Raw genomic sequence first — 56631 nt, 5'->3', positions numbered from 1 at the left:
CCAACATCGTCGGACGGATCGAGGTGGTGCGGAGCTTCGGTCACGACCCCGGCGGCGATCGTCCGCGACCCCACCCTGGGGCTTCGTCTCCGTCGAGCCCGTCGCTGCCGTGACCGCGCGGCGCCGCGCTCGGCAGGACGTCCAGGCGGAGTCCGGGACCGACCTCGCGCGGCGCTACTACGACGAGGTGGTCGGTCCGATCGTGCTCGGGCGTTGGCCCGGGCTGCCGCACGCGGCAGGACGCCTCGGGAGCGGGTCCGACGTCCTGGGGCTCGACGACGCGACGTCGCGTGACCACGACTGGGGCCTGCGTCTGACGCTGCTGGTCGACGAATCGATGGTCGACCAGGTCGACGCGCTGCTCGACGCGGCGCTGCCGGGCACGTTCGCCGGGCACCCGACCCGGTTCCCGACCACGTGGAGCCCGCACGGTCCGCACCAGGTCGAGGTCGCGTCGCCGTCGGGCTTCGTCACGTCGCGCCTCGGCGTCGACGCGACGCGCCCGCTCGCCGTCGACGACTGGCTCGCGCTGACCAGTCAGGCGGTGCTCGAGGTGACGGCGGGCCCCGTCTTCGTGGACACCGAGGGCGCGCTGACCGCCGCGCGCGACCGCCTCGCCTGGTATCCCGACGACCTGTGGCGATACGCGGTCGCCGTCGACTGGGCGCGGATCGGGCAGGAGCTGCCCTTCGTCGGCCGGACGGCGGAGCGCGGCGACGACCTCGGGTCGCGCGTCGTCGCCGCCCGGCTCGTGCGCGTCGCGATGCACCTGGGCTTCCTGCTCGAGCGGCGCTGGCCGCCGTACGCGAAGTGGTTCGGGACGACGTTCGCCGCCCTCCCGCGTGCCGCCGCCGCCGAGCCCGACCTCGCGGCGGCGCTCGCGGCCGACGACTGGCGGTCGCGCGAGGCGGCGCTGTGCCGGGCACTGGAGATCCTGCACGACCTCCAGGGCGAGGTGGGACTCCCGACCGTGACCGACGTCGTCGTCCCGTTCTTCGACCGACCCTTCCGGGGTCTCGGACCGGTGGCCGACGCGGTGACGGCCACGATCCAGGACCCGGCGGTGCGGGCGCTGCCACCGGGTGTCGGGTCGGTCGAGCAGTGGGTCGACGACGTCGACGTCCTCACGGACCCGGGCCGTCGCGTCGCCGCGGCGCGCGGCGTCGGGCAGGCTGGGGGCACGACCCCGTGACCCGAGAGGAAGACGCGCGATGACCTCGCCCGCACCCACCCCGGACGCCCGGCCCCGCGGCGGGTGGCCCGGCGCCGAGACGCCCGGCGACGCGCCCTGGTGGACGCGCTCGGTCGTGTACCAGGTGTACCCGCGCTCGTTCCAGGACACCGACGGCGACGGCGTCGGCGACCTCCCCGGGGTCACCCGGCGGCTCGACCACCTGGAGCGGCTGGGGGTGGACGTCGTCTGGCTGTCCCCGGTGTACCGGTCGCCGCAGGCGGACAACGGCTACGACATCAGCGACTACGAGGACGTCGACCCGCTGTTCGGGTCGCTCGCGGACCTCGACGGGCTGATCGAGGGGCTGCACGCGCGCGGCATGAAGCTCGTCATGGACCTCGTCGTGAACCACACGAGCGACGAGCACCCGTGGTTCGTCCAGTCACGGTCGTCCGCCGAGAGCCCGCGGCGCGACTGGTACTGGTGGCGTCCCGCGCGCGCCGGCATGGAGCCCGGGGCGCCGGGCGCCGAGCCGACCAACTGGCGCTCGTTCTTCGGCGGGAGCGCGTGGCGGTTCGACGAGGCGTCGGGGGAGTACTACCTGCACCTGTTCGACACCAAGCAGCCGGACCTCGACTGGGAGAACCCGGAGGTCCGCCAGGCGGTCTACGCCATGATGCGGCGCTGGCTGGACCGCGGCGTCGACGGGTTCCGCATGGACGTCATCAACCTGATCTCCAAGGACATCGGCTCCGACGGCTCACTGCCCGACGGCGAGGTGCACTGGGGCACGTACGGGGACGGGAGCCCGCACTACACGGACGGGCCGCGCGTCCACGAGTTCCTCGCCGAGATGCACCGCGAGGTGTTCGCCCCGTACCTCGCGCAGGGCCGCGAGATCCTCACGGTGGGGGAGACGCCGGGCGTGACCGTCGAGCACGGCGTCCGGTACACCGACCCCGACCGCCGCGAGGTCGACATGGTGTTCCAGTTCGAGCACATGGGCATCGACCACGGGGCGACGCGCTACGACCCAATCCGGTGGGAACTCGCCGACCTCAAGGCGACGCTCGGCCGGTGGCAGGCGGGGCTCGCCGACCGGGGCTGGAACGCCCTGTACTGGGACAACCACGACCAGCCGCGCGTCGTCTCGCGCTTCGGCGACGACTCGCCCGCGCACCGCGTGGCCTCGGCCAAGGCGCTCGCGCTCCTGCTGCACCTGCACCGCGGCACGCCGTACGTCTACCAGGGCGAGGAGCTCGGCATGACGAACGCGCCGTTCACCCGCGTCGACCAGTACCAGGACGTCGAGTCGCTCGGGTACTTCCGGGAGCTCACCGGCCGCACGGGCGGCCCGCGACTGCGCACCGACGGCGAGATGCTCGCCGTGCTCGCGCACGCGAGCCGTGACCACGCCCGCACCCCCGTGCAGTGGGACGCGACCGCGAACGCCGGGTTCACGACCGGGACGCCGTGGCTCGAGGTCAACCCCAACCACACCACGATCAACGCGGAGGCCGCGTGGGCCGACGAGGACTCCGTGCTGCACTTCTACCGTCGGCTCGTCGCCCTGCGCCGCGAGGAGCCGGTCGTCGCGCTCGGCGACTTCCACATGCTCCTCCCGGACCACGAGGCGCTCTACGTGTTCACGCGTGCCCTCGACACACCTGCCCCCGACGGCGGGACCCGGCGGGACGAGCTCCTCGTGCTCGTGAACGTGGGCGGGCAGCCGCAGGACGTCCCCGACGCGGTGCTCGCCGGTTGGGAGGACGCGTCGGTCCTGGTGGCCACGCACCCCGGTGTGCCCGACGGCGAGGGCGGGCCGGCCGCCGCGGGGCGCCTTGTCCCGTGGGAGGGGCGGGTGCTCCGGCGGGTGCGCGAGAAGGCCTCACGTCCCAGTGCGTGAGACGGCCGCCTCGACACGTGACATCCCCGAAACATGGGCGTACAGTCCCATGACGTGCAGACGATCCTCCTTGTAGTACTTCCTGAGCGCGCCGGCTGAGGCCACGCCACCAGGCTTCGTCAGCGCGCTCACCCCTCGTCCAGCCCGGCATCCCGGGTCCGAGGGGTTTTTTGTTGCCACCACACCGGCACGACAACACCACACAGGACCGCGGACGGCCCACCCCGGCCACCGCGAGCGCCGCACCCGCGAGACCCGCGAGCACCGGCACCGCACACCGCGACCAGCACGACCGCACCACCACGGTCGGCTCCGGTACCCGGCGGAGCGCCCCCACGGGGCGCCCGCCGGACCGAGGCCACGACACGCAGGAGACACCATGGCCCAGGGTCCCACCCCGGCACCTCCGCGACCGGGGGCCCCGACGCCCGCGGCGCCGGCGCCGAAGCCCGCCCCGACACCCGCGTCGGTCGCCCCGCGCGGCGACGTCCGGCGCGCTGCCACGGCTCGCCCGGCCGGCAGCACGCAGGGCACCTCGACGGGTGAGGAGATGACCGGCGCGCAGTCGATCGTCCGCTCGCTCGAGGAGGTCGGCGCCGAGGTCGTCTTCGGCATCCCGGGTGGTGCGATCCTCCCGACGTACGACCCGCTCATGGACTCGCAGCGACTGCGCCACATCCTCGTGCGCCACGAGCAGGGCGGCGGCCACGCCGCGCAGGGCTACGCCCACGCGACCGGCAGGGTCGGCGTGACCATGGCGACCTCGGGCCCCGGCGCGACGAACCTCGTCACCCCCATCGCCGACGCGAACATGGACTCGATCCCGCTCGTCGCGATCACCGGCCAGGTCGCCGAGTCGCTGATCGGCACGGACGGCTTCCAGGAGGCCGACATCGTGGGCATCACCATGCCCATCACCAAGCACTCGTACCTGGTCACCGACGCGGCCGACATCCCGCGCACCATCGCCGAGGCGTTCCACATCGCCTCGACGGGCCGCCCCGGGCCGGTGCTCGTGGACATCGCGAAGTCGGCGATGCAGTCGCGCACGATGTTCTCGTGGCCCCAGGACGTGCAGCTCCCGGGCTACCACCCGGTGACGAAGCCGCACAGCAAGCAGATCAAGGAGGCCGCGCGCCTGCTCGCGTCGGCCCGCCGGCCCGTGCTCTACGTGGGCGGCGGCGTGGTCCGCGCGAACGCGTCGGCCGAGCTGCGCCGGCTCGTCGACCTGTCGGGCGCGCCGGTCGTCACGACGCTCATGGCGCGCGGCGCCGTGCCCGACACGCACCCCCAGAACCTCGGGATGCCCGGCATGCACGGCACCGTCCCCGCCGTGGCGGCGCTCCAGAAGGCCGACCTCGTCGTGTCCCTCGGCGCTCGCTTCGACGACCGCGTCACGGGCAAGCTCTCGAGCTTCGCTCCGCACGCGCAGGTCGTGCACGCGGACATCGACCCCGCGGAGATCGGCAAGAACCGCGACGTGGACGTCCCGATCGTCGGCGACCTCAAGGAGGTCATCGCCGACCTGCTCCCCGAGCTCGAGCGCGAGCACGAGGCCAAGGGGAAGCCGGACGTCGAGGCCTGGTGGCGCCAGATCGACGACTGGCGCGAGACGTACCCCCTCGGGTACACCGAGCCCGACGACGGCCACCTCGCCCCGCAGCACGTGATCTCCCGCCTGGGCGAGATCTCCGGCCCCGAGTCGATCTACGTCGCGGGTGTCGGCCAGCACCAGATGTGGGCCGCGCAGTTCATCCGGTACGAGCACCCGCGCACCTGGATCAACTCCGGCGGCCTCGGGACCATGGGCTTCTCGATCCCCGCGGCGATGGGCGCGAAGGTCGGCCGGCCGGACGCCACGGTCTGGGCGATCGACGGCGACGGCTGCTTCCAGATGACCAACCAGGAGCTCGCCACCTGCACGATCAACGAGATCCCGATCAAGGTCGCGCTGATCAACAACTCCTCGCTCGGCATGGTGCGCCAGTGGCAGACCCTGTTCTACGACAAGCGCTACTCGAACACCGACCTGCACACCGGGCACGGCACCGCGCGGGTCCCCGACTTCGTCAAGCTCGCCGACGCCTACGGGTGCGAGGGCATCCGCGTCGAGTCGATGGGCGAGGTCGACGCCGCGATCAAGCGCGCGATGGAGATCGACGACCGCCCCGTGGTCATCGACTTCAACGTCTCGCGCGACGCGATGGTGTGGCCCATGGTCGCCGCCGGCGTGAGCAACGACGACATCCAGTACGCGCGTGGCATCTCGCCCGCGTGGGACCGTGAAGACTGAGGAGCGCGCAGCCATGTCCCGCCACACCCTCTCCGTGCTCGTCGAGAACAAGCCCGGCGTGCTGACGCGCGTCGCGGGCCTGTTCGCCCGTCGCGCCTTCAACATCCACTCGCTCGCGGTCGGCCCGACCGAGCACGAGGAGATCTCGCGCATCACCGTGGTCGTCGACGTCGAGGAGCGCCCGCTCGAGCAGGTGACGAAGCAGCTCAACAAGCTGGTCAACGTCATCAAGATCGTCGAGCTCGACGCGGCCGCGTCCGTGCAGCGCGAGCTCCTGCTCGTCAAGGTGCGCGCCGACGGCGCGAACCGCACCGGCGTGCTCGAGGTCGTCAACCTGTTCCGCGCGAAGGTCGTCGACGTCGTGCCCGACGCCGTGACCATCGAGGCGACCGGCACGGGCGAGAAGCTGAACGCCCTGCTCGGAGCGCTCGAGCCCTACGGCGTGCGCGAGATCGTGAAGTCGGGGACCGTCGCCGTCGGGCGCGGCTCCCGCTCGATCACCGACCGCGCGCTGGAACGCGTGGTCCGCTCCGCCTGACGATCGCCTACCCTCGCACCAAGACCCGCACGGGCGTCGGTGCGCACCCGATCGTCGTTCCACCGCGAGACATCGCAACAGACCCCCTGCACCGCAAACGAAGAACCGAGGAGATCCATCGTGGCTGAGCTGTTCTACGACGACGACGCCGACCTGTCCATCATCCAGGCCAAGAAGGTCGCGATCGTCGGCTACGGGAGCCAGGGCCACGCGCACGCCCAGAACCTGCGCGACTCCGGCGTCGAGGTCGTCGTCGCCCTCCGCGAGGGCTCGAAGTCGACCGCCAAGGCCCAGGACGAGGGCTTCGAGGTGAAGTCCGTCGCCGACGCCTCGGCGTGGGCGGACCTGATCATGATCCTCGCGCCGGACCAGCACCAGCGCTCCATCTACAACGACGAGATCAAGCCGAACCTCGGCGCCGGCAAGACGCTCGCCTTCGCGCACGGCTTCAACATCCGCTTCGGCTACATCGAGGCCCCCGACGGCGTCGACGTCATCCTCATCGCGCCCAAGGCCCCGGGCCACACCGTGCGCCGCGAGTTCGTCGCGGGCCGCGGCATCCCGGACATCATCGCCGTCGAGAAGGACGCGTCGGGCCAGGCGTGGGACGTCGCGCTGTCGTACGCGAAGGCGATCGGCGGCACGCGTGCCGGCGTCATCAAGACGACCTTCACGGAGGAGACCGAGACCGACCTGTTCGGCGAGCAGGCCGTCCTCTGCGGTGGCGTGTCGCAGCTCGTCCAGTACGGCTTCGAGACCCTCACCGAGGCCGGCTACCAGCCGGAGATCGCCTACTTCGAGGTCCTGCACGAGCTGAAGCTCATCGTCGACCTCATGTGGGAGGGCGGCATCGCCAAGCAGCGCTGGTCCGTCTCCGACACCGCCGAGTACGGCGACTACGTCTCCGGCCCGCGCGTCATCGACGCGAAGGTCAAGGAGAACATGCAGGGCGTCCTCGCGGACATCCAGTCGGGCGCGTTCGCCAAGCGCTTCATCGACGACCAGGACGCCGGCGCCCCGGAGTTCAAGGAGCTCCGCGAGAAGGCCGCGCAGCACCCGATCGAGAAGGTCGGCAAGGAGCTGCGCTCGCTGTTCGCGTGGAAGCAGCAGGACGCCGACTACACCGAGGGCAGCGCCGCACGCTGACGCAGGCAGGGCGACGAAGGAGCCCTTGCCGGAGTCGGCGGGAGGTGTCTGCCCGACCATGAACACCGAGGGCTCTGCGGCTCGCTGAGCCTGACGCGCGTCGTTCACCTCGAGGAGGGGGCGGCGTCGTGCGCGATCTGCCATCCGGCCTCGTGCCTCGGCCTCCCGCCAGGCCCGCCACGATCGCGCACGACGCCGCCCCCTCCTCGTGCTGTCGGGTCACCTCCACGTCGCCACGGGGCGTCGAAAGTCCGGATCCTTGCAACACGGGCGGGACGAATGGCGAGAGACCGGGCAGATCGACCCTCGGTGCGCCACGATAGGAGCATGACCCGACAGGCCGACGAGGGGGAACCGGTGACGGACGACGTAGTGGTGGACGAGAGGGCGGCGGAGATCCTCGCGTTCTGGGAGCTGGCGCGGCCGAGCGCCGGGATGGCGCGCGTGGGCGTGGTCACCGGCACCACGGTCTCCGAGACGGTGCCGCCGCCCGCGTGGTCGTTCGGCGACAACCCCGAGCTCGCGGACGGCCTCCTCGCGGCGGTCCTCAGCGGGGAGAAGACGGCGACGTCCTCGGCCCTGTGGGAGTACGAGGACTCGGAGGAGCCGGTCCCGCGCGTCGGTGAGCTGTCGATCCTGCTCGACGGCGCGGGCCACCCGCGGGCGCTCGTCCGCACGACGTCGGTCGAGATCGTCGCGTTCCAGGACGTCGACGCGGACTTCGCCCTGGCGGAGGGGGAGGACGACGGATCGCTCGAGGCGTGGCGCGACGGACACGAGACGTACTTCAAGCGCGTGCTGGAGCGCGAGTTCGCTCCCGACATGCCGCTCGTGTGCGAGCGGTTCGAGCTGCGCTTCCCGCGCTGAGCGAGGATGAGCGGTGGCCGGCCGTGCCACGGTCGGCCGACCACCGCTCGCGGGGCAGTGAAGAGGTCTACCCCGGGACTGGTGACGCGCCGACCCGGTGGTCCGGTCGGCCCGCCGCGGTGAGCAGGAGGGTGCGCACGTCCTGCGCGACGACGGAGCGCGCGCCGCGCAGGACCGCGAGCTCGGGCACCGCGCTCGCGAGGACCGCGCCTGTGCGCTGGTCGGTGCCGTGGAGCACGGCGGCCGTGGCCTCGGCGAGCTCCGCACCGCACGCGACCCCCGTCGGCCCGCCGAGCACGACGGCGTCGGGCTCGAGGATCGCCACGACGGGCTGGAGCACGATCGCGACGCGGCGGGCGAGGTCCTGCACGAGCTCGTGGACGGCGTCGGTGTCGCGGTGCTCCCGGACGGCGGCGACGGCCGCGGCGTAGGAGGTGGACTCCGTGACCCCGGGGACGCCCGCCCGGACGCAGATCTCCACGAGCCGGAGGCCGCCGACGAGGTCCTGCACGTTGACGGAGTCGTCGACCCCGGCGGCGGGCACGGGGAGGTAGCCGATCTCGCCGGCGCCGCCCGTGGTGCCGTGGTGGACGCGGCCGTCGAGCCACGCTCCCATGCCGATGCCCTCGCCGAGCCACAGCAGGGCGAAGCTCTGCTCGTCCCGACCGGCGTCGCGCTCGGCGATCGCGGCGAGGTTGACGTCGTTCTCGACGCGCACGTCGATGCCGAGGGCGTCTTCGAGGTGGCTCCGCAGCCCCGCGCGCGGCCAGCCAGGCAGCTCACCGACGAGGGCGATGTCGCCCGTGCGTGGTGCGACGGCCGCCTGGACGCCGACGACGGCGGTCGCCACGCGGGCGACCGGGATGCCTGCGTCCGCGCAGGCCTCGTCGCGCGCCGTGCGGACGTCGGTCGCGGCGGCGCGGTCCGGGCCTGCCGCGACGGTGGTCTCGCCGAGCGTCCTGCCGAGCGCGTCGACGACGCTCGCCCGCACGCCGTCGGGCACGACGTCGAGCGCGAGCCCGACGAGCACGTCGGTGCGTGCGGCGTACTGCGTCGCCTGCGGCCCGCGCGCCCCCTGCACGGATCCGGTCGGCTCGATGAGACCGGACTGCTCGAGGCGTGCGACGATCTGCGAGGCCGTCGGACGTGACACGCCCGTGCTGTCGCCGATCTGGGACCGGGTGAGCGGTCCGGCGTCGAGCAGGAGCTCGAGCGCCGCGCGATCATTGATCGTGCGGAGCAGCCCCGGGGTGCCGGGGATCCTCGACGAGGGGGGCGCGGTCATGGCGTTCCTTCGAGCGGGCGTTAGGAAAGTTTCCTAATAGTGCACGTTCTTGACCCGCCGCGCAACTCGGCCACCAGTCCGAGACGTGAGACCGCCGTCCCGAGGGGTGGCGCGGCGGCGTAGGCTCGCCGCATGACGCGCACCATTGATCTGGCAGTCGTGGCCGGGGACGGCATCGGGACCGAGGTCGTCGAGCAGGGCCTCGCCGTGCTCGAGGCGGCCGTGGCCGGCTCGGACGTGAAGGTCTCCACGACGCCGTTCGACCTGGGTGCGCGCCGCTGGCACGCGACGGGCGAGACGCTCACCGACGCCGACCTCGAGGCGATCCGCGGCCACGACGCGATCCTCCTGGGCGCGATCGGCGACCCCAGCGTCCCGTCGGGCGTGCTCGAGCGCGGTCTGCTGCTCAAGCTGCGCTTCGCGCTCGACCACTACGTGAACCTGCGTCCGGGCAAGCTGTACCCGGGTGTCACCTCGCCCCTCGCGGACCCGGGCGAGATCGACTTCGTCGTGGTGCGCGAGGGCACCGAGGGCCCGTACGTCGGCAACGGCGGCTCGCTGCGCACCGGCACGCCGCACGAGATCGCGACCGAGGTCTCCCTCAACACCGCGTTCGGCGTCGAGCGCGTGGTGCGCGACGCGTTCGCCCGCGCCCAGGCGCGCCCGCGCAAGCACCTCACGCTCGTGCACAAGCACAACGTCCTCGTGCACGCCGGCCACCTGTGGCGCCGCACGGTCGAGGCCGTCAACGCGGAGTTCCCCGACGTCACGACCGACTACCTGCACGTCGACGCCGCGACGATCTTCCTCACGACGAAGCCCTCGCGCTTCGACGTGATCGTCACCGACAACCTCTTCGGCGACATCCTCACCGACCAGGCCGCCGCGATCACGGGCGGCATCGGCCTCGCCGCGTCCGCGAACATCAACCCTGACCGCACCGCGCCGTCGATGTTCGAGCCCGTGCACGGCTCGGCGCCGGACATCGCCGGCCAGGGCAAGGCCGACCCGACCGCCACCGTGCTGTCGGTCGCGCTGCTCCTCGACCACCTGGGCCTCGGCGACGAGGCGAAGCGCGTCGAGGCGGCCGTCGCGGCCGACCTCGCCGAGCGGGGGAGCCGAGTACGCTCGACGGCCGAGGTGGGCCGCGAGCTCGCCGCTCGCGTCGCCGGCTGACACCCTGGCCCGGGTCCTGCACGGACCCGGGCACCGGTTCGCCCGCAGTCCCCGCACCTCGGTCGTCATCGCCCCAGGACCGGATCCCTCCCGTTCTGACCCGGTGACGCCCTGCCGTCGTCGTGCTCTCGCGCGGATCGCCGCACGAGCCGCACGGTCGTGGAAAACTAGGCGGAGACCACCCGGGTCGCCAGGTGAAAGGCCTCATGATGAGCACCCTCGCAGCGCAGCACCAGCCGTCCTCCTCGGAGGAGGACCTCATCGCCCTGTTCGACGTCCGCCCCACGGACGCGCCGACGCCGCCCGCCGAGCGTGAGGCCGCGATCGCGGCCCCCAAGTTCGGCACGGTCTTCACGGACCACATGGCGCGGATCAGCTGGAACTCGACCGACGGGTGGGTCGACCGCCGCATCGAGAAGTACGGCCCTCTCCTGCTGGACCCGGCGACCGCCGTCCTGCACTACGCGCAGGAGATCTTCGAGGGCATGAAGGCGTACCGCCACGCCGACGGGTCGGTGTGGACGTTCCGCCCCGAGGCGAACGCTGCCCGCTTCGCCCGCTCCGCGCACCGGCTCGCGCTGCCCGCGCTCTCGGTCGACGACTTCGTCGGGTCGATCACGGCGCTCGTGCGCACCGACGTGGACTGGGTCCCGTCGGGCGAGGAGGCGAGCCTGTACCTGCGGCCGTTCATGTACGCGTCGGAGGCGTTCCTCGGCGTGCGCCCGTCGCTCGAGGCCGAGTACCTGGTGATCGCCTCGCCGGTCGGGCCCTACTTCTCGGGCGGCGTGAAGCCCGTGTCGATCTGGGTCGACCGCGAGTACAGCCGCGCGGGCGCCGGTGGCACGGGAGACGCGAAGTGCGGCGGCAACTACGCCTCCAGCCTGCTCCCGCAGGTGGTCGCGCAGCAGCACGGGTGCGAGCAGGTGTGCTTCCTCGACTCCGGGACGCGCACGTTCCTCGAGGAGCTCGGCGGCATGAACGTGTTCGTCGTCAAGGCGGACGGCTCGGTCGAGACGCCCGAGCTCAGCGGCTCGATCCTCGAGGGCGTCACGCGCTCCTCGATCATCCGCCTCCTCACCGACCGCGGGCACGACGTGGTCGAGCGCCGCATCCCGCTCACCGACGTCCTTTCCGGGATCCGGGACGGCTCCGTGACCGAGGTGTTCGCGTGCGGCACGGCCGCCGTCATCACCCCGATCGGGCGCCTCGCGGGCTCCGACTTCGACCACACCATCGGCGGTGGCGAGGCCGGGACGCTCACGATGGCGATCCGGACCGAGCTCACCGACATCCAGACCGGGCGTGCGGCCGACCGCCACGGCTGGTTGCGCCGCCTCGCCTGACGGGCGGTCCGGCCGCACGCACCCTGCACGACGACGGGGCGCCCCTCCCGCGGGAGGGGCGCCCCGTCGTCGTCGCTGGGCAGAGCCGCCCGCGTCGCGGGTCGTCGCTCGGGGCCTCAGACCGTCGCGGGCCGCACGACGATGGTGCGCCCGGCGACGCCCGCGAGCAGCGACCAGACCGCGATGCCGATCAGCAGGTTGATGAGCCCGGACAGGGCCGCGGCCGTGACGTCGCTCGACCAGGCGAACGGGAGCACGGCGATCACCACGATGATCAGAGCCATGATCCAGCCGAAGAACGCGCGCGGGCGCGGCGTGCTGAGGATGAGCAGGTGCAGGACGCCCGCCGCGAGGACGGCGAGGATCGCGCCGTCGATCGCCCACGCCGCCTGGCGCGACGAGGTGCCGAACAGGTCCGGCGGCGGGACGAGCGTGATCGCGAAGATGCGCTCGAAGATGATCACGCCGAGCAGCCCGATGAGCGCGGCGACGAGCGCCGTCGCCGCGGCTCCCGCCCAGAACCGGCCCGCCTCGACCGCGAGGCGCGGGTCCGCGGGGTTGACCGGAGGCCGCGGTTCGGGGAACCCGGCCTGCGGGTCCGTCGGGGGGATCGCGGGGGGCTGGGCGTGCTGCGGCACGGGCGGCTGCCCGTACCGGCGCGTCGGGGGGTTCTGCGGGTCGTAGCCGCCCGGCGTCGGGTCGCTCATCGTCACTCCTCGGTCGGTCGCCGCCGTGCCCGGGGGCGGCGGACGGCTCAGTGGATGGACGCTCGTGTCCATCCTCGCGGAACCTGTGGCACCATGTGCCCTGTGACACACCTCGTCTCCCAGCTCATTATCGAGTAGCGCGCCCGGTAGCACTCACCGGACGCGCAGACCTCCCGCACCCTCGGGGGGTTTTTTTGTTGCTGGGCACCACCCCCGCCCGGCGGCACGGATGCCGGCCTCCCGCCTCACGAGGGCCCCGCCCGGCGTCCTGGGAGACGGACCAGAGGGACGGACGCTGCGGCGTCCGCGACACGACGAACGGCAGGAAGAGGCACCATGACCTCGGCGACGACCCCCGTGACCGGCCCCCGCGAGCCCCGGGTCTTCCACGTCTACGACACGACCCTGCGCGACGGCGCGCAGCAGGAGGGCATGAACCTCTCCGTCGCCGACAAGCTCGCCATCGCACCGCTGCTCGACGAGCTCGGTGTCGGGTTCATCGAGGGTGGCTGGCCGGGCGCGGTCCCCAAGGACACGGAGTTCTTCCGCCGCGCCGCCAAGGAGCTCGACCTCCGGCACGCCGTGCTCGCCGCGTTCGGCGCGACGCGCAAGGCGGGCCTGCGCGCGTGGGACGACCCGCAGGTGCGGGCGCTCGTCGACTCCGAGGCGCCGGTCGTGACGCTCGTCGCCAAGTCCGACGTCCGGCACGTCGAGCGCGCGCTGCGCACGACCCCCGCCGAGGGCCTCGCGATGATCACCGACACCGTGTCGTTCCTCGTGGGCGAGGGGCGCCGGGTCGTCGTCGACGCCGAGCACTTCTTCGACGGCTACCGGTACGACGCCGCCTTCACGCGGTCCGCGGTGCAGGCCGCGTTCGAGGCGGGGGCCGAGGTCGTCGCGCTGTGCGACACCAACGGCGGGATGCTGCCGACCTGGGTGGTCGAGGTCGTCGAGGAGCTGCGCGACGCCGTCGGGCTCCCGCACGGGCGCGACGCGCTCCCGGGCGACGCGCTGCTCGGCATGCACGCGCACAACGACTCGGGCTGCGCCGTCGCGAACACCCTCGCGGCCGTCGAGGCGGGCGCTGCCCACGTGCAGGGGACGGTCAACGGGTACGGGGAGCGCACGGGCAACGTCGACCTGCTGACGGTCGTCGCGAACCTCGAGCTCAAGCACGGTCTGCGCACGCTGACCGGCGAGGGCCTGGAGGAGGCGACGCGCATCTCCCACGCGGTCAGCGAGATCACCAACATCTCCCCGTACGCGCGCCAGCCGTACGTCGGCGCGAGCGCGTTCGCGCACAAGGCCGGTCTGCACGCGAGCGCGATCAAGGTCGACCCGGACCTCTACCAGCACATCGACCCGACGGCGGTCGGCAACGACATCCGCATGCTCGTCTCCGACATGGCCGGCCGCGCCTCGATCGAGCTCAAGGGCCGCGAGCTCGGCTTCGACCTGTCGGGCCAGGGCGAGCTCCTCACGCGCGTGACCAACCGGGTCAAGGACGACGAGGCGAACGGCTACACGTACGAGGCCGCGGACGCGTCGTTCGAGCTCCTGCTGCGCGAGGAGATCACGGGCGAGCGGCCGCCGTACTTCCGGGTCGAGAGCTGGCGCACGATCGTCGAGCGCGCGGGGTCGCGCGGCACCGAGGCGACGGCCGAGGCGACCGTCAAGCTGCACGCCGGCGGCGAGCGCATCGTCACGACCGGCGAGGGCAACGGTCCGGTCAACGCGCTCGACCACGCGCTCCGGCTCGCGCTCGGCCGCGTCTACCCCGAGATCGACGTGTTCGAGCTCATCGACTTCAAGGTCCGTATCCTCGACACCGAGCAGGGCACCGACGCGATCACGCGCGTGCTCATCGAGACGACCGACGGCTCGACGTCGTGGTCGACCGTCGGCGTCGGCCCGAACCTCATCGAGGCGGCCTGGGAGGCGCTGACCGACTCCGCGATCTACGGGCTGGTCCACGCGGGGGTCGAGCCCCGCTGACCGGGCTCGGCTCGGCGGCGGCCGCGCCCGGGCGTCCGCGACGACGGTCTTCAGCGGGGGTGACCGACGTCTCCCGCCGATCCGTGGCCTCGCGGGCTTAGGGTGGACGGGTGCGTGGTGAGTACAAGGTTCCCGGTGGCAAGCTCGTGGCGGTCGACGTCGAGGTGGAGGCCGGGCGGCTCGCTCGCGTCGCGGTGAGCGGCGACTTCTTCCTCGAGCCGGACGACGCGCTCGAGGAGATCGACGGCGCGCTGACGGGCATGCCCGAGACGGCGACGGTCGCGCAGCTCGCGAGCGCCGTCCAGGGCGCGCTCGGCGAGGACGTCACGATGATCGGCTTCTCGCCCGAGGCGGTGGCCATCGCGGTCCGTCGCGCGCTCGGGCACGCCACGGGCTGGGGAGACCACACGTTCGAGATCGTGCACGAGGGTCCGGAGGAGCCGGCGATGCACCTCGCGCTCGACCAGGTGCTCACGGAGGAGCTCGACACCGGCCGGCGCGGCCCGACGCTGCGGATCTGGGAGTGGGCGTCGCCCGCGGTGATCATCGGGTCGTTCCAGTCGCTGCGCAACGAGGTGGACCCGGAAGGTGCGGAGCGCCACGGCGTGACGGTCGTGCGCCGCATCTCCGGCGGGGGCGCGATGTTCGTCGAGCCCGGGAACACCATCACCTACTCGCTCTACGTCCCCGGGTCGCTCGTCGAGGGGCTGAGCTTCGAGCGCTCGTACGCGTTCCTCGACGACTGGGTGCTCGGTGCGCTCGCGGAGGTCGGCGTCGAGGCGACGTACAAGCCGCTCAACGACATCGCGTCCCCCGCGGGCAAGATCGCGGGAGCCGCGCAGAAGCGGCTGCGCGGGGGAGCGGTGCTCCACCACGTGACCATGGCGTACGACATCGACGCCGACAAGATGCTCGAGGTGCTGCGGATCGGCCGCGAGAAGCTCTCGGACAAGGGCACGACGAGCGCGAACAAGCGCGTCGACCCGGTGCGCTCGCAGACGGGCATGGCGCGCGAGGACGTCATCGAGGCGTTCAAGGAGCACTTCCGGTCGCGCTACCGCACGGTCGAGGGCAAGGTCACGCCCGAGGAGCGCGAGCGCGCCCAGGAGCTCGCGCGGACGAAGTTCTCGACGCCGGAGTGGACCGCGCGCGTCCCGTGACGCCGTACCTCGCGACGTAGAACCCCCGGTCGCGAGGTAGAGCTCCCCGGGTTCTACGTCGCGACGGCGGGTCCTACCTCGGCGTGGGTCGCGGGCCGAAGACGGCGGTGCCGACGCGGACGATCGTCGCGCCTTCCGCGACGGCGAGCTCGAGGTCGCCGCTCATGCCCATGGAGAGCTCGCCAGCGGCCGCGGTTCCCGGTGCGCCCGAGACTGCGACGGCGTCGCGCACCGCGCGCAGGCGCGCGAAGCCCGCGCGCACCACCGTCTCGTCCGGCGAGTTCGCACCGATCGTCATGAAGCCCCGCAGACGCAGACCGTCGAGCGCGGCGACGGCGGTCGCGAGGGCGGCGGCGTCGTCGGGCCGGGCACCCGACTTGGACTCCTCGTCCGAGACGTTCACCTGGACGAGGACGTCGAGCACGCGGCCGTCGCGCGCGCAGCGCGCCGCGAGCGCCTCGGCGAGCGCGAGCGTGTCGACGCTCTCGACCCCCGTGGCCGTGGCGAGCACCTGGTTCACCTTGTTGCGCTGGAGGTGGCCGATCATGTGGACCTCGACACGCCCTGCCGCCACGAGGTCGGCGAGGTCGGGAGCCTTCGCGACGAGCTCCTGGACGCGGTTCTCGCCGATCAGGTCCGCGCCGGCCTCGACGGCCGCGCGCACGGCGTCCGCCGGCTGCGTCTTGGTCGCGACGAGCAGGCGCACGTCCGACGGCTCGCGCCCCGCCGCGCGCGCGGCGTCGTCCACCCGGGACCGCACCCGGACGAGATTCTGCGCGATCTGCGCGGGCAGCACGGACGACGGCTCGGGGAGGGGCATGCGGTCAGTCTAGGTCGGGCGGGCCGCCCGAGATCCGGGTCGTCTCAGGGTGGTCCCGGATCGGCACCGGCGGCCTGATCGGCGAGAATGGAGGGGAAAGGACGGTGCCGTGAAGACACTGCTCAACATCATCTGGCTCGTGTTCGCCGGGCTGTGGCTCGCCCTGGGCTACGTCCTGGCGGGCATCATCTGCTGCCTCCTCATCGTGACGATCCCGTTCGGCATCGCGTCGTTCCGCATCGCGGGCTACGCGCTGTGGCCGTTCGGCCGCACGGTCGTCGACAAGCCGACCGCGGGCGCGTGGTCGACGATCGGGAACGTCATCTGGGTGGTCGTGGCCGGTATCTGGCTCGCGATCGGGCACGTGGTCACCGCGATCCCGCTGTTCGTGTCGATCATCGGCATCCCGCTCGGGATCGCGAACCTCAAGATGATCCCGGTCTCGCTCCTGCCGCTCGGCAAGGACATCGTCCCGACCGACGCCCCGTACACCGCCTACCAGCGCTGACGGACCGCCGAGGGGGACCGCGGGCCGCGCGAGACAGAACGCTCGTCTCATGAGGGAGAACGCTGGCACGGGACCAGCGTTCCACCTCGGCGATCCTCGGTTCTATCTCGCGATCGGGGCCGTGGTGCCCGCCGTGAGGCGCAGAAGGTCTCCCGGCGCGAGGCCGACGTCGAGGCCGCGGCGCCCGCCCGAGACGTAGACGGTGTCGAACGCGAGCGCGGTGTCGTCGAGGAACGTGCGGTGGCGCTGCTTCTGGCCCAGGGGCGAGATGCCGCCGACGACGTAGCCCGTCGCGCGCTCGGCCGCGGCGGGCTCCGCCATGGTCGCCTTCTTGCCGCCCGCCGCCTTGGCGAGCGCCTTGAGGTCGAGCTGGCGGTCCACCGGGACGATCCCCACGACGAGCGCCCCGCCGTCGACCACGGCGAGCAGGGTCTTGAACACCTGCTCCGCCGGCACCCCGATCGCCGCCGCGGCCTCCAGGCCGTACGACAGGTCGCTCGATGGGTCGTGCTCGTAGGGGTGCAGCGTGTGGGCGACGCCCTCGCGCTCGAGGAGCGCGACCGCGGGTGTGCCGGCGTGCGCGGACGACTTCGACTTCTTGGCCACGGGCCGATTCTGCCGCAGCGCCCCGCTACACGTTGACGTCGAGCAGCGAGCCGATCGCGTAGGTCACGCCCATCGCGATGGCGCCACCGACGACGGTCCGGGCCGTCGCGCGCCGGGTCGGCGCGTTCCCGAGCCGGGCCGAACCCCACCCCGTGAGCATGAGCGCGAGCACGACCGCGACGAACGTGAGCGGGATGCGCACGCTCGCCGGGGCCAGGAGGATCGCCGCGAGCGGCAGCAGCCCGCCGACGGTGAACGACGCGATCGACGCCCCGGCGGCCTCCCAGGGGCTCGTGAGCTCGTCCGGGTCGAGGTGGAGCTCGGCGTCGGCGTGCGCGGCGAGCGGGTCACGTTCGGTGAGCTGGACGGCGACCTGGCGGGCGAGGTCCGGCGTCAGGCCCTTCGCCTCGTAGATCCCGGCGAGCTCGTCGAGCTCGGCGTCCGGCATCTCGGCGAGCTCACGGCGCTCGGTCGCGAGCAGCGCCTTCTCGGTGTCGCGCTGGGTGCTCACCGACACGTACTCGCCCGCGGCCATCGAGAGCGCCCCCGCCAGCAGCGCCGCCCCGCCCGCCGTCGCGATGACGGGGATCGACGTGCTCGTCGCGGCGACGCCCACGACGACGCCCGCCGTCGACACGATGCCGTCGTTGGCGCCCAGGACCCCTGCACGCAGCCGGTTGAGCCGTGACCCCGTGCTCTCCGGGTGGTGGGGTTCGCCGGGGTGCCGGCCGGTGCGCGGTGCGTCGCTCATGGCTTCACCGTAGGGGCCCACCGGCGGAGCGCGACCGGGGTGACGCGCGACCCGGCACGTCGAAAAGAGGGGGCTCGGACCGGGGCGGTGGTGTGTGATCGACGCATGATCGAGACGAGGACCCCGGACGTCGACGGGCTGGGCGAGGTCGTGGACGTGCTGCGCGCGTGGCAGGACGACGCGGCGCCGCTCCAGCTGCACCCCGGCGACGTGGGGTGGTTCTGGCGGTTCGGCGCTCCGGCGACCGCCGTCGCGCTGCGGACGTGGCGCCGCGACGGGCGGGTGGTCGCCGTCGGGCTGCTCGACGGACCGGACCTGCTCCGGCTCGCGATCGCTCCCGACCAGCTGCACGACGACGAGCTCGCGCTCCGCCTCGCCGACGACGCCACCCGGCCCGAGCGCGGCGTGCTGGGGGAGGGCGGGGCGTCGGTCGAGGCACCGGCGGGAGCCCGCGTGGATGCGCACCTGGCCGCGGCGGGCTGGCGCGTCGACGAGCGGTGGGCGCTCCTGCGTCGCGACCTGGCCGTCCCGGTCGAGGAGCCGGGGGTCCGGGTGCGGGAGGTCGGGCCGTCGGAGGCCGGCGCATGGGCCGAGACGCTCCGCTCGTCGTTCGGCGGGACGCGGGCCGCGCCGGAACGCTGGCACGCCCTGGCGACCGGGCTCCCGTACGCCGACGCGCACTGCCTCGTGTTGCACGACGGCCCGCCCGTCGACGGCCCGCTCGTCGGTGGCCCGTCGGACGGCGAGGCGGCCGACGCCGGCCTGGCGCCCGCCGTGGCGGTGATCGGCGTGTGGTCGGCCGGCCCGGGCCGACCCGGGCTGATCGAGCCCATGGGGGTGCACGCCGACCACCGCGGCCGTGGCCTCGGCCGGGCGGTCACCCTCGCCGGCCTGGCGGCGCTCCGCGAGCTGGGCGCCTCGAGCGCGCTCGTCGCGACGCCGGCGTCCAACGTCGGGGGCGTCGCCACGTACGTCGCCGCGGGCTTCACCCACCTGCCGGAGCGGTTCGACCGGCGGCGCCAGGTCGGCTGACCGCGCCCGCCCGCGGCGCCCGGGAGTGAGACCGACGACGCAGGTCACGCCCGGTCCCTTACGCTGCTCGGCGTGACGCAGGGGAACTTCACGGACGACCGACCGACCACACGCGCGGAGCGCTACGAGCACGGGAGAGGAGTGTTCGGCGCGGTCAACGCGACGGCGGGCGCCGTCCTCGCGGAGGCGCTCGCGGACGTGTCGCCCGAGCTCGAGCACCAGATCTCGGCGTGGGCGTACGGCGAGATCTACGCGCGCCCGCACCTGGAGCCGCGCGACCGGCAGCTCGTCACGCTCGGGATGCTGAGCGCCCTCGGCGGGTGCGAGCCCCAGCTCGAGATCCACGTCCGCACCGCGCTCGACGTCGGCCTCACGCCGGCCGAGATCGTCGAGGCGCTCCTCCAGTCGGCCGTCTACTGCGGGTTCCCGCGGGCGCTCAACGCGACGGCCGTGGCGAAGCAGGTCTTCGCCGAGCGCGGGCTGCTGCCGCTCTCCTGAGCGCGCTCGGGACCGGCGGCGCCCGGTCCGTGGCGCTGCGGCCCGTTCCGTGGTGCCCGTCCTTCGGGTGCCCGGCCTACAGCGGCCCGACCGCGAGCACGGTCACGACCGGCTCGCCCGCCTCGTCGCTCGCCGCGAGGTCGACGCTCGCCGTGACCGCCCAGTCGTGGTCGCCCGCCGGGTCGTCGAGCACCTGCCGCACGAGCCACGTGCCCGCGGGGACGACCCCGCCCGGGGCGTGCTCCGCCGTCGGGCCCTCGTGGCCGGCCGGGACCTCCGCGCCGGCCTCGACGACCTGGAACAGCGCGGCGGCACGGGCCCCGGGGCCGATCCCGATCGCGTCGTCGCCCTGGTCCTCGAACAGCGGGTCGAGCGCGTCGCCCCACGCGTCCGCGTCCCAGCCCGCGCCGCCGTCGAGCGCGCCGAGCGCGCGGTAGTCCTCGCGGGACGCGAGCTCGACGCGGCGGAACAGCGCGTTGCGCACGAGCCGCCGGAACGAGCGCGGGTTGCCCGTGACCGGCCGGGTCGGCGCCTCGGCGCCCGCACCCGAGAGCGGGCCGTCACCGACCTCGGTGTCCGCGTCGTCGTCGACGGGGTGCGCCAGGCGCTCCCACTCGTCGAGCAGCGAGGAGTCGACGCCGCGGACGAGCTCGCCGAGCCACTCGACGATCTCCTGCACCTCCTCGGTGCGGTGCTCCTCCGGGACCACCTGCCGCAGCGCACGGTAGGCGTCCGCGAGGTAGCGCAGCACGACGCCCTCGGTCCGCTCGAGCCCGTAGACGGACACGAACTCGGCGAACGTCATGGCGCGCTCGACCATGTCGCGGACCACGGACTTCGGGGAGAGCTCGGCGTCCGCGACCCAGGGGTTGGACCGCTTGTACATCGCGAACGCGGGCGCGAGCAGCTCCTCGAGCGGCTTGGGCCACGTGATCTCCTCGAGCAGCGCCATGCGCTCCTCGTACTCGTACCCCTCCGCCTTCATCGCCGCGACGGCCTCACCCTTGGCGGCGTTCTGCTGCGCGTAGAGCACCTGGCGCGGGTCGTCGAGCGTCGCCTCGATGACGGAGACGACGTCGAGCGCGTGGGTCGCGCCCTCGACGTCGAGCAGGTCCAGGGCGGCGAGCGCGAACGGTGAGAGCGGCTGGTTGAGCGCGAACTCGCGCGGCAGGTCGCCCACGAGCCGCACGCTCGGGCGGTAGCCCTCCGGGCGCGACGGGTCCTCGATGCGCACACGCTCGACGATCCCCGCCACGCGGAGCGAGCGGTAGATGCGCAGCGTCTGGCGCACGTGCTCGCGGCGCTGCGTGTCCGTGTCGTGGTTCGCGAGCAGCAGGTGCCGCATCGCCTCGACGGGGTCGCGGCGGGGGTCGGCGGGGTCGACGTGCCCACGCCCGTGCTGGGCCGTGCGCGCGAGCACGTTGAGCACCATCGCGTGGGTCACGGTGAAGTGGCTGGTCAGGGGCTCGGGCTCGGCGTCGCGCAGGCGCTCGAACGTCGCGTCGGTCCAGTTCACGGACCCCTGCGGAGCCTTCTTGCGAACGATCTTCTTGAGCTTCTTCGGGTCGTCGCCCGCCTTGGCGAGCATCTTGCGGTTCTCGATGACGTGGTCGGGGGCCATGACGAGCACCTCGCCCACGGTGTCGTACCCGGCACGGCCCGCGCGGCCGGCGATCTGGTGGAACTCGCGCGCCGTGAGGTGGCGCATGCGCTCGCCGTCGAACTTCACGAGGCTCGTGAGCAGGACCGTGCGGATGGGGACGTTGATGCCGACCCCGAGGGTGTCCGTGCCGCACACGACCTTGAGCAGGCCCGCCTGCGTGAGGCGCTCGACCACGCGGCGGTACTTGGGGAGCATGCCCGCGTGGTGCACGCCGACGCCGTGCCGCAGGAACTTGCTGAGCGTCTTGCCGAACCCGGTGCCGAAGCGGAAGTCGCCGAGCTCGGCCGCGATCGCCTCCTTCTCGGACTTCGTCGCGACGTTCATCGACAGCAACGACTGCGCGCGCTCGACGGCGTCCTTCTGCGTGAAGTGCACGACGTACACCGGCGCACGGCGGGTGCTGACGAGCTCCTCGATGACCTCGGTGAGCGGCTCGACGACGTAGCTGAAGTGCAGCGGGACCGGCCGCTGGGCAGTGGTCACCTCGGCGACCGGACGCCCGGTGCGCTCCTCGAGCTCCTCGACGAACCGGGTCGTGTCGCCGAGCGTCGCGGACATGAGCAGGAACTGGGTGTTCGGCAGCTCGAGCAGGGGCACCTGCCACGCCCAGCCGCGCTGCGGGTCGGCGTAGAAGTGGAACTCGTCCATGACGACCTGGGAGATCGCGTCGTCATCCGTACCGGCACCCTCGCCGCCGCGGCGCAGCGCGATGTTCGCGAGGATCTCCGCGGTGCAGCAGATGATCGGGGCGTCGGGGTTCACGGCGGAGTCGCCCGTCGTCATGCCGACGTTCTTGGACCCGAACGCCGCGACGAGCGCGAAGAACTTCTCGCTGACGAGCGCCTTGAGCGGGGCCGTGTAGTACGTGCGGCCGCCGCGGCCCGACCGGTGCGCGGCGAGCGCGGCGAACTGCGCGCCCATCGCGACGAGCGACTTCCCCGAGCCGGTGGGCGTCGACAGGATGACGTGCGAGCCGGTGACCAGCTCGATGAGCGCCTCGCTCTGGTGCGGGTAGAGCTCGAGGCCCTGCTCGGTCGCCCACGTGGTGAACCCCTCGTAGAGCGCGTCCGGGTTGGGGGCCTTGCCCGTCGGGGCGGGCACGTGCGCGAGGAGAGCCGGGGTGCGGCCGGTCGTGGTGGTCACGGCACGAGTCTGTCAGGTGTCGCGCGCCCCGGGTGTCGGTCCGTCGCGCGGCGTTCGCGCCACGCCCGGTCACGCGCCGCACCCGGCGTCGCGGCTGACCAGAGGTTGCCGAACCCGGGGTTGCTCCCCGGTTCGCCACCGAACTGGGGGACAACCCCGGGTTCGGCAGCTCGGAAGATCGGGGCAAGGGGGTTGATAGCGCTGTCAACGTGTGCGAGGGTATGCGGCGGGACCGGCGTCGAGGCTGGGCCCGGCCTCCGAGTCATCGATGACCACCGACCCCACGCCGCCGTGGGACCAAGGGGAGCACCACATGCGGACAGACAGCGCTGTCAACGCTGATCGCGATCCATTCCCGGCACGTACCGGACCGTCACTCTCTCGCCCGTCGCGTGCCAGCGGACGTCGGCGTCGCGCGGGCGCCGTCGTCGCGCTGGCCACCGCGGCGAGCCTCGCGCTCCCGCTGGCCGCGTACGCGGCGCCCGGGCTCGTGGCGTCGCCCACGACCACCGCCGGGACGGAGGCAGCGACGGGGTCCGATGCCGCCGCTGCCGCCGTCGACGGCCCGCTGGTCGACTACGTCAACCCCCTCATCGGGACCAAGGACGACGGCAACACCTACCCGGGGGCGGCCGTCCCGTTCGGCATGGTGCAGCTCTCGCCGGACAACGGGCACAACGTCGGCTACGACTACGACCGCACGTCGGTCCGCGGGTTCTCGCTCGTGCACCTGTCCGGCGTCGGTTGCGGCCTCGGCGGCCCGCTCCCGACCCTGCCGACGACGGGTGCGATCACCTCGACCGACTACGGCCAGTACGCCCTCGGCTTCTCGCACGACGACGAGGAGGCCTCGCCCGGCTACTACCGCGTGGGTCTCCAGGCACCCGCGGGCACGATCGAGGCCGAGCTCACCGCGACCGCGCGCACGGGCGTCCAGCGCTACACGTTCCCCGCGACGGCGCAGGCGAACGTCCTGCTCAACGCCGGCCAGGCGCTCAACCGGGTCACGGAGTCGGACGTGCGCGTCGTCGACGACCGCACGGTCGAGACCCGCATCACCGTGCGCGGCTTCTGCCAGGACACCGAGCCGCAGACGATCTGGACCCGCACGACCTTCGACCGCCCCTTCGTCGCGCACGGCACGTGGGACGGCGCGACCGTCACCGCGGGCTCGGACGCCGCGTCCGGCGGCGAGGGGCGCCGCGGCGCGTACGTCACGTTCGACACGACCGGCGGCGACCTCGACGTCGAGGCCGTCACCGCGATGAGCTACGTGGGTGCCGACGGCGCCGCGGCGAACCTCGCCGCCGAGGCCGGCGCGTTCGACGCCGTGCACGACGCCGCCCGCTCGGCCTGGGAGGAGCGCCTCGGCCTGGTCCAGGTCGCGCAGGGCGACCAGGACGACCTGCGGACGTTCTACTCGTCGCTCTACCGCAGCTTCCTCGCGCCGAACGTCGGCTCCGACGTCGACGGGCGTTACCGCGGCTGGGACCAGGAGGTCCACGCCGCCGAACCGGACTTCACCTACTACCAGAACTACTCGCTCTGGGACACGTACCGCACGCAGCAGCAGCTCCTGTACCTGCTCGCGCCCGAGGAGTCGGCCGACATGGCGCTCTCGCTCGTGCGTCAGGGCCAGCAGGGCGGCTGGCTGCCGCGATGGGGCTACGGCACGGTCGAGACGAACATCATGACCGGTGACCCGGCGACGCCGTTCCTCGTCAGCGCCTGGCGGCAGGGCCTGCTCGCGGGCCATGAGGAGGAGGCGTACGCGGTCCTGAAGGAGAACGCCGACGGCGTCCCGCCCGCCGACTCGCCCTTCAACGGGCGCGCGGCGAACGTCGAGTACCTGCGCGACGGCTTCGTCCCGCACGAGCCCGCGCGCTCGGGCAAGCCCGGCGACTACGACCTCCAGCACGGCGCCTCGGCGACCATGGAGTACGCGCTCGCCGACGCGATGCTCTCGACGATGGCGCGCGGCCTCGGTCACGACGAGGACGCTGACCGGTACGCGGCGCGCGGCCAGAGCTACCGCAACGTGTTCGACCCGCGCACGGACAACTTCCGGGCGCGCAACGCCGACGGCTTCTTCGTGGGTGACGCGGACCCCGCGCACTCCGACGGGTTCCACGAGGGCACGGCGGTGCAGTACCAGTGGCTCGTGCCGCAGGACGTGCCGGGCCTGTTCGACCTCATGGGCGGGACCGACGCCGCGATCGAGCGCCTCGACGCGTTCTTCGCGTACGACGAGCTCGTCGCCGACCCCGCGCGCGTCGCGAGCGAGGTCTGGGTCAACGGCACGTACGACTACTACGGCTGGGAGACCTACAACCCCAACAACGAGCCGAACCTGCACGCTCCCTACGTCTACCTGTGGACCGGGCAGCCCTGGAAGACGACGGACGTCGTGCGCGCCGCGTCGACGCTGTTCACCGACGGCCCGGACGGCGTCACGGGCAACGACGACCTCGGCACGATGTCCGCGTGGCACGTGCTGTCGTCGATCGGCGTGTACCCGATCGTCCCGGGCACCGACCTGTGGGGCCTGACGACGCCGCTGTTCGACGACGTGACGATCACGCTCGACCCCGAGGTCTTCGGTCGGGACTCCCTGCACCTCACGGCGGACGGTGTCGCGCCCGACGCGCACTACACGCAGTCCGTCTCGCTCGGCGGCGAGCCGCTCGACCGTGCCTGGGTCACGGGCGACGAGCTCACCGCGGCGGGCACGCTCGACGTCGCGGTCGGCTCCGAGCCGTCCGCGTGGGCGACCGACCCCGCGGCCTCGCCGGGCGCCGTCGTGCCCGCGGACGGCACGGTCGAGCGCCTGTTCGTCGGGGCGACGCCGCGGCAGCCGGTCCTCGCGCCGGGCGGGCAGACCGACGTCGCCGTCCAGGTCGTCGCGCAGGGCGCGGGGACGTCCAGCGGGACGCTCGAGGTGACGTCCGACGGCGCGGTCACCGCGACGACCGACCTCGCCGACTGGACCGCCGAGTCCGACGGCCTGCCGGCCACGGTCGAGGGCACGGTGACGCTCTCCGCACCTGCGGACGCCGAGCCGGGGCTCCACACCGTGCGGCTCGTCGTGCGCGACGCCGCGGGGACCGAGGCGGTGCGCGAGGTGCAGGTCGTGGTGTCCGGCGAGTCGTGGATCGCGGACGCGTTCGACAACGTCGGCATCGGCGACGCCGGGGCGGCCAACGCGAACCTCGACGGCTCGGGCGCCTACCTCCTGCGCGACCTGCTCGCGGACCTCGGCGCCGTCCAGGGTCTGGAGCTCACCGTGCCGGGAACGGACCTCACCTACACGCTCGGGGCCCCGCCGGCGGGCGCGCCCGACAACGTCGCCGCGAGCGGCGAGGTCCTCGAGGTGCCCGAGCACCTGCGCTCGGCCCGTCACCTCTCGGTGGTCGGGACGAGCACGCACGGCACGCACGGGGGAGGCCTCGTGCTCGGGTTCGCGGACGGCACGTCGCAGACCGTCGACGTGCGGCTCAGCGACTGGTGCACGGGCTCGCCCGAGCCCGGCAACATCACGGTCGCGAAGGCCGGGGCGCGCGGCGACCGCGAGAACGTGCAGAAGATCGGCTGCGGGCTCTACGCGACCGCGCCCGTCGCGATCCCGGAGGGCAAGGTCCTGACGTCGGTCACGCTGCCGAGCGACGAGCGGTTCCACGTGTTCGCGATCGCGACCGACGCGACCGGGGTCGCCCCCGCGCCGCAGGTCGAGGTCACGGCGCAGGCCCGCTGCCTCGGCGGGAAGGCGTTCGTCGCGGTGCGCGCGCTCAACACCGGCGAGCAGCCCGCCGCGATCGAGCTCGCGACCCCGTACGGCTCGAAGCTCTTCGGCGACGTGGCCCCCGGGGCGAACGCGTACCAGTCGTTCGCCACCCGCGCCGCCGCCGTCGAGGCGGGCGAGGTCACGGTGACCGTGACGACGCCCGACGGCGAGCCCCAGCAGGTCACGGCCGCGTACGACGCCGCCGCCTGCTCCTGATCGACGGTGGCGCGGGGCCGTACGGTCCCGCGCCACCGTCCTCCACGCTCCTTCCCGCTCCTTCGTCCCGTGAGGACCCGCATGTCTCGAACACGTCCTGCGCGCACCACGGTGCGGCGCACCGTCGCGGCGCTCTCGGCCACGGCGGTCCTGGCCGCCGGCCTCTCGCTCGCCCCCGCCGTCGGGCTCGCGGGCCCGGCGCTCGCGGCCGCACCCGACCTCGTCGAGGACCCCGTCTCCTTCGTCGACCCGTTCGTCGGGACCGGCCAGGCGACGGGCGTCGTCGGGGAGATCAACAACTTCCCCGGGCCGTCGATGCCGTTCGGCATGATGCAGCTCTCGCCCGACACCCAGGTCTCGGTGGGCAACGGCGACAAGGCGTACGCGGGCTACCGCTACTCGCACCAGGCGATCCGCGGCTTCTCCATGACCCACGCGGCCGCCGGGTGCTGGATCTTCGGCGACGTCCCGATCCTCCCAGTGACGGGCGACGTCGGGCAGTACCCGTGGGACCGCAAGGAGGCGTTCAGCCACGACGCGGAGAGCGCCGAGGTCGGCCGGTACGCGGTGACGCTCCAGTCGTCGGGGATCGAGGCGGAGCTGTCGGCCGCGACCCGCTCGGGCGGGCTGACGTTCGACTACCCCGAGGGCGGTGCCGCGTCGCAGGTGATCGTCAACGCCGCGGGCTCGCTCGCGAGCGTGCGCAACGCGACGGTCGAGGTCGAGGACGCGCGCACGGTCACCGGCTCGGTGACGAGCGGCGGGTTCTGCGGCAAGAACAACACCCACACGACGTACTTCGCGATCGAGCTCGACCAGGACGCGCAGGCGTTCGGCACGTGGCAGGGCTCGACCGTCTCGCCCGGCGACCCGTCGGCCGACGGGAACGGCGCGGGCGCGTGGCTCACGTTCGCGCCCGGCGCGACCGTGCACGCGAAGGTCGGCATGTCCTACGTGAGCGTCGAGGGCGCGCGCGCCAACCTCGCGGCCGAGATCCCGGGCTTCGACTTCGACGCCGTCCGGGACGCGAACCGCGCCGCGTGGTCCGACCTGCTCGGGAAGGTCCGCGTCGCGGGGCAGGACGCCGACGACCTCACGATGTTCTACACGTCGCTCTACCACTCGCTGCTGCACCCGAACACGTTCACCGACGTGGACGGCCGGTACGTCGGGTTCGACGGCGAGACCCACCAGGCGCCCGCAGGGCACGAGCGGTACGCGAACTTCTCGGACTGGGACACCTACCGGTCGCTCGGCGCGCTCCAGGCGCTGCTGGCGCCCGACCGTGCGTCGGACATGGCGCAGTCGCTCGTCGAGGTCGCCGACCAGTCCGGCTGGCTGCCGCGCTGGCCGGTCGCGAACCAGCACACGGGCCAGATGACCGGTGACTCCTCGGTGCCGCTCATCGCGAGCATGTACGCGTTCGGGGCGCGCGACTTCGACGCGGAGTCGGCGCTCGCGCACATGGTCAAGGGCGCGACGAGCGCCGCCCCGACCGCGAACGGCTACGTGCAGCGGCGCGGGATCGAGACCTACCTCGAGCGTGGCTACGCACCGCAGACCGAGGAGTTCCGGGGCGACCACCGCGTCGTCGGCGCGTCCATCACGCTCGAGTGGTCGATCGCCGACTTCGCGATCGGGCAGCTCGCGGCCGCGCTCGGCCAGGAGGACGTCGCCACCGAGTACGCCGCGCGCGGCCAGTGGTGGCAGAACGTCCACGACCCCGTGACCCGCACGGCGGGCGCCCGCAACGACGACGGCACGTTCGTGCGGTCGCAGGGCGGCGGCGGGTTCGGGCAGGAGGGCTTCGACGAGGGCAACGCCGAGCAGTACACGTGGCTCGTGCCCCAGAACGTCGCGGCGCTCACGGACGCGCTGGGCGGGCGCGAGGCCGTCGCGGAGCGGCTCGACGCCTTCACGGCGCAGCACAACGCCGGCCCGAACGAGCCGTACCTGTGGATCGGCAACGAGCCCAACTTCGGCGTCCCGTGGCTCTACGACTACGTGGGGCAGCCCTGGCGCACGAGCGAGCTCGTCGACGAGCTCACGTCCACGCTGTTCCGGCCCGAGCCGAACGGCAAGCCCGGCAACGACGACCTCGGCGCCCAGGCCGGCTGGTACGTGTGGGCCGCGATGGGCCTGTACCCGACCACGCCGGGCACGGACGTCCTCGCGCTCAACGCGCCGAGGTTCGACCGGGTCGTGGTCGACCTCGGCGAGGGCGACACGCTGGACCTGCGCGCGCCCGGCGCGTCGACCGGCGCCCGCTACATCAGCGGCGTCACGGTCGACGGCGTGGCCTGGGACGGGACCTCCCTGCCGCGCCACGTCGCGCACGACGGCGGCGTCGTCGAGCTCGCGATGTCGACCGCGCGCGACACGACGTGGGGGACCGCGGTCGAGGACGCCCCGCCGTCGTGGCGCGACGGCGAGTCCGCCGTGGTCGCCGCGGCGGACCCGGGCCTCGTGACGGTCGCGCCCGGCGGGTCCGCCGACGCGTCGGTGGCCGTGCAGCTCTTCGGTACCGACGCCGCGGACGTGCGCGTCGCGGTCGACGCCCCCGACGGCATCGGGGTCGGCGAGCCCGCGCTCGTCGACGACGGCTCGGGCCACCTCACCGGCACGGTCCCCGTCCAGGTGGGTGCCGGCGTCGCGTCCGGCTACCACGACGCGCGGCTCGTGGTCTCGGCCGGGGACGACGACGTCGAGGTGCCGCTCACGGTGCTCGTCGCCGCGCCCGGGTCGCTCGTCGCGGCGTACGACACGGTCGGCACCGCGCCCGAGGCGAACCGCGGCGTCGGGAACTTCGACGCGGCCGGCAACTCGTTCTCGCGCGAGGCGCTCGCGGACGCCGGGCTCACGCCCGGGTCGGCGCACGAGGTCGACGGCCTGCCGTTCACGTGGCCGTCCTCACCCGTGGGGCGCCCGGACTCGGTCACGCTCACGGGCGAGACCGTGCGGCTCGACGCGCCGACGAGCCGGATCGCGTTCGTCGGAGCGGCGACCGACGGGACCCACCGTGGGACCGCGGTCGTGACGTTCGACGACGGCAGCACCGCGACCACGACGATCGGCTTCGGCGACTGGGTGCTGCCGAGCGCGGACGGGTCGCCCGTCGAGGGCAACTCCGTCGTCGCGAAGATGAACCGGCGCAACGGCGACAAGGACAGCGCGTTCGTGTTCGCCACCGCCCCGTACACCGCGCCCGAGGGCCGGCGCGTGGTCGCGGTGACGTTCCCCGACGTCGACGACCTGCACGTCTTCGCGATCGCGACCGAGCGTCCCGCGGACGTGCACCTCGTCGACGTGACGGTCTCCCCGCGCTGCCTCGCCGGGACCCCGCACCTGGCGGTGCGCGCGGCGAACGTCTCCGCCGGGGCCGTCGACGTCGACCTCACCACCGGCGTGGGCGTGCGGTCCTTCACGGCCGTCGTCCCCGGCGCGAACGCCTACCAGTCGTTCGCCGCTCGCGGCGCGACGGGGGACGTCGACGTCACCGTCACGGCCACGGGGGAGGAGGGGACGCAGACGGTCACGCAGACCGTCGTCGTCCCGCGCTGCTCCTGACCGACGGCGGGCACGCACCGAGCGCTCGGTGCGTGCCCGCCGTCGCGCTCGCCCGCTGTACCCGCAGTACCGCACGACCGCACGACCGCACGACCGGTCTCACCGACCGCACCGACGCACGACCGACAACGACGAGAGGGACGACCCATGACCGGTACGACGACGTACCCGGCCCCGCGACCCCGCGACCGCCGGACCACCGCGCCGCTCGCCCTGCTGGCGGCGCTCACGACGCTCGCGCTCGTGCTCGCCGCGGCGCTCCAGGCGCCGGCGGCGCGCGCCGCGGAGGCGTTCACGCCGACCGAGGTGGTCGGCGCCGGCACGACCTGGCGCTACCTGGACGACAACACCGACCCGGCCGCGGGTGCCGCCGACCGGACCGCGTGGGCGGACCCGGCGTTCGACGACGCGGCGTGGAAGACCGGCAAGCCGGGCTTCGGCGCGGTCAACGGGACCGCGAGCGGCATCGGCGGCGGCAACACCATCACGACCCTGCTCGACTACTGGATCACCCAGACGCCCAAGGTCGTCGTGCCCGCGTACTTCTTCCGCACGACCGTGACCCTCGACGCGGCCACGCTCGACGAGATCACCGGCCTGCGCGGCACGCTCGTCTACGACGACTCCGCCACCGTGTACGTCAACGGCGAGCGCGTCGCGGGGTGGGGCGACTCGATGATCACCCGGAACCTGCAGTACCAGGACAAGGCCGGTGCGACCGCGCCCCTGCGCGAGACGCTCGTGATCCCCGCGGAGGCGCTCGTCCCCGGCGAGAACACGATCGCGGTCGAGATCCACCAGTGCAACGAGACGAGCTCGGACGTCTTCTTCTCCCTCGCGCTCTCCACGACCGACGACCCGTCGATGCCGTTCCCGCAGGACGTCCTCGACCGGACCTACGCGTCCGACGCGACGCCGTCGGCCCCGGCCGGGCAGGACTGGTTCACCTGGACGCTGCGCGGGTTCGCCGACCTGCGGGCGAACCACCCCGAGATCCTCTCGCCCAACGAGCCCGGCCAGCCCACGAGCGCCAACGACCTGGGCTCGCTCGCGCGCAACAACGCGTACGTCGCCGCTGACGCGCAGGTGCAGCGCGCCCTGACCGACGGGCGGGGCTCGGCGTACGAGACGATGGCGGACGCGCTCGGCAGCGAGCTGGGGCCGATCTACCGCGACGCGCTCGCCGACGGCCGCCTCCCCAAGACGAAGGCCCTGCTGTCGGGGCGCGTCGAGAAGTCGGTCGGCAACCACGAGCCCGCGAAGGCGGCGTACAACTACAAGCGGCCGTTCGTCAGGTTCGGCTTCACGTCCGCGGGCGGCCACGTCAACGCGTTCGAGACCTCCGGCAGCTATGAGGGGCTCCGCAACAACGGTTCGTTCCCCAGCGGGCACACCAACCACGGCTACGCGCAGGGCACCGTGCTCGCCACCCTCCTGCCGGAGCTCGCGCCGCAGATCCTCGCGCGCGCGTCCGAGTACGGCGACAACCGCCTCGTGCTCGGCTTCCACTACCCGCTCGACGTCATGGGCGGGCGCATGACCGGGCAGAACATCGCGCAGCTCCGGTGGTCCGACCCCGCGTTCCGCGTGCTCCTCGAGCAGGCGCGCACCGAGCTCGTCACCGTGCTGGAGCGGGCGTGCGGCGACGCGATCGCCGTGTGCGCCGAGGACCAGGTGCCCTACCTCCCCACCGACCAGGCGCTCGCGGTCTACGACCAGCGACTCACGTACGGGTTCCCGCGCGTCGGTGCGGCGGGCCGCGAGGTCCAGGTGCCGGCGGGCGCCGAGGACCTGCTGCGCACGGCGTTCCCCGACCTCACCGGCGACCAGCGGCAACTCGTCCTCGCGGCGACCGCGCTCGACTCGGGCTACGCGCTCGACGTCGCAGGGGAGGCCGAGTGGCAGCGCGTCGACCTCGCGGCCGCGATGGCGGCGGACGTCGTCGTGAACGCCGACGGCACGCTCACCGTGGACGGCGAGGTCGTGGGCGAGCCGACGGCGCCGCTGGTCGACGTCGAGACGTCCGCGCGGTGCCTCGCCGGCACGCCGTACGTCGCGGTCCGCGCTCGCAACGTGTCCGACGGCGCGCTCGCCGTCGCGCTCGTCACCGGCGTGGGGGAGAAGTCCTTCGCCGCGGTGGCCCCCGGCGCCAACGCGTACCAGTCCTTCGCCGTGCGCGGCGTGGAGACGGGGGCGGACGTGCCCGTGACCGTCACGGCGACCGGCCCGGGCGGCGCGACCCAGGAGGTCGCGCGGGGCGCCGTCGTCCCGGCCTGCGGCTGACGGACCGACCCGGGAGGCGCCGAGGGAACGCCTCCCGGGTCATCTCCTGGTCGGCTCCCTGGCGCCTCGCCGACCCGTCGGGCACGCTGGTGCCCCGCAGCGACGACGGAGGCGCAGTGACCGAGGAGTATCAGGGCAAGCCGGCGACCCACGCGGAGACGCCGCAGGAGTGGCGGGCGTGGCTCGCCGAGCACCACGACGACCCCGAGCCCGGGGTGTGGCTCCTCACCTGGCGGCGCGAGAGCGGCCGCGCGACCTACGGGTACGAGCCCTGGATCGAGGAGGCGCTGTCCTACGGCTGGATCGACGGGCAGGCCGCGACGGTCGACGCCGACCGGCACGCGCTGTGGTTCACGCGCCGCCGGCGCGGCAGCCGCTGGACCCGGCTGAGCAAGGAGCGCGTCGCCCGCATCGAGGCGGACGGGCGCATGACCGAGTCCGGCCGTGCCGTCGTCGAGGCGGCGAAGGCCGACGGGTCGTGGACGCGGCACGACGACGCCGAGGCGCTCGTCGTGCCCGAGGACCTCGCCGCGGCGCTCGCCGAGAGGGCGGGCGCTCGCGAGCACTTCGACGCGTTCACGCCCGGGGTCCGCCGCTCGATCCTCGGCTGGATCGTCGAGGCGAAGCGTCCCGAGACCCGCGCGCGTCGGATCGCGGAGACCGCCGAGCAGGCCGAGCAGGGCGTCGCGGCCCACCAGCCGCGCCGCTAGCCCGAACGCTCAGCGCACGACGCCCAAGGCGGCGGCCGTGGCGTCGTCGGCGGGGAAGAACGACTCGATCGCGATCTCGTCGAGCGTGACGTCCCGGGGGGAGCCGAACACCGTCATCGTGTAGAGGAACGCGAGCTCGCCCTGCGGGGTCGCGAGGCGCAGGGGCACGACGGCGTCGCTCGCCGGGGAGCGGTCGTCGCGCCGGCGCTCCTCGTGGGGCAGGTAGCCCTCCACCTCGGCGAGCAGGTCGACGAGCGCGGGGTCGCCCGTGCGGTCGAGCTGGCGGCGCACGCGCCGTCGGACGTGCGCACCCCACTCCGCGAGGTTCGCGATCCGCGGGGCGAGGCCGTCGGGGTGCAGGGTCAGGCGCAGCACGTTCACGGGCGGCTCGCGCAGCCGGTCGGGCACGCCGTCGAGGAACGTGCTCGCGGCAGCGTTGGCGGCGAGCAGGTTCCAGCGCCCGTCGACGGCCATCGCGGGGAACGGCTCGTGCCCGGCGAGCACGAGGTCGACGGCGCGGCGGGCCGCCGCGAGCGTCGCGGTCGACAGCGGCGTCTCGCGGTGCCGCGGGGCGTAGCCCGCCGCGAGGTAGACGTCGTTGCGCGCGCGCAGCGGGACGTCGAGCTCGTCGCACAGGCGGTCGATCATGTCCCGGCTGGGCTGCGCCCGGCCCGTCTCCACGAAGCTGACGTGGCGCGCCGAGACGTCGGCGCCCAGGGCGAGGTCGAGCTGCGAGCGCCGACGCCGCACGCGCCACTCGCGCAGCATCGATCCGGCGGGTGCGTCCACGGGAGGCATGGACCCACTCTGTCGTTCCTCGGGGAGCCCGCCAACTACCCCCGAGGTCATCGACACCGTGTCGCGGTCCGGCCGACGGTGGTGGTCCGGCCACCCGCCGGACCGTCACGGCGCCGCGGACCAGGCGCCGCCCGAGGAGGGACCATGACCGAGACGACGACGCGGACCGCGACGGCGGTCGAGCGCTACCTGGAGTTCTGGAACACGGCGGACGCGGCCGAGCGCGACCGGCTCGCGTGCGGCACGTTCTCCCGCGACGTCGAGTACGTCGCACCCGTGACGCGCGCCGTGGGGTGCGACGCCGTCCTCGCGTTCGCGACCGAGCTGCTCACGCACGTCGCGCGGCACCGGTTCGAGGCGCGTGCGGAGCCGGACCTGCTCGAGGACCGGCTGCGGCTGCGCTGGCGCGCGCTCGCACCCGACGGGTCGGAGTTCGCGACGGGCACCGACGTCCTGCAGGTCCGGCCGGACGGGCTCGTGTCGTCGGTGACGACGTTCCTCGACCGCGCGCCCGACGGCTTCGCCCCCCACCACCACTGACCCGCCGAGTGCATGAAATAGTCGCTGTCGCATCGCTACGACGGCGACTATTTCACGCACTCAGCGGGGTCGGGGGCGTCAGGAGAGGTCCCAGAGCAGGCGGTAGTAGGCGATGCGCTCGGGGTCCGGGTCGATGCCGTAGCCCGCGTAGACGTGGCCGTCGTACCCGGGGCCGTAGTTCCACTCGGTGCTCCACGCCGCGACGGCGAGGTCGGCCCAGCGGTCGGCGATCCCGAGCGAGCCGAGGTCGACGTGCGCGGCGAACGCGCCGTCGTCGTGCAGGAGCGTGTTGGGGACGCACGCGTCGCCGTGGCACACGACGAGCCGGTCGACGGCGGGGGCCGCTGCGAGCCGGTACCTCGCCTCGGCGACGGTCAGGCTGCGGTGCTCCGGGAACCACCCGTCCGGGCCGTCGCCGCGGGCGAGGCGCGCGTCGGCGTTCGCCACGCGGTCCTCGACCGCCCAGGTGAACGGGCACGACGCGACGGGCAGCGCGTCGTGCAACGCTCGCAGCCCCTGCCCGATCGCGACGGCGGCGGTCGCCGGGTCGGCGACCCAGCGCGGCTCGACCGCCGACCGTCCCGGGACGGCGCGCGTGACGAGCCAGGCGCCGTCGTCGTCGGAACCCTGGGCGAGGACGCGCGGGACCGGAGCGCGGTCGCCGACCCACGCGAGCCGCGCGGCCTCGCCCGGCAGGTCGATCTCGGGCGTCCCGGCGGGCACCCACTTCGCGTACCGGACGTCGCCCGTCGACCCGACGGCGGGCTCGAGGCGGAACGTCAGGCCACCGAGCCCGTTGCGCCACACAGGGGTGACGACGTCGTCGCCCGCGAGCGCGCGGACGGCGTCGGGCACGACGACCGGACCGGTCGGGACGGCGGCGAGCGGGGGGCGGGTCATGCGCGCGATCCTCGCACGACGCCGTCCGACGCATCAGGAGCGGGTCGCCGACCTCCCTCCGGACGGGGGCGCGGGACCTCGACGGCGGGAGCACCCTGCCGGTCCTGCGACGACGGAGGGAACGACGATGACGACCGTCCTGACGACACTGCCGACCTGGCCGCGCGTGCGACGCGGCGCCAACGGGCACCCGGTCCAGACGCTCCAGCACCTGCTGCGCCACCGCGGGCACGAGATCGCCGTCGACGGGCTGCTCGGGCCGCGCACGGAGGGCGCCGTCCGTGCCTTCCAGGACGCGGCCGGCCTCGACGTCGACGGCGTCGCGGGGCCGGCGACGTGGGCCGCGCTCGTCGTGGTGGTGCGCCGGGGGAGCGTCGGCGAGGCCGTGCGAGCGGTGCAGCGCGAGGCCGTCGCGCGCGACCTCTCCGGCGGACCGGACCCGGTGCTCGCCATCGACGGGCAGCTCGGCCCGCGCACCGAGGCCTGGGTGCGCGGCTTCCAGGACGCGCTCCACGCGGGCTTCCCGGAGGTCGTCGTCGACGGCGTCGTCGGGCCCGTGACCTGGCGCTGCCTCGTCAGCGGGATGCTCTCGCACTGACCTCCGCCCGCCCGGCACGCCCCGACGCGCCCTGCTACGTTGCGGCACATGGAAGCGTCGGTCTGGCTGCCGGCCCTGCTCGGGATCGTCGGTGTCCTCGCTGGTTCGCTGAGCAGCGGGTGGGTGCAGTCACGCTCCGCGCAGCGGCAGGCGGACGTGGCAGAACGGGTGCGTCGCGACGAGCTCCGGCGTAGCGCCTACGCCGACTACATCGAGGTCAACTCCCGGACCCGGATGGTTCTCGCGCGACTCTCGACGGAGCTGAGCGTCGACGGAGAGTCCGACCGAGCCGACGAGCTCGCACGACAGCTCGATGCGCTCTTCGACGCACGGCTGGCCGCCGAGTCTCGCGTCGCGGTGGAGGGCTCCGCGCAGGTGGCCGAAGCGGTGGAGAGCCTGCGCGTCACGTTCACGGAGAGTGGCGACGGCGACGACATCGACCCGGAGATGGTCGCCGCCGCCAACGCGAGGTTCCGCGTCGAGAGCAAGAGGATCCTCCGACTCATCCGGGAAGACCTGGGGACGACGTAGCGCGCAGCCCGGGTAGACGCGCTACGTCCCGGTCTCACCGAGCAGGCTGCGGCACGCGTCGAGCAGACGCGCGCGCAGGACCGCGCCGCGCTCGGCGAACTCGCGCTGGTGGCGCACGTACTCGGCCTTGCCCTCGGGCGTCTCGATCGCGACGGGGTCGAGCCCGTACGACGACACGTCGTAGGGCGACGCCCGCATGTCGACGACGCGGACGTCGCGCGCGAGCTCGAAGCAGTCGAGAACGAGGTCGCCCGGCACGGCGGGGGTGAGCTTGAGGGCCCACTTGTAGAGGTCCATGGTCGCGTGCAGGCAGCCGGGCTGCTCCAGGGCGGGCTGGGTCTCGCGCGTCGGCCGCAGGCGGTTGAGCGGGCCGGCCTCGGGGGTGAAGAAGCGGAACGCGTCGAAGTGCGAGCACTGCACCGGGTGGGACTCGACGACGCGGTCGGTGCCGTCGTGCCCGAGGCGCAGCGGCAGCGGGTGCCGGTGGTCGCGGCCGGTGGCCCGGTCGCGGTAGACCATCGCCCACTCGTGCAGCCCGAAGCACCCGAACCGGCCGGGCCGCGAGGCCGTGGCGGCGAGCAGGGCGTGCAGGTAGCGCACCGTGTCGCCGCGGTCGGCGAGGAACGCGTCGGTGTCGAGCGTCAGTCCGGCGGGGGTCTCGCGGTACCACCGCCACGCGCCGCGCACCGTGTACGGGTCGGCGGGCGCGTCGTCGGGCCGAGGTGCGCTCTCGGGGGCGGGCACGTGGCCCGCCGGCCGGGCGAGCACGACGCCGGGGCCCGGGTGCCAGCGGCGGAGCTGCGCCGGGCGTGTGGGGTAGTAGGTGAAGAGGAAGTCCTCGATCGCGTGCTTCTCGCCGCGCGGCTTGCGCTCGCGCCACCCGGCGGTGAACGCGTCCGCCCGCTCCGCGTGGGCGTGCTCGCGCGCCGTCCATGCCTCGGCCGCGAGCACGACCGGTCCGACGACGTCGGTCGTCGGGGCGGTCGCGGTGTCGGTCGGGGGCACGGTTCCAGGGTACGAGAGCGCTGGGGCGGCGCCGACGAGCCGGCCGACGAGACGGTTTCACCCGGGCGGACGTTTTCCCGATGTGGGCGCGAGCGGGAAGAATGCTCGTGAACGTGCTGTGAAGGCCCGGCACGCCCGACCGGACGACCTCCCGTCGACCGGCCACCCGACCCGTTGGACCGATCTCGCGGCGACGCCGCGGAGGAGCACCATGTCGCAGCCGCCCACGGCACCGCAGGACCCGTACCAGTTCGACCCCTACCGGCCGCACGGCGCCGAGCCCGGGCAGCAGGCGCCGTCGCACGACGCCTGGGCGCCGCAGGGCGAGGCGCCGACGCAGCCGTACGGCTCGGCGGACGGCGCGTACGCCGCCCCGGGCTACGGTGCGGCGCCGGAGCAGGCTCCCTACGGCGCGGGCCAGGCACCCTACGGCGGCCAGGCGCCCGCGTACGGCGCGGACCAGCAGCAGGCGTACGGCCAGCAGCCCGGGTACGGCCAGCCGTACGGCGACCCCGCGCAGCAGCCCTACCCGCAGCCGTACCCGGACCCCGCGCAGCAGGCGTACGGCCAGCCCTACGGCGACCCGGCGCAGCAGCCGTACGGCAGCCCGTACGGCAACGGCTACTCGGCGTACACCGCGCCCGCCCCGGCGACGAGCACGGTCGCGATCGTCGGCTTCGTCCTGGCGATCCTCGGCTTCCTCGGGAGCTGGATCCCGTTCGTCAACATCTTCGCGGCCCTGCTCGGCATCACCGGGGTCGTGCTCGGGTTCGTCGGGCTGTCGCAGGTGAAGCAGGGGCGGTCGGGCAAGGGCTTCTCGATCACGGCGATCGTGCTCGGCGTGCTGTCCGTCCTGGCGACGATCCTCATGTGGGTGGTCTTCGTCGTCGCGGCGAACGAGGCGTCGACGCAGTACGAGCAGACGCTGTCCGAGATCCAGGAGGACTCCGACCGCGCGTTCGGCGAGGCCACCGAGGACGTCCTCGCCAACGACCTCGGCGTCGAGTTCGGCACCTTCGAGGGCACGGCCGACGAGCTCGGCTGGGTCGAGTCCTCGCTCCCGGTCACGTTCACCAACACGTCCGACGAGCCCCTCACGTTCGACATCGACGTGGACGCGGTCGCCGCCGACGGCACCGTGATCGAGAGCGACTGGGCGTACTCGGAGACGCTGGAGCCGGGTGCCTCCGAGACCGTGGAGATCTTCGACTTCATCGACGCCGAGAACCTCGAGGCCATGAAGACGGCCACGTTCGAGGTGACGCAGGCGAGCGCGTACTGACGAGGGCGATGCGGAACGGAGCACCGAACGTGGAGGACCCCACGACCTCGCCCGGGGCGAGGACGTCCGAGCCTGCCTGGGGCACGGCGCCCGGGGCCGAGCCGGCTGCCGCCGAGCGCGGCGGCTCGCCGGACCCCGAGGCTCCGGCGCCGCCACCTGCACCCGGCGAGGGCGACCCCGTTCCGGCCGCTGCGACGGCGCAGCCTCGTGGGCGGTGGTCGTGGGCGACGGCCGCGCTCGTGGCCGCGACGCTCGGCGTCCTCCTCGTCGTCGCCGTGCTCGTCACCGAGACCGTGACGGCGCGGCGCGGCTGGGCGCACGTCGGGGGCCTCTACGCGGTCGCGGGCGCCGCGGTGGTCGTGGTGGGTGCGGTCGTGTGGCGGCGCGGCACGCGCGGCGTGGCCGGCGCGACCCGTGCGCTCGTCGCGCTCCTCACCGGCACCGTGGTGCTCACCGCCTGGGTGACGGTCGACGTCATGACGGGCGGCGGGACCGGGTACGGTCTCGGCAGCTCCCTGCGCGGGTACCCGCTGGGTGGCGGCTACGACGAGGGTCCCGAGATCGGCGCCGCCTCGGACCGGGTCTGGTACGGGGAGTCCGTGCGCTACACGGACGGCCTCGTCGTCTCGGTCTCGGCGCCGCAGCCGTACACGCCGACCGAGGACGCCTCCGTGCGCGAGGACGACCACCCGCACGCGGTCCGCCTCCGCGTGCGGGTCACGAACGGCACCGGTCAGGAGGTCGACCCGGGCGGGCTCGACCTCCAGCCCGTGTCGGGCGGGCTCGTCGCCCGCAGGGTCTTCGACTACGCCCCCGACGTGCTGCTCGACGACCCGGACACGATCGCCCGCGGCACGAGCGCCGAGTGGGACCTCGTGTACAACGTGTACGACCCCGAGGACGTCGTCGTCGGGCTCGAGCCGACCTGGGCGAACTACGCGGTGGCCGTGTTCTCCTGGTGACCCCGCGTACGCCGGGCATCACTCCGTCCGGTCGAGGTACTCCTGCGCGAGTCGTTTCGGGGCGCGCGAGAGCCACGCGTCCTGCAGCAGCTCCTCGAGCTCCGGCACGGTGACGCGGTCGAGCCGCGCGAGCACGATCGGGTACCCGTCGAAGTGGCTCGTCGTGAGGAAGACCGCGGGGTCGTCGCCGAGCAGCGCTGCCTTCTCGCCCTCGTCGGCGACGCGGAACGCGACGGGCGGCTCGGCGGGCGCGGCGTCGCCGAGCTCGTCGAGGTCCTTCGCGCGCAGGGGCCGCTCCCAGACGAACAGCTTCCCGTGCACGGTCCACTGCCGCGGACCCTTGAGGTCCGTGTCCGGCAGCACCGACACGATCCGTTCGACGTCCTCCCACGAGGCCATGCCTCCACGGTAGGCCGCCCGTCGACGACGGACCACACGATCGGCTGCCTGGCCGGCCGCGGTGCGTCAGAAGGGCGCGACCTTCCCGAGCGGGGGGAAGATCTCGTCGAGCTCGGCCAGGTCGTCGGCCGTGGGGGTCCAGGCGCCCGCCGCGGCGTTCTGCCGCACCTGCTCGGGCTTCGTCGCCCCGGCGATGACGCTCGAGACCTGCGGGCGAGACAGCAGCCACCCGAACGCGACCTGGACCTCGGTGATCCCGCGCACCTGGCAGAACGCGCCGAGGCGCGCGAGCGCCTCCCAGGGTGCCGACTCCAGGAGGTGCGGCTTCGTCGTGACGAGGCGGCCGTCGTCGGGCCGCGCGCCGTGCGCGTACTTGCCCGTGAGCAGGCCGTTCGCGAGCGGGAAGTAGGGGAGCACCCCGAGCCCGTACGCGGCCGCGGCGGGCAGCACCTCGAGCTCGGCACCGCGGTCGACGAGGTTGTAGTGGTTCTGCGCGGACACGAAGCGCACGGTCCTGGCGGCGCGGGCGGTGAACTCGGCCTCGGCGACCTGCCACCCGGCCCGGTTGGAGTGCCCGACGTAGAGCACCTTGCCCGCGCGCACGAGGTCGTCGAGCGCGGCGAGCGTCTCCTCGATCGGTGTCCGCGGGTCGGGGGTGTGGAACTGGTAGAGGTCGATGCGGTCCGTGCCGAGGCGGCGCAGCGAGTCCTCGACGGCGCGCACGACGTAGCGCCGCGACCCGCGCGCGTCGAAGTCGTCGCCCGCGGCGCCGCGCATCGACATGCCGAACTTCGTCGCGACCACGACGTCGTCGCGGCGAGACCCGAGCGCCTGGCCGAGCAGCTCCTCGCTCAGTCCGGGGCGGCCCCCGTACGTGTCGGCCGTGTCGAAGAACGTCACCCCCGCGTCGAGCGCGGCGTCGACGACGGCGCGCGTCCCCTCGAGCGTCTCGGTCACCGTGTGCGGGCGGCCGAAGTTGTTGCAGCCCAGCCCGACGGCGGACACGGCCAGTCCGGACCGGCCGAGGCGGCGCAGGGCGGGGCGGGGCGGGGTTGCGTCGTTCGCAGTCATGCGGCGACCCTACGACGCGCCGCGGGCGGCCGTGACCGCCGACGCACGCGCCGCGACCGCGGCGAAGAGCCGTTCGAGCGGCCCGCGCCCCAGCGCCCAGCGCCACAGCGTCGCGACCGCGAGCGTGGCGAGGACGAGCGCGAGGAGCGGACCGTTCGTCGTCTGCTCGTAGGCCGCGTCGCCCCACGCCCACAGCACGACGATCTGCGCCGAGTAGACCGTGAGCGCCATGGCACCGACCGCGGCGACCGGTGCGAGCACCCAGCGCCCGACCCGGCCCGCGAACAGGCACAGACCCAGCACCGCGACGGCGAACCCGCCCGACCCCACGACCTCCGGCAGAGTGTCGGTGTGCGGGCCAGCGAGCCACAGGTACGCGCTCGTGGGCCACGGGTCGGACCAGCCGAGCGGCTCGGGCCGGAAGCTGCTCGACCACGCAGCGGCGGCGTCCTCGACCGCCTGCGCCCCGCCGAGCGGCCCGGTCATCGACGCCGAGACGCCGTAGCCGATCCCCGCCGCGAGCAGCCCGCCGCCCACGAGCCCGACGCGCGTGGCGGCCGAGGACAGGTCGGAGCGACCGATCGCGATCCCGACCAGCACGTACGCCATCCACACGATCGCGGGGTAGTGCCCGGACACGACGAAGTCGGTCAGCGCCCCCGACCCGTCGTCGGGCAGGTGCAGCCCGGCGCGCGCGAGCACCTCGGGGAGCCAGTACGCGAGCACGGGACCGACCACCGCCACCGCCCCGGCCAGCACGAGCAGGTCGCGGCGGCGCCAGCGCAGGAACGGCAGGGCGAGCACGAAGTACGCGGCGTAGAAGCCGAGGATGAGGAGCACGCGCGTCCCGAGCAGGTCCAGCAGGCCCACGAGCCCGAGGAGCATGACGGCGCGCACGAGGATGCGGGTGCGGCTCTGGAGCGCGGGGAGCCCGTCGAGGGGCGTCCGCCCTCCCGAGACGATCGCGAGCGACACCCCCGCCACGAGCGCGAAGAGGATCGACGACCGCCCGTGCGACAGCGAGAGCCAGCCGGAGACCTCGCCGAAGTCCTCGGAGGTGTACCCCACGTGGGCAGTGAACATCCCGAGGACCGCGATCCCGCGCGCGACGTCGAGGCCGGTGACGCGGCCCGGGCCGCCGAGCAGGAGCGCGGCGTGGCGGCGCGCGAACCCGGGGGAGGGGCGAGCGGGTTCGCCGGGGGCGGGAGTCGTGCCGGTCGCGGCCGTCATGGGGGGATTGTCCGTGCGCGGGCGGGCTCCCACCCGGCCGCCACGCCGGAGCGGACGACGACGCGACCCGTGCACGGACCGCGCGCCCAGAGTGTGAGAACGGGGTCGAGAACGATGCACGTCCGGCCTACGGTGCGGGTATGACGCACACCCCCCACGGCGCCGACGCGGCCGCCGACCACCCCGCCGACGCCCCCACCGGGGCCGGGAGCGACCCCGCGCAGGAGTCCGAGTCGTACACGCACGGGCACCACGAGTCCGTGCTGCGCTCGCACCGGTGGCGCACCGCCGAGAACTCGGCCGGGTTCCTCCTGCCGCACCTGCGCGCGGGCATGAGCGTCCTCGACGTGGGCTGCGGCCCGGCGACGGTCACCGTCGACCTCGCCGACCGCGTCGCCGGGGGACGCGTCGTCGGGGTCGACGCGTCCGAGGCCGTCCTCGAGAGCGCGCGCGAGCTCGCCGCCCAGCGCGGCACCGCGAACATCACCTTCCAGCACGCGAACGCGTACGAGCTGCCGTTCGCGGACGGCACGTTCGACGTCGTCTACGCGCACCAGCTCCTCCAGCACCTGTCCGACCCGGTCGGCGCGCTGCGCGAGATGAAGCGGGTCGCCAAGCCCGGCGGGCTCGTCGCCGTGCGCGACGCCGACTACGCCGCCATGACCTGGTACCCCGAGTCCCCGGGCCTGACGGAGTGGAACACGCTCTACCACGAGGTCACGCACGCGTACGGGTTCGAGGCCGACGCCGGTCGTCGCCTGTTCTCGTGGGTCCAGGACGCAGGGTTCGACCTCGACGGGATCGTGCCCACCGCGAGCACGTGGTGCTACGCGACCCCGGCCGACCGCACGTGGTGGGGCGGGCTGTGGGCCGAGCGCTGTGTCGCCTCGAACTTCGCGGTGCAGGCGAAGGAGTCGGCGCTCGCGGACGACGTCGCGCTCGAGCAGCTCGCGCAGGACTGGCTGCGCTGGGCCGAGGAGCCCGCCGGCTGGTTCGCGGTCCTCAACGGCGAGGTCCTCGCCCGGGCGTGACGGCGCGGGCGCTGCTCGCGGCAGGGCGCTCCTCGGTCGCGCGGGCGCGGGCCGGATAGCCTGGGCCCGTGCGCATCGCGAGATTCACCACCGGAGACGACCCCCGCTACGCCCTCGTCCAGCAGGAGGGGGACCGCACGTACCTCGCGGTCCTCACGGGCGACCCGCTGTACATGCCCGTCACGCCGACGGGCGAGCGCATCGAGCTGGGCGACGGCGTCCGGCTCCTCGCGCCGGTGATCCCGCGCTCGAAGATCGTGGCGGTCGGCCGCAACTACGCCGACCACGCGAAGGAGATGGGCAACGCCGTCCCCACGAGCCCGCTGCTGTTCCTCAAGCCGAACACCTCGGTCGTCGGCCCGGACGACCCGATCGTCCTGCCCGACTTCTCGCAGGAGGTCTCCTACGAGGCGGAGCTCGCGATCGTCATCGGCCGGCTCGCCAAAGACGTCTCGCCCGAGGCCGCGCCCGGTTATGTGCTCGGCTACACGGTCGCGAACGACGTCACGGCGCGCGACGCCCAGCGCACCGACGGCCAGTGGGCGCGCGCGAAGGGCTTCGACTCGTCGTGCCCGCTCGGCCCGTGGATCGACACCGACCTCAACCCCGAGGACGTCGGCGTCCGCAGCCGCGTCAACGGCGAGGTGAAGCAGGACGGCCGCACGAGCGACATGATCTTCGACATCCCGTTCCTGGTGTCGTACATCTCCGAGGCGATGACCCTCCTGCCGGGCGACGTCATCCTCACCGGCACGCCCGCGGGCGTGGGCCGGATCGACGTCGGCGACCGTGTCGAGTGCGAGGTCGAGGGGATCGGCGTCCTGAGCAACCCGGTCGTCCGACGGGCCTGAGCGTGCGACCTGCCCCCGGTCGGACCGTCGCGCGAGGAGCCGGCTGGGGCGCGGTCGTGCCGTGCGCGGCCGTCGTCGTGCTCGTGGTCCTCTCCGTGCTCGCCGGGGGCGTCCCCACCGGGGAGGCCTTGTCGTACGGGATCGTCCTCGCGATCGTCAGCGTCCCGGTCTGCGCCCTCGTCGGCGCCGTGATCGGCGGCCTCGTCGTCCTCGTGCGCACGCGGTCGCTGAGCGATCCGGTCGCTCGCTCTGCCGACGGCGGACGAGCATCAGGTGCGGGCGGCGCGCCGGACGGAGATGAGGCGGCTGTCCCTGTTCTCCTCACAGCCGACGACATCCTCGCGATCCCTGGCGTCGCCTCCGTCGAGGTGACGCCCGCCGAGCCGGGGCTCGAGGACCTGTACGTGCGGTTCGACGACGATCCGGACGGAGAGCGCGACATCATCCTCCTGCGCAACACCGCGGTGGGGAGTGCACTCGCCCTGGTTGGCACGGCAAGGCTCGAGCTCGACGAGACAGATCTCTGGGTGCTCCTGGAGTCGGTCGGTGCTCGCCGGTCTCGCGTCGAGGAGGGCAATCGGATCGTTGTCTGGCATGCGTCGGGCGACGAGCGGGTCTTCGTCTGATGGGGACGTCCAGCAAGCACGGTGTGGCACGCGGATATCCGACACGGGAGGAGACGCGGGCGGCTCTGCGCGGGCTCGTGGACGAATCGCGCTCCCGCGACGACGTGAGCGACTGGGCGTGGGAGTACCTCGCCCGGGACTCGCAAAGCTACGACGAGTGCATCCAAGAAGCTCTCGACCGCCTCGCCGGTGCTGAGCCATTCCCACCCGGGATCACTGGTGACTACACCGTCGACGACTTCCGCGACTGGCTCCACGACTTCGATCGTTGCGTGACCGGTCGAACCGTCGACGACACCGTCATGCGCCCTGCGCCCACTGCGGACCCAGCCACGCGCGACTGAGACGACGGCGCAGGCGACGCCGGACGCCCGGGCGACGGGCGGCGTCGGGCAACTACGCTGGCACCGTGATCCCCGCACCTGGCTCCTCGCCCGTCCGCGTCCGCTTCTGCCCGTCCCCGACCGGGACGCCGCACGTCGGGCTCATCCGCACCGCGCTGTTCAACTGGGCGTACGCGCGGCACACCGGCGGCACGTTCGTGTTCCGCATCGAGGACACCGACGCCGCGCGCGACAGCGAGGAGAGCTACCAGCAGCTCCTCGACGCGCTGCGCTGGCTCGGGCTCGACTGGGACGAGGGCGTCGAGGTCGGCGGCCCGCACGAGCCGTACCGGCAGTCGCAGCGCGCGGACATCTACCAGGACGTCATCGCGCGGCTCGTCGAGGGTGGGTACGTGTACGAGTCGTTCTCGACCCCCGAGGAGTCCGACGCGCGCAACGCCGCCGCGGGCGTCAAGACCAAGGGGTACGACAACTTCGACCGCACCCTCACGGACGAGCAGAAGGCCGCGTTCCGCGCCGAGGGTCGCGAGCCCGTGCTGCGCCTGCGCATGCCCGACGAGGACATCACGTTCACCGACCTCGTCCGCGGCGAGATCACGTTCAAGGCCGGCTCGGTCCCGGACTACGCGCTCGTGCGCGGCAACGGCCAGCCGCTCTACACGCTCGTCAACCCGGTCGACGACGCGCTCATGGGGATCACGCACGTGCTGCGCGGCGAGGACCTGCTGTCCTCCACGCCGCGGCAGATCGCGCTGTACCGGGCGCTGCTCGAGATCGCCGTGGCCGAGGTGATGCCGGAGTTCGGCCACCTGCCGTACGTCATGGGCGAGGGCAACAAGAAGCTCTCCAAGCGCGACCCCGAGTCCAACCTGTTCCTGCACCGTGAGCGCGGCTTCACGCCCGAGGGCCTGCTCAACTACCTCGCGCTGCTCGGCTGGTCCATCTCGCCGGACCACGACATCTTCACCGTCACCGAGCTGGTCGAGGCGTTCGACGTCCACGACGTCCTGCCCAACCCGGCGCGCTTCGACCTCAAGAAGGCGGAGGCCATCAACGCGACGCACGTGCGCCTGCTCGCGCCGGAGGACTTCCGTGACCGCCTCGTCCCGTACCTGCACGCGGGCGGCCTGGTTCCCGCGGACTCGTTCGCCGACCTGTCCCCGCGCAACCAGGAGATCCTCACGGCGGCCGCGCCGCTCGTCCAGGAGCGCATGGTGCTGCTCGGCGAGTCGGTCGGGATGCTCGGCTTCCTCTTCACGGCCGACGACGCGCTCACGGTCGAGGACGACGCGCGCGGCGCCCTGCGCGACGACGCGAAGGACATCCTCGCCGCCGCGATCACCGCGCTCGACGTGCTCCAGGACGGCGAGTTCGTCACCGCGGCGATCGAGGAGCGCCTGCGCGACGCGATCGTCGAGGGGATGGGCGTCAAGCCGCGCTTCGCGTTCACGCCGCTGCGCGTCGCGCTCACGGGCCGTCGCGTCTCCCCGCCGCTGTTCGAGTCGATGGAGCTGCTCGGCAAGGGCTCGACCCTGGAGCGCCTCGTGCGCCTGCGGGACGCGCTGTGACGGACCGCGACGTCGCGGCGGCCGCCGATCCGCTCGAGGGCGTCCTGTTCGACGTCGACGACACGCTCGTCGACACGCGCGCCGCGTTCGCCGCGGCGATCACCGCGGCGTCGCGCGTGTGGCTGCCGCACCTGCCCGAGGACCGGTACGACGAGGTCCTCGCGCTGTGGCGCTCCGACCCGAACGGCCACTACCGCGCGTACACGCGCGGCGAGGTGGACTTCGACGCGCAGCGCATGGCGCGCGCCAACGAGCTCCAGGCGACGTTCGGCGGCGAGCTGCTCGACGACGCCGCGTACGTGGACTGGAAGGACCTCTTCTGGGGCACGTTCGAGGCCGCGTGGACGGGGTTCGAGGACGCGCGCCCGGTCGTGGACGCGCTCGTCGCGGCGGGGGTCCGTGTCGGGTCCCTGACGAACGCGCGCGTCGAGCTCCAGACCCGCAAGCTCGCCGCAGCGGGCCTGCCCGACGTCCCGCTGCTCGTCGGCGTCGACACGCTCGGCTTCGGCAAGCCCGACCCGCGCGTGTTCGCCGAGGCGTGCGCACGGCTCGGCACCGACCCGGCCCGCACGGCGTACGTCGGCGACGAGCTCGACGTCGACGCGCGCGCCGCGCGCGCGGCCGGGCTGGTCGGGGTCTGGCTCGACCGCCCCGGCACCCGCCGCGGCGGTCCGCACCCCGAGGACCCGACGTCGGCCCGCGCGTCGGGCGTGCACGTCGTCCACGGCCTGGCCGACCTGCCCGCGACGCTCGGCGTCGCCGTCCCCACCCCGGCCGAGGCCCCCGCGCCGAGGTAGACCCCGGTCGGACGAGGTAGAGGCAGGTAGTGGCCAGGTCATGACCGTGCCTCTACCTCGCGGCACCAGGCCTCTACGTCGTGCGAGCGGAGCTCAGGTGAGGAGCACGACGCCGACGAGCGCCGTCGTCGTGACGAGGAGCGCCGAAAGCCCGCCGAGGACGAGCGCGCGCCTCCCCGTGCGCAGCAGGTAGGGCACGTCCACGCCCAGCCCGAGCGCGAACATCGCTGCCACGAACGCGACCGTCGTCGCGGTCGCGAGCGCGGCGAGCAGCGGGGCCGGCACGACGCCCAGGCTGCGCAGCGCCACCGCTGCCACGAACCCGACGACGAACCACGGCACCGGCGCGACCCGCGGCGTGGCGGTGTCCGCCGTCGGGTCCGTAACCGTGCCGGCGGCGCCGGGGTGGTCCGGACCGGCCGAGCCGACCCGGGCGAGGGCTGCGCGCCGCGCGCCGCGGGCGACGACGACCCCCGCCACGGCGACGAGCGGGGCGAGGAGGGCGACGCGCGCGAGCTTGGCGACCGTGGCGGTCGCGAGGGCGGGGTCGGAGATCGTCCCGGCGGCAGTGACGACCTGGGCGACCTCCTGCACGCTCGCGCCGATCCACAGCCCGGCCTGGTCGTCGGTGAGCCCGACCAGCGCGGCGAGCCACGGCAGCGCGACGATCGCGAGCGTGCCGTAGACGGTGACGAGCGCGAGGGACGCGGCGACGCCGTCGTCGTCCTCGCGGACCTGCCCAGGTGTGCGCCCGGGGCCGGCGACGACGCCCTGCATCGCCGAGATCGCCGCGGCCCCGCAGACCGAGAACCCGGTCGCGACGAGCAGCGTCGTGACGCGCGGCACCCGGAGCGCGCGACCGAGCGCGAGCGTGCCGGTGAAGGTGACGAGGAGGGTCGTCGCGACGACGACGAGCCCGCGCCAGCCCAGCCCGAGGACCTCGGGCACCGAGAGCTGGAACCCGAGCAGCACGACGCCCGTGCGCAGGACGACGCGCGACGTCCACGCGACTCCGGGTCGGGTCGCCGCGACCGCCACGGCCCCGCGGCGGGTCCTGCCCGCCCGCCCCAGCACCGGCGCGACGAGCGCGCCGAGCACGAGGGCGACGACGAGCGGGGACACCGTCGGCACGAGCCGCGCCCCGAGCAGCACGACGACCGTCGCCGCGGCGACCAGCCCGAGCCCGGGCAGCAGCGCACGGGAGCCCGCAGCGCGGCGCGACGTGCGCGCCGTCGCGACGGGTCGTGGGGTGGTGGTCGTGCGGGGTGCGGGAGGGGCCATGCTCACGAGCCTGCTGCGCGCCGCGACGCCGCGGAAGGGCGAACTGCCTCGCAACCCATAGAGTGGACCTATGGCCACGACCTCTCGCGACCGGACGTCGCTCTCCGCGCTCGAGCTGCTCGTCGCGACCGACTCGCACGGTTCGATCAGCGCCGCGGCGCGGGCGCTCGGGGTCGCGCAGCCGACGGCGTCGGCGGGCCTGCGGGCCCTGGAGCGCCGCCTCGGGCTCGAGCTCCTCGAGCGCACGACGCGCGGCTCCCGCCTGACGGAGACGGGCCGCGCCACCGCCGCGTGGGCGCGCGAGGTGATCGAGGCGTCGGACCGCTTCGAGACGTCGGTCGCCGCGCTCCGGGACGCCCCCGCCGCCCGGGTGCGCGTCGCGGCGAGCCTCACGGTCGCCGAGTACCTCGCGCCGCGCTGGCTCGCGCGCCTGGCGCTCGAGGGGTCCGGCCCGGGCGGGGGAGCACCGGACGTCGAGCTCGTCGTCCGCAACTCGCGCGAGGTGACCGACCTCGTCCTCGACGCCGCCGTCGAGCTGGGCTTCGTCGAGAGCGCGACGCTGCGTCGCGGGCTGCGCAGCCGCACCGTCGCGCACGACCGGCTCGTCGTCGTGGTCGGGCCGGCGCACCGGTGGGCACGTCGGAGCGCGCTGCGGGTCGACGAGCTGCTCTCGGGCGGGCTGGTGGTGCGCGAGCGCGGCTCGGGGACGCGCGAGACGCTCGAGCGCGGCCTCGCGGCGGTCGGCGAGCGGCTGCCCGACCATCTGCCCTACCTCGGCTCGACGGCGGCGCTCAAGACCGCCGTGCAGCACGGCGGTGCTGTCGCGGTCCTGTCGAGCCTCGCCGTCGCCGACGACGTCGCGCGTGGCGCGCTGGTCCGGGTCGCCGTCCCGGGGCTCGAGCTCGACCGACGCCTGCGCATGGTGTGGAAGGACGGCACCGCGCTCTCCTCGGCCGCGCGCCGTATCGCGGCCGCGGCGGCAGTCTCGTCGGGCTGACCGGCTCCGGCCCGGGGCGCCGCGGCGCCTCAGCGCACCGACGCGTCCCAGCGCCAGCGCGTGCGCTGCCGTCGGCCGGGCAGCTCGCCGCGCCCGGTCGCCCAGAGGAGCAGGAGGTCCGGGTCGTCGTCCGGTACGGGCTCGACGTCCGGGAAGAGCCGGACGAGCACCCGCGGCGCGAGGCCCGCGGGGAACGGTAGGTGCTCGCCCGCGAGCCCGAGCAGGACGTCGTGGCCGTGCACGAGGACCTCGACGACGCCCATCGCCGCGAAGCCGGCGGCGTCGGAGGTCCCGTAGGGGTGGTAGGCGCGCGCGGCCACCGGCCGGGTCTCGGCGAGGGTCGCGAGCAGCTCGCCGCTGCCGAGCAGCGCCTCGCGCAGGCCCGCCGTCCCCGCGGCGCGGTCGACGTGCGCGATCTCGTCCTCCCCGCGCGGCCCGACGAGCGGGACGTACGCCAGGCGCGGGAGCGCGGCGAGCTGGAGGGCGTAGGCGAGCAGGTCGTCCACGACGTGCTCCGTCGTCGTCCAGCACGACCACCGGACGGGGCCGGCCTGCGCGTCGAACGCGGTGACCGGGTGCTGCACCAGGTGGTCCGCGAGCCAGCGCGTCGCCGTCCGGACGTCGTCGCCGGTGACGGCGTCGGGGGAGCGGCCGGTGCGGGCGCTCACGCGTCGTCCGACGCCGTCGTGAGCGTGTCGGCCCGCCAGCACTCGGCGAGGTACGGCAGGTCCACGTCGGTGCGCCCCGCGAGCGCCGGGTGCGTCGCGACGAGGTCGTCGATCTCGCCGAGCAGCTCCTCCCGGCGTGCGTCGGGAAGCGTCAGGAGGTAGCTGCGCGACGCGGCGAGCGGGCGGAGGGACGACGTCGGGACGCGGTCGGCCCAGGGCACCGTGCGGTGCTCGGGCGGGGTGAAGAGCTGCGCGGCGAGCACGGGCTCGCGGTAGCTGTGCTCGAGGGTGTCGCCTCGGTGGATGACCTCGGTGAAGCGGCCGACCCAGTCGACCGCGTCGTCCCGCACGTTCCACACGATGCCGAGGCGGCCGCCGGGGCGCAGCACGCGCGCGATCTCCGGCTGGGCGGCAGGGGAGAACCAGTGCCACGCCTGGGCGACGAGCACGGCGTCGACGCTCGCGTCGGGGAGCGGGATCGCCTCGGCGGAGCCGGGCAGGGCCTGTGCGCCCGGGGCGGACTCTGCGAGGCGCGCGCGCATCGCGTCCGAGGGCTCGACGGCGACGACGTCCAGCCCGCGGGCGACGAGCCGCTCGGTGAGCTTCCCCGTACCTGCCGCGAGATCGAGGACGCGGCGTGCGCCGTCGGGCAGGAGCCAGTCGACCGCCTCGTCCGGGTAGGACGGTCGCGTGGACGCGTACTGGGCGGCGCCCTGCTCGAACGACGCGGCGCGGTCGGCGCGCGAGCCGGGGTCGGGGGAGTCTCCTGCGCTCATGTCTCGACGGTGCCAGACGGCGGTGGTGCGCGTCGACCCGGAGGCGCACCTCCGCGCCCCCGACCCGGCGGTTCGGGTCGCATTTGGCCCGCGTCGTCATGTCCGGTAATGTTCTCGGCCGGTGGGACCTCCACGGGAGGGAGCCAGGGGACGAGTCTCGACTCGTCGCGACGGCTCTCCGACAGTGGCTGGTTACCCCCTTGGGGTATGGTGTAATTGGCAGCACGAGTGATTCTGGTTCACTTAGTCTAGGTTCGAGTCCTGGTACCCCAGCGAAGAGCTCCGGCTCAGGTCGAGCGGTCAAGACCGCGCGAAACATGAGGTAGAGTTCTCGACGGAGAAACGGACCGGAAACGGTACGGAGATCCACAGGCCCCCATCGTCTAGCGGCCTAGGACGTCGCCCTCTCACGGCGGTAACACGGGTTCAAATCCCGTTGGGGGTACAGAGAAAGGCCCGGTCACCATCACGGTGACCGGGCCTTTGTCATGGGCGCAGACTCGTCACCGAACGCGTGACGCGATACGTCGTGGTGCTGGCGTGCGCCCGTGTGACGAAGGTCGCAGCCCGCGGTCGTTGGAGGCCGATCGTCGTGCTGGCACGACGGAACCGTCAGCCCGCGATCGTGAGCTCGCCGCGACGCCGTCAGGGCGCGCCGTCGCGACCCGGGCCCGGCTCGTAGGGCTTCGGGATCGGCGTCGGCGTGGGGCGCGGGTGGATGACCGGCACGTAGGTCGCCCGGTGCTCCCCGGAGACCGCCCAGCCCGGCTCGTCGTCCCCGTGGGCCTCGTCGTCCCCGCGGTCGTGCGCGCGGTCGTGCCCGGCGTCGTGCCGCGCGCTCTCTCGGCGCCCGCTGACGGGGAGCGGCTGGGTCGGGCCGCTCGACTCCCCGACGGGCCGGCCCGGCACGACGACCACCGGCTCGTCGGCGCGGGGCGGGGCGGGTACGGGAGGCGTCGTCGCGGGGCTGCGCCCGTCCCACGCCGGAGCGGGGGCGACGGGCGGGGGCTCGGCCGGCTGCGGGGCGCGCGGTCCCGACGGCGGGACGGGCACCGGCGCGACGACGCTCGGCGGTGCCGGCGACGGGTTCGCGCCACCCCCGGGCGGGGTGCCGGGGCGGCTGCCCGGTGTGAAGAGCGTGTCGCACAGGAGCCGGTACGTGGAGTCGGGGTGCGAGACCCAGTCGATCTGGCGCAGCGCCTGGTCCTGTCCGGCGGACTCCAGGAGGAACTGCCCGTAGCCGAACACGCGCCCGACCGGCGAGCGCCCGTAGTTCATGTCCGTGACCTTGGTGAGCGGCATCATCGCGACCTTGTGCGTGATGAGCCCGTACAGCAGGAGCAGGCGCTTGTCGGTGGCGACGAACCACTCGTTGCGCCACTCGAAGACCTTCCACACCAGTCGCCCGGCGAGGATCAGCCACAGCCACCACAGGAACAGCACGCCGTCCCCGACGGCGGGACCGGCCTGCACGACGAGCCAGGCGACGACGACCGCTCCCGCGACGGTGGTGGCGACGGGCTCGAGCAGCATCCCCCAGTGGTGGCGCGTGGCCACCACGACCCGCTCGCCGCTCAGCACGTAGCGGTCGAGGATCTTGCTGCGGGGACGGCCGCGGGCCACGGTCAGTCCAGGAGCGAGTTGAAGAACTGGCCGATGGAGCTGAAGGCGCCGACGATGACGTCCCAGATGCCCTCGACGATGTCGGCGGCGCGGTCGGGGCTCCTGATGACCGCGTATACGGCGAAGATCACGAGCACCCAGATCAGGGTCATCTTCACCTTCGGATGCATCGGGACTCCTCGTGTCTCGGGTTCGGACGGTCAGGCTCGCCCCCTGCCGCCACCGGGCCGTCCGGCGCCAGGGCACGCACAGCATGGCAGCAGCCGGTGACATTTTGACAGGGCGCGTCCCGTTTGCGGCCCGCGGCACGCCGACCGACACCGACCCGGCGCGACGTCGTGCCCCGGGGGCCGACCGTGCCCGCCGACCGCGATGCGCGCCGAACCCGGGGCTGTCGCCGGGCTCGACGGCCGAACCCGACCGTGTCCCCGGGTTCGGCGCGCTCTCCCGCTACTCGCCGGCGCGGCGCAGCACCTCGGTGAGGCGGTTCGCCGCGGCGACGACCGAGCCGGAGTGCAGGCGGCCGGGCTGGCGGCTCAGGCGCTCGACCGGGCCGGAGATGGAGACCGCGGCGACGACGCGGCCGGACGGCCCGCGGACCGGTGCGGACACCGAGGCGACGCCGAGCTCGCGCTCGGAGACGGACTGGGCCCAGCCGCGGCGTCGGACGCCCGAGAGGATCGTGGCCGTGAAGACCGCCTCGCGCAGGCCGCGGTGGAGGCGGTCGGGCTCCTCCCACGCGAGCAGGATCTGCGCCGCGGAGCCCGCGTTCATCGTGAGCGTCGCGCCGACCGGGATCGAGTCGCGCAGGCCCACCGGGCGCTCGGCGGCCGCGACGCAGATGCGGTGGTCGCCCTGGCGACGGTAGAGCTGGGCGCTCTCGCCCGTGTGGTCGCGCAGGGCGGTGAGCACGGGGTTCGCGGCGGCGAGCAGGCGGTCCTCGCCGGCGGCCGTGGCGAGCTCGTTGAGCCGCGGGCCGAGGACGAAACGGCCCTGCATGTCGCGCGCGACCATGCGGTGGTGCTCGAGCGCGACCGCGAGGCGGTGCGCCGTCGGGCGGGCCAGGCCGGTGGCCGTGACGAGCTGGGCGAGGGTGGCCGGTCCGGACTCCAGGGCGCCCAGGACGGAGGCCGCCTTGTCCAGCACTCCGACTCCGCTAGTATTGTCCATAGGTCGATATTGACGTCTCATGCTCTGAGATGCAAGCCAGAACTGAGATGCAGGTCCGGCACGGATGTTCCACCCGCTGGACGTTCTCCCCGGCAGGCTGCCGGACGGCGGACGATCGACCCAGGCGGTGCTCCATACCCCCCAGGAGCACCGTGACAGACGACGAGGAGATGAGCTACATGGCCGGCACGCTGGCGGAGAAGGTCTGGGACGCGCACCTGGTGCGACGAGGCACCGACGGGTCGCCTGACCTCCTCTACATCGACCTCCACCTCGTGCACGAGGTCACCAGCCCCCAGGCGTTCGAGGGGCTGCGCCTCGCGGGCCGCCAGGTCCGCCGTCCCGACCTCACGATCGCGACCGAGGACCACAACACCCCGACGCTCGACATCGACCTGCCGATCGCGGACCTCACGAGCCGCACGCAGATCGACACGCTGCGCAACAACGCGCGCGAGTTCGGCGTCCGCATCCACTCGCTCGGCGACGCGGACCAGGGCATCGTGCACCAGGTCGGGCCGCAGCTCGGGCTCACCATGCCAGGCCTGACGGTGGTGTGCGGCGACTCGCACACCTCCACGCACGGGGCGTTCGGCGCGCTCGCGTTCGGCATCGGCACGTCCGAGGTCGAGCACGTCATGGCGACCCAGACGCTCCCGCTCGCGCCCTTCAAGACGATGGCGATCAACGTCGACGGCGAGCTGCCCCCGGGCGCGACGAGCAAGGACATCATCCTCGCGATCATCGCCAAGATCGGCACCGGCGGCGGCCAGGGCTACGTCCTGGAGTACCGCGGCGAGGCCATCCGCAGCCTCTCCATGGAGGCGCGGATGACGATCTGCAACATGTCGATCGAGGCGGGCGCCCGCGCCGGCATGATCGCCCCGGACGACACGACGTTCGAGTACCTCAAGGGCCGCCCGCACGCGCCCGAGGGCGCCGACTGGGACGCGGCCGTCGAGTACTGGCGCACGCTGCGCTCCGACGACGACGCCGTGTTCGACACCGAGGTCACGCTCCGCGCGTCCGACCTCGAGCCCTTCGTCACCTGGGGCACCAACCCGGGCCAGGGTCTGCCGATCTCCGCGACCGTGCCCGTCCCCGAGGAGATCGCGGACGAGAACGAGCGCGTCGCCGCCGAGCGCGCGATCGAGTACATGGGCCTCACGCCCGGCCAGCCGCTGCGCGAGGTGTCCGTGGACACCGTGTTCATCGGGTCGTGCACCAACGGCCGCATCGAGGACCTGCGCTCCGTCGCCAAGGTCGTCCAGGGCAAGCAGAAGGCCGACAGCGTCCGCGTCCTCGTCGTCCCGGCGTCCGCGCGCGTGCGCCTCCAGGCCGAGGCCGAGGGCCTCGACAAGATCTTCCTCGACTTCGGCGCCGAGTGGCGCAACGCGGGCTGCTCGATGTGCCTCGGCATGAACCCTGACCAGCTCCAGCCGGGCGAGCGGGCGGCCTCGACCTCGAACCGCAACTTCGAGGGCCGCCAGGGCAAGGGCGGGCGCACGCACCTCGTGTCGCCGCTCGTCGCCGCCGCCACCGCGCTCCGCGGGACGCTCTCCTCGCTGAGCGACCTCGACCTGCCCGAGGGTACCGACATCACGTCCTTCGACGGCACGCCGCTCGCGCCGCTCGACCCGCACGTCCTCGTGCAGGTCTGAGCCACCCGCACCGCGCTGCCCCACTCGTCGCCCCGAAGACCCGAAGAGGTTCCGTCATGGAGAAGTTCACGACCCACACCGGCGTCGGCGTCCCGCTGCGCCGCAGCAACGTCGACACCGACCAGATCATCCCCGCCGTCTACCTCAAGCGCGTGACGCGCACGGGGTTCGAGGACGCGCTGTTCGCCGCCTGGCGCGGAGACCCCACGTTCGTCCTCAACCAGGACGCCTACCGCGCGGGCTCCGTCCTCGTCGCCGGGCCCGACTTCGGCACTGGCTCATCGCGCGAGCACGCCGTCTGGGCGCTCAAGGACTACGGCTTCCGCGTCGTCCTCGCGTCCCGCTTCGCCGACATCTTCCGCGGCAACTCCGGCAAGCAGGGCCTCGTCGCCGGGATCGTCGCGCAGGAGGACATCGAGCTCCTCTGGAAGATCCTCGAGACCAACCCCGGCACCGAGGTGACCGTGGACCTGGTCAACCGCACCGCGTCCGCGCAGGACGTCACCGTGCCGTTCCAGATCGACGACTACACGCGCTGGCGCCTCATGGAGGGCCTGGACGACATCGGCCTGACCCTCCAGCACGAGGACGAGATCTCCGCGTTCGAGGCGACGCGTGCGTCGTGGCGCCCCAAGACGCTGCCGGCGAAGACGCTGCCCAAGGTCGAGATCGAGGCGGCGCGCCCCGTCGACTGACGGAGCTCTCGCCGGGAGGCGGGCGCCGGGGAGCCGATGATGCGTCGTCGGCTCCCCGG

Annotated in this window: 50 protein-coding genes and 2 tRNA genes (1 of these 52 only partly in view); 34 read left to right on the top strand and 18 right to left on the bottom strand. The window is 73.7% G+C overall.

The window, feature by feature from the left end:
- The 7 genes from ACFVN3_RS17770 to ACFVN3_RS17740 all read left to right on the top strand — a co-directional run.
- Positions 1-113, top strand: the end of a protein-coding gene (locus ACFVN3_RS17770) for an ADP-ribosylation/crystallin J1 (protein ID WP_378234276.1). It extends 334 nt beyond the left edge of the window; the window shows 113 of its 447 coding nt (coding positions 335-447); the start codon falls outside the window, past its left edge; it ends in the stop codon at positions 111-113.
- The gene (locus ACFVN3_RS17765) at positions 110-1192 is read left to right on the top strand and encodes a DUF4037 domain-containing protein (protein ID WP_378234275.1); all 1083 of its coding nucleotides are present in this window, start codon (positions 110-112) and stop codon (positions 1190-1192) included. Before ACFVN3_RS17770 ends, ACFVN3_RS17765 begins: the two co-directional genes overlap by 4 nt.
- A gap of 19 nt (positions 1193-1211) precedes the next feature.
- Positions 1212-3080, top strand: a complete 1869-nt coding sequence (locus ACFVN3_RS17760) for an alpha-glucosidase (RefSeq protein ID WP_378234274.1) — start codon at positions 1212-1214, stop codon at positions 3078-3080.
- Between the two features lie 379 nt (positions 3081-3459).
- Positions 3460-5373, top strand: coding sequence for an acetolactate synthase large subunit (locus tag ACFVN3_RS17755; protein WP_378234273.1), 1914 nt, complete (start codon positions 3460-3462; stop codon positions 5371-5373).
- Positions 5374-5386: 13 nt separating this feature from the next.
- Positions 5387-5911: an acetolactate synthase small subunit gene (ilvN, locus tag ACFVN3_RS17750; protein WP_047232530.1), complete on the top strand. Its 525-nt coding sequence runs from the start codon at positions 5387-5389 to the stop codon at positions 5909-5911.
- A gap of 120 nt (positions 5912-6031) precedes the next feature.
- Complete coding sequence (gene ilvC, locus ACFVN3_RS17745) at positions 6032-7057, top strand: ketol-acid reductoisomerase (protein ID WP_378234272.1); 1026 nt, start codon at positions 6032-6034, stop codon at positions 7055-7057.
- 327 nt (positions 7058-7384) lie between these two features.
- Complete coding sequence (locus tag ACFVN3_RS17740) at positions 7385-7924, top strand: ASCH domain-containing protein (RefSeq protein ID WP_378234271.1); 540 nt, start codon at positions 7385-7387, stop codon at positions 7922-7924.
- Positions 7925-7991: 67 nt separating this feature from the next.
- Here ACFVN3_RS17740 and ACFVN3_RS17735 read toward each other — a convergent pair whose 3' ends face one another.
- The gene (locus ACFVN3_RS17735; protein ID WP_378234270.1) at positions 7992-9209 is read right to left on the bottom strand and encodes an ROK family protein; all 1218 of its coding nucleotides are present in this window, start codon (positions 9207-9209) and stop codon (positions 7992-7994) included.
- 132 nt (positions 9210-9341) lie between these two features.
- Between ACFVN3_RS17735 and ACFVN3_RS17730 the strand changes: the two genes are divergently transcribed.
- Both ACFVN3_RS17730 and ACFVN3_RS17725 read left to right on the top strand, forming a co-directional pair.
- Positions 9342-10385 carry a 3-isopropylmalate dehydrogenase gene (locus ACFVN3_RS17730; protein WP_087469417.1) on the top strand — a complete coding sequence of 348 codons (1044 nt, stop codon included), beginning with the start codon at positions 9342-9344 and terminating at the stop codon, positions 10383-10385.
- Between the two features lie 209 nt (positions 10386-10594).
- Positions 10595-11728 carry a branched-chain amino acid aminotransferase gene (locus ACFVN3_RS17725; protein ID WP_378234269.1) on the top strand — a complete coding sequence of 378 codons (1134 nt, stop codon included), beginning with the start codon at positions 10595-10597 and terminating at the stop codon, positions 11726-11728.
- Between the two features lie 116 nt (positions 11729-11844).
- On the opposite strand, the gene ACFVN3_RS17720 is transcribed toward ACFVN3_RS17725, so the two are convergent.
- Positions 11845-12435 carry a hypothetical protein gene (locus ACFVN3_RS17720; protein ID WP_378234268.1) on the bottom strand — a complete coding sequence of 197 codons (591 nt, stop codon included), beginning with the start codon at positions 12433-12435 and terminating at the stop codon, positions 11845-11847.
- A 336-nt stretch (positions 12436-12771) separates the two neighbouring features.
- Here ACFVN3_RS17720 and cimA point away from each other — a divergent pair, with 336 nt between their 5' ends.
- Positions 12772-14430 (top strand): citramalate synthase, encoded by a 1659-nt coding sequence (cimA, locus tag ACFVN3_RS17715; RefSeq protein WP_378234266.1) that lies wholly within the window; start codon positions 12772-12774, stop codon positions 14428-14430.
- 110 nt (positions 14431-14540) lie between these two features.
- On the top strand, positions 14541-15590 hold the full coding sequence (locus ACFVN3_RS17710; RefSeq protein WP_378234265.1) for a biotin/lipoate A/B protein ligase family protein: 1050 nt from the start codon (positions 14541-14543) through the stop codon (positions 15588-15590).
- Positions 15591-15663: 73 nt separating this feature from the next.
- Here the strand turns inward: ACFVN3_RS17710 and ACFVN3_RS17705 are convergent, their stop codons facing one another.
- Positions 15664-16410 (bottom strand): YggS family pyridoxal phosphate-dependent enzyme, encoded by a 747-nt coding sequence (locus ACFVN3_RS17705; protein WP_378234264.1) that lies wholly within the window; start codon positions 16408-16410, stop codon positions 15664-15666.
- Between the two features lie 109 nt (positions 16411-16519).
- Between ACFVN3_RS17705 and ACFVN3_RS17700 the strand changes: the two genes are divergently transcribed.
- Positions 16520-16918 (top strand): YccF domain-containing protein, encoded by a 399-nt coding sequence (locus ACFVN3_RS17700; RefSeq protein WP_378234263.1) that lies wholly within the window; start codon positions 16520-16522, stop codon positions 16916-16918.
- Between the two features lie 102 nt (positions 16919-17020).
- On the opposite strand, the gene ybaK is transcribed toward ACFVN3_RS17700, so the two are convergent.
- Entirely contained in the window at positions 17021-17524 is a 504-nt protein-coding gene (gene ybaK / locus ACFVN3_RS17695) for a Cys-tRNA(Pro) deacylase (RefSeq protein WP_378234262.1), read from the bottom strand.
- A gap of 25 nt (positions 17525-17549) precedes the next feature.
- Entirely contained in the window at positions 17550-18275 is a 726-nt protein-coding gene (locus ACFVN3_RS17690; RefSeq protein WP_378234260.1) for a VIT family protein, read from the bottom strand.
- 105 nt (positions 18276-18380) lie between these two features.
- On the opposite strand from ACFVN3_RS17690, the gene ACFVN3_RS17685 reads away from it, so the two are divergent.
- On the top strand, positions 18381-19307 hold the full coding sequence (locus ACFVN3_RS17685) for a GNAT family N-acetyltransferase (RefSeq protein ID WP_378234258.1): 927 nt from the start codon (positions 18381-18383) through the stop codon (positions 19305-19307).
- A 72-nt stretch (positions 19308-19379) separates the two neighbouring features.
- Entirely contained in the window at positions 19380-19805 is a 426-nt protein-coding gene (locus ACFVN3_RS17680) for a carboxymuconolactone decarboxylase family protein (protein WP_378215760.1), read from the top strand.
- A 76-nt stretch (positions 19806-19881) separates the two neighbouring features.
- Here the strand turns inward: ACFVN3_RS17680 and ACFVN3_RS17675 are convergent, their stop codons facing one another.
- Positions 19882-22611, bottom strand: coding sequence for a DEAD/DEAH box helicase (locus ACFVN3_RS17675; protein WP_378234257.1), 2730 nt, complete (start codon positions 22609-22611; stop codon positions 19882-19884).
- Between the two features lie 490 nt (positions 22612-23101).
- Here ACFVN3_RS17675 and ACFVN3_RS17670 point away from each other — a divergent pair, with 490 nt between their 5' ends.
- From ACFVN3_RS17670 to ACFVN3_RS17655, 4 genes are all read left to right on the top strand, one after another.
- Positions 23102-26608 carry a GH92 family glycosyl hydrolase gene (locus ACFVN3_RS17670; RefSeq protein ID WP_378234256.1) on the top strand — a complete coding sequence of 1169 codons (3507 nt, stop codon included), beginning with the start codon at positions 23102-23104 and terminating at the stop codon, positions 26606-26608.
- Between the two features lie 81 nt (positions 26609-26689).
- The gene (locus tag ACFVN3_RS17665; protein WP_378234255.1) at positions 26690-30175 is read left to right on the top strand and encodes a GH92 family glycosyl hydrolase; all 3486 of its coding nucleotides are present in this window, start codon (positions 26690-26692) and stop codon (positions 30173-30175) included.
- A gap of 147 nt (positions 30176-30322) precedes the next feature.
- The gene (locus tag ACFVN3_RS17660) at positions 30323-32458 is read left to right on the top strand and encodes a phosphatase PAP2 family protein (protein ID WP_378234254.1); all 2136 of its coding nucleotides are present in this window, start codon (positions 30323-30325) and stop codon (positions 32456-32458) included.
- Between the two features lie 116 nt (positions 32459-32574).
- Positions 32575-33168: a YdeI family protein gene (locus ACFVN3_RS17655; RefSeq protein WP_378234253.1), complete on the top strand. Its 594-nt coding sequence runs from the start codon at positions 32575-32577 to the stop codon at positions 33166-33168.
- A gap of 9 nt (positions 33169-33177) precedes the next feature.
- Here ACFVN3_RS17655 and ACFVN3_RS17650 read toward each other — a convergent pair whose 3' ends face one another.
- Positions 33178-33966, bottom strand: a complete 789-nt coding sequence (locus ACFVN3_RS17650; RefSeq protein ID WP_378234252.1) for a helix-turn-helix domain-containing protein — start codon at positions 33964-33966, stop codon at positions 33178-33180.
- A gap of 144 nt (positions 33967-34110) precedes the next feature.
- On the opposite strand from ACFVN3_RS17650, the gene ACFVN3_RS17645 reads away from it, so the two are divergent.
- Positions 34111-34506: a nuclear transport factor 2 family protein gene (locus tag ACFVN3_RS17645; protein ID WP_378234251.1), complete on the top strand. Its 396-nt coding sequence runs from the start codon at positions 34111-34113 to the stop codon at positions 34504-34506.
- A gap of 78 nt (positions 34507-34584) precedes the next feature.
- Here the strand turns inward: ACFVN3_RS17645 and ACFVN3_RS17640 are convergent, their stop codons facing one another.
- Positions 34585-35406: an aminoglycoside 3'-phosphotransferase gene (locus tag ACFVN3_RS17640; RefSeq protein WP_378234250.1), complete on the bottom strand. Its 822-nt coding sequence runs from the start codon at positions 35404-35406 to the stop codon at positions 34585-34587.
- Positions 35407-35533: 127 nt separating this feature from the next.
- Between ACFVN3_RS17640 and ACFVN3_RS17635 the strand changes: the two genes are divergently transcribed.
- Together ACFVN3_RS17635 and ACFVN3_RS17630 are read left to right on the top strand one after the other, a co-directional pair.
- Complete coding sequence (locus ACFVN3_RS17635) at positions 35534-36004, top strand: peptidoglycan-binding protein (RefSeq protein ID WP_378234249.1); 471 nt, start codon at positions 35534-35536, stop codon at positions 36002-36004.
- 48 nt (positions 36005-36052) lie between these two features.
- The gene (locus ACFVN3_RS17630; RefSeq protein WP_378234248.1) at positions 36053-36535 is read left to right on the top strand and encodes a hypothetical protein; all 483 of its coding nucleotides are present in this window, start codon (positions 36053-36055) and stop codon (positions 36533-36535) included.
- Positions 36536-36556: 21 nt separating this feature from the next.
- Here ACFVN3_RS17630 and ACFVN3_RS17625 read toward each other — a convergent pair whose 3' ends face one another.
- Positions 36557-37540, bottom strand: a complete 984-nt coding sequence (locus ACFVN3_RS17625) for a 3-methyladenine DNA glycosylase (RefSeq protein WP_378234247.1) — start codon at positions 37538-37540, stop codon at positions 36557-36559.
- 211 nt (positions 37541-37751) lie between these two features.
- Here ACFVN3_RS17625 and ACFVN3_RS17620 point away from each other — a divergent pair, with 211 nt between their 5' ends.
- Complete coding sequence (locus tag ACFVN3_RS17620; RefSeq protein WP_378234246.1) at positions 37752-38822, top strand: hypothetical protein; 1071 nt, start codon at positions 37752-37754, stop codon at positions 38820-38822.
- Positions 38823-38851: 29 nt separating this feature from the next.
- The gene (locus ACFVN3_RS17615) at positions 38852-39784 is read left to right on the top strand and encodes a hypothetical protein (protein ID WP_378234245.1); all 933 of its coding nucleotides are present in this window, start codon (positions 38852-38854) and stop codon (positions 39782-39784) included.
- A gap of 18 nt (positions 39785-39802) precedes the next feature.
- On the opposite strand, the gene ACFVN3_RS17610 is transcribed toward ACFVN3_RS17615, so the two are convergent.
- From ACFVN3_RS17610 to ACFVN3_RS17600, 3 genes are all read right to left on the bottom strand, one after another.
- On the bottom strand, positions 39803-40183 hold the full coding sequence (locus tag ACFVN3_RS17610; RefSeq protein ID WP_378234244.1) for an MmcQ/YjbR family DNA-binding protein: 381 nt from the start codon (positions 40181-40183) through the stop codon (positions 39803-39805).
- A 66-nt stretch (positions 40184-40249) separates the two neighbouring features.
- Positions 40250-41254, bottom strand: coding sequence for an aldo/keto reductase (locus ACFVN3_RS17605; RefSeq protein WP_378234243.1), 1005 nt, complete (start codon positions 41252-41254; stop codon positions 40250-40252).
- A 9-nt stretch (positions 41255-41263) separates the two neighbouring features.
- Positions 41264-42484, bottom strand: coding sequence for a heparan-alpha-glucosaminide N-acetyltransferase domain-containing protein (locus ACFVN3_RS17600; RefSeq protein ID WP_378234242.1), 1221 nt, complete (start codon positions 42482-42484; stop codon positions 41264-41266).
- 140 nt (positions 42485-42624) lie between these two features.
- Between ACFVN3_RS17600 and ACFVN3_RS17595 the strand changes: the two genes are divergently transcribed.
- From ACFVN3_RS17595 to ACFVN3_RS17570, 6 genes are all read left to right on the top strand, one after another.
- Positions 42625-43515 carry a methyltransferase domain-containing protein gene (locus tag ACFVN3_RS17595; RefSeq protein ID WP_378234241.1) on the top strand — a complete coding sequence of 297 codons (891 nt, stop codon included), beginning with the start codon at positions 42625-42627 and terminating at the stop codon, positions 43513-43515.
- A 68-nt stretch (positions 43516-43583) separates the two neighbouring features.
- A complete protein-coding gene (locus tag ACFVN3_RS17590) occupies positions 43584-44366 on the top strand; it encodes a fumarylacetoacetate hydrolase family protein (RefSeq protein WP_378234239.1) in 783 nt (260 codons plus the stop codon).
- A 95-nt stretch (positions 44367-44461) separates the two neighbouring features.
- Entirely contained in the window at positions 44462-44992 is a 531-nt protein-coding gene (locus ACFVN3_RS17585; protein ID WP_378234237.1) for a hypothetical protein, read from the top strand.
- Between the two features lie 104 nt (positions 44993-45096).
- Complete coding sequence (locus ACFVN3_RS17580) at positions 45097-45336, top strand: hypothetical protein (RefSeq protein ID WP_378234235.1); 240 nt, start codon at positions 45097-45099, stop codon at positions 45334-45336.
- A gap of 65 nt (positions 45337-45401) precedes the next feature.
- The gene (gene gltX / locus ACFVN3_RS17575; protein WP_378234233.1) at positions 45402-46904 is read left to right on the top strand and encodes a glutamate--tRNA ligase; all 1503 of its coding nucleotides are present in this window, start codon (positions 45402-45404) and stop codon (positions 46902-46904) included.
- Complete coding sequence (locus ACFVN3_RS17570) at positions 46901-47701, top strand: HAD family hydrolase (protein WP_378234232.1); 801 nt, start codon at positions 46901-46903, stop codon at positions 47699-47701. Before gltX ends, ACFVN3_RS17570 begins: the two co-directional genes overlap by 4 nt.
- A 93-nt stretch (positions 47702-47794) precedes the next feature.
- Here ACFVN3_RS17570 and ACFVN3_RS17565 read toward each other — a convergent pair whose 3' ends face one another.
- Positions 47795-48982, bottom strand: coding sequence for a YeiH family protein (locus ACFVN3_RS17565; protein ID WP_378234231.1), 1188 nt, complete (start codon positions 48980-48982; stop codon positions 47795-47797).
- Between the two features lie 70 nt (positions 48983-49052).
- Here ACFVN3_RS17565 and ACFVN3_RS17560 point away from each other — a divergent pair, with 70 nt between their 5' ends.
- Positions 49053-49979 (top strand): LysR family transcriptional regulator, encoded by a 927-nt coding sequence (locus ACFVN3_RS17560; RefSeq protein WP_378234230.1) that lies wholly within the window; start codon positions 49053-49055, stop codon positions 49977-49979.
- Positions 49980-50008: 29 nt separating this feature from the next.
- Here ACFVN3_RS17560 and ACFVN3_RS17555 read toward each other — a convergent pair whose 3' ends face one another.
- Positions 50009-50647, bottom strand: a complete 639-nt coding sequence (locus ACFVN3_RS17555; RefSeq protein WP_378234229.1) for a hypothetical protein — start codon at positions 50645-50647, stop codon at positions 50009-50011.
- On the bottom strand, positions 50644-51423 hold the full coding sequence (locus tag ACFVN3_RS17550) for a class I SAM-dependent methyltransferase (protein ID WP_378234227.1): 780 nt from the start codon (positions 51421-51423) through the stop codon (positions 50644-50646). The genes ACFVN3_RS17555 and ACFVN3_RS17550 overlap by 4 nt, the downstream gene beginning before the upstream one ends.
- 201 nt (positions 51424-51624) lie before the next feature.
- Here ACFVN3_RS17550 and ACFVN3_RS17545 point away from each other — a divergent pair.
- Together ACFVN3_RS17545 and ACFVN3_RS17540 are read left to right on the top strand one after the other, a co-directional pair.
- Positions 51625-51696: transfer RNA gene (locus ACFVN3_RS17545), tRNA-Gln, on the top strand.
- 99 nt (positions 51697-51795) lie between these two features.
- Positions 51796-51868: transfer RNA gene (locus ACFVN3_RS17540), tRNA-Glu, on the top strand.
- 200 nt (positions 51869-52068) lie between these two features.
- Here the strand turns inward: ACFVN3_RS17540 and ACFVN3_RS17535 are convergent.
- The 3 genes from ACFVN3_RS17535 to ACFVN3_RS17525 form a co-directional block, all read right to left on the bottom strand.
- Positions 52069-53046 (bottom strand): PH domain-containing protein, encoded by a 978-nt coding sequence (locus tag ACFVN3_RS17535; protein WP_378234226.1) that lies wholly within the window; start codon positions 53044-53046, stop codon positions 52069-52071.
- A 2-nt stretch (positions 53047-53048) separates the two neighbouring features.
- Positions 53049-53216, bottom strand: coding sequence for a hypothetical protein (locus ACFVN3_RS17530; protein WP_168731655.1), 168 nt, complete (start codon positions 53214-53216; stop codon positions 53049-53051).
- Between the two features lie 280 nt (positions 53217-53496).
- Positions 53497-54216 (bottom strand): IclR family transcriptional regulator, encoded by a 720-nt coding sequence (locus tag ACFVN3_RS17525; RefSeq protein WP_024840729.1) that lies wholly within the window; start codon positions 54214-54216, stop codon positions 53497-53499.
- A gap of 179 nt (positions 54217-54395) precedes the next feature.
- On the opposite strand from ACFVN3_RS17525, the gene leuC reads away from it, so the two are divergent.
- Both leuC and leuD read left to right on the top strand, forming a co-directional pair.
- The gene (gene leuC, locus ACFVN3_RS17520) at positions 54396-55877 is read left to right on the top strand and encodes a 3-isopropylmalate dehydratase large subunit (RefSeq protein WP_378234296.1); all 1482 of its coding nucleotides are present in this window, start codon (positions 54396-54398) and stop codon (positions 55875-55877) included.
- A gap of 56 nt (positions 55878-55933) precedes the next feature.
- A complete protein-coding gene (gene leuD / locus ACFVN3_RS17515; RefSeq protein WP_378234224.1) occupies positions 55934-56572 on the top strand; it encodes a 3-isopropylmalate dehydratase small subunit in 639 nt (212 codons plus the stop codon).
- Positions 56573-56631: the final 59 nt, after the last annotated feature.

The sequence above is a fragment of the Cellulosimicrobium sp. NPDC057862 genome (assembly GCF_042797035.1).
GTDB lineage: Bacteria > Actinomycetota > Actinomycetes > Actinomycetales > Cellulomonadaceae > Cellulosimicrobium.
The sequence above is the reverse complement of the archived record's forward strand: the minus strand, read 5'-3'. Positions and strand labels throughout refer to the sequence as shown.

What these genes read in the sequence shown, in the direction of transcription:
- ACFVN3_RS17685 (WP_378234258.1), top strand. Translation starts at nt 18,381, where the DNA reads ATGATCGAGACGAGGACCCCGGACGTCGACGGGCTGGGCGAGGTCGTG.
- ACFVN3_RS17725 (WP_378234269.1), top strand. Translation starts at nt 10,595, where the DNA reads ATGAGCACCCTCGCAGCGCAGCACCAGCCGTCCTCCTCGGAGGAGGAC.
- ACFVN3_RS17560 (WP_378234230.1), top strand. Translation starts at nt 49,053, where the DNA reads ATGGCCACGACCTCTCGCGACCGGACGTCGCTCTCCGCGCTCGAGCTG.
- ACFVN3_RS17740 (WP_378234271.1), top strand. Translation starts at nt 7,385, where the DNA reads ATGACCCGACAGGCCGACGAGGGGGAACCGGTGACGGACGACGTAGTG.
- ACFVN3_RS17665 (WP_378234255.1), top strand. Translation starts at nt 26,690, where the DNA reads ATGTCTCGAACACGTCCTGCGCGCACCACGGTGCGGCGCACCGTCGCG.
- ACFVN3_RS17690 (WP_378234260.1), bottom strand. Translation starts at nt 18,275, where the DNA reads ATGAGCGACGCACCGCGCACCGGCCGGCACCCCGGCGAACCCCACCAC.
- ACFVN3_RS17610 (WP_378234244.1), bottom strand. Translation starts at nt 40,183, where the DNA reads ATGGCCTCGTGGGAGGACGTCGAACGGATCGTGTCGGTGCTGCCGGAC.
- ACFVN3_RS17630 (WP_378234248.1), top strand. Translation starts at nt 36,053, where the DNA reads ATGGAAGCGTCGGTCTGGCTGCCGGCCCTGCTCGGGATCGTCGGTGTC.
- ACFVN3_RS17650 (WP_378234252.1), bottom strand. Translation starts at nt 33,966, where the DNA reads ATGCCTCCCGTGGACGCACCCGCCGGATCGATGCTGCGCGAGTGGCGC.
- ACFVN3_RS17595 (WP_378234241.1), top strand. Translation starts at nt 42,625, where the DNA reads ATGACGCACACCCCCCACGGCGCCGACGCGGCCGCCGACCACCCCGCC.
- ACFVN3_RS17735 (WP_378234270.1), bottom strand. Translation starts at nt 9,209, where the DNA reads ATGACCGCGCCCCCCTCGTCGAGGATCCCCGGCACCCCGGGGCTGCTC.
- ACFVN3_RS17705 (WP_378234264.1), bottom strand. Translation starts at nt 16,410, where the DNA reads ATGCCCCTCCCCGAGCCGTCGTCCGTGCTGCCCGCGCAGATCGCGCAG.
- ACFVN3_RS17525 (WP_024840729.1), bottom strand. Translation starts at nt 54,216, where the DNA reads ATGGACAATACTAGCGGAGTCGGAGTGCTGGACAAGGCGGCCTCCGTC.
- ACFVN3_RS17730 (WP_087469417.1), top strand. Translation starts at nt 9,342, where the DNA reads ATGACGCGCACCATTGATCTGGCAGTCGTGGCCGGGGACGGCATCGGG.
- ACFVN3_RS17620 (WP_378234246.1), top strand. Translation starts at nt 37,752, where the DNA reads ATGTCGCAGCCGCCCACGGCACCGCAGGACCCGTACCAGTTCGACCCC.
- ACFVN3_RS17760 (WP_378234274.1), top strand. Translation starts at nt 1,212, where the DNA reads ATGACCTCGCCCGCACCCACCCCGGACGCCCGGCCCCGCGGCGGGTGG.
- ACFVN3_RS17640 (WP_378234250.1), bottom strand. Translation starts at nt 35,406, where the DNA reads ATGACCCGCCCCCCGCTCGCCGCCGTCCCGACCGGTCCGGTCGTCGTG.
- ACFVN3_RS17635 (WP_378234249.1), top strand. Translation starts at nt 35,534, where the DNA reads ATGACGACCGTCCTGACGACACTGCCGACCTGGCCGCGCGTGCGACGC.
- cimA (WP_378234266.1), top strand. Translation starts at nt 12,772, where the DNA reads ATGACCTCGGCGACGACCCCCGTGACCGGCCCCCGCGAGCCCCGGGTC.
- ACFVN3_RS17605 (WP_378234243.1), bottom strand. Translation starts at nt 41,254, where the DNA reads ATGACTGCGAACGACGCAACCCCGCCCCGCCCCGCCCTGCGCCGCCTC.
- ACFVN3_RS17720 (WP_378234268.1), bottom strand. Translation starts at nt 12,435, where the DNA reads ATGAGCGACCCGACGCCGGGCGGCTACGACCCGCAGAACCCCCCGACG.
- ilvN (WP_047232530.1), top strand. Translation starts at nt 5,387, where the DNA reads ATGTCCCGCCACACCCTCTCCGTGCTCGTCGAGAACAAGCCCGGCGTG.
- ACFVN3_RS17600 (WP_378234242.1), bottom strand. Translation starts at nt 42,484, where the DNA reads ATGACGGCCGCGACCGGCACGACTCCCGCCCCCGGCGAACCCGCTCGC.
- ACFVN3_RS17645 (WP_378234251.1), top strand. Translation starts at nt 34,111, where the DNA reads ATGACCGAGACGACGACGCGGACCGCGACGGCGGTCGAGCGCTACCTG.
- leuC (WP_378234296.1), top strand. Translation starts at nt 54,396, where the DNA reads ATGGCCGGCACGCTGGCGGAGAAGGTCTGGGACGCGCACCTGGTGCGA.
- ACFVN3_RS17550 (WP_378234227.1), bottom strand. Translation starts at nt 51,423, where the DNA reads ATGAGCGCAGGAGACTCCCCCGACCCCGGCTCGCGCGCCGACCGCGCC.
- ACFVN3_RS17530 (WP_168731655.1), bottom strand. Translation starts at nt 53,216, where the DNA reads ATGCATCCGAAGGTGAAGATGACCCTGATCTGGGTGCTCGTGATCTTC.
- ACFVN3_RS17565 (WP_378234231.1), bottom strand. Translation starts at nt 48,982, where the DNA reads ATGGCCCCTCCCGCACCCCGCACGACCACCACCCCACGACCCGTCGCG.
- ACFVN3_RS17660 (WP_378234254.1), top strand. Translation starts at nt 30,323, where the DNA reads ATGACCGGTACGACGACGTACCCGGCCCCGCGACCCCGCGACCGCCGG.
- ACFVN3_RS17755 (WP_378234273.1), top strand. Translation starts at nt 3,460, where the DNA reads ATGGCCCAGGGTCCCACCCCGGCACCTCCGCGACCGGGGGCCCCGACG.
- leuD (WP_378234224.1), top strand. Translation starts at nt 55,934, where the DNA reads ATGGAGAAGTTCACGACCCACACCGGCGTCGGCGTCCCGCTGCGCCGC.